The sequence below is a fragment of the Peijinzhouia sedimentorum genome, from assembly GCF_049340005.1.
In the GTDB taxonomy this organism is placed as follows: Bacteria; Bacteroidota; Bacteroidia; order Cytophagales; family Cyclobacteriaceae; genus CAXBDP01.
Genome location: NZ_JBMPIY010000007.1, coordinates 1 through 41,819, shown reverse-complemented (window position 1 = coordinate 41,819; position 41,819 = coordinate 1). Strand labels below are relative to the sequence as shown.

31 protein-coding genes and 2 pseudogenes are annotated in these 41,819 nt (G+C 37.2%); 5 read left to right on the top strand and 28 right to left on the bottom strand.

Annotation, left to right across the window (positions count from 1 at the left end; all coding sequences use genetic code 11):
- Positions 1–686: 686 nt before the first annotated feature.
- The 7 genes from ACOXY8_RS10875 to ACOXY8_RS10845 all read right to left on the bottom strand — a co-directional run bounded on the left by ACOXY8_RS10875 (position 687) and on the right by ACOXY8_RS10845 (position 7,996).
- Positions 687–1,142 (bottom strand): cold-shock protein, encoded by a 456-nt coding sequence (locus ACOXY8_RS10875; RefSeq protein WP_458331618.1) that lies wholly within the window; start codon positions 1,140–1,142, stop codon positions 687–689.
- A 223-nt stretch (positions 1,143–1,365) separates the two neighbouring features.
- Positions 1,366–2,436, bottom strand: coding sequence for an endonuclease/exonuclease/phosphatase family protein (locus ACOXY8_RS10870; protein WP_458331617.1), 1,071 nt, complete (start codon positions 2,434–2,436; stop codon positions 1,366–1,368).
- Between the two features lie 7 nt (positions 2,437–2,443).
- Complete coding sequence (locus ACOXY8_RS10865) at positions 2,444–4,843, bottom strand: alpha/beta hydrolase family protein (protein WP_458331616.1); 2,400 nt, start codon at positions 4,841–4,843, stop codon at positions 2,444–2,446.
- Between the two features lie 526 nt (positions 4,844–5,369).
- Positions 5,370–5,747: a hypothetical protein gene (locus tag ACOXY8_RS10860; RefSeq protein WP_458331615.1), complete on the bottom strand. Its 378-nt coding sequence runs from the start codon at positions 5,745–5,747 to the stop codon at positions 5,370–5,372.
- 235 nt (positions 5,748–5,982) lie between these two features.
- On the bottom strand, positions 5,983–6,627 hold the full coding sequence (locus ACOXY8_RS10855; protein ID WP_458331614.1) for a hypothetical protein: 645 nt from the start codon (positions 6,625–6,627) through the stop codon (positions 5,983–5,985).
- The gene (locus tag ACOXY8_RS10850; protein WP_458331613.1) at positions 6,617–7,120 is read right to left on the bottom strand and encodes an RNA polymerase sigma factor; all 504 of its coding nucleotides are present in this window, start codon (positions 7,118–7,120) and stop codon (positions 6,617–6,619) included. Before ACOXY8_RS10850 ends, ACOXY8_RS10855 begins: the two co-directional genes overlap by 11 nt.
- Before the next feature lie 9 nt (positions 7,121–7,129).
- Positions 7,130–7,996, bottom strand: a complete 867-nt coding sequence (locus ACOXY8_RS10845; RefSeq protein ID WP_458331612.1) for a TraB/GumN family protein — start codon at positions 7,994–7,996, stop codon at positions 7,130–7,132.
- Positions 7,997–8,847: 851 nt separating this feature from the next.
- On the opposite strand from ACOXY8_RS10845, the gene ACOXY8_RS10840 reads away from it, so the two are divergent.
- Together ACOXY8_RS10840 and ACOXY8_RS10835 are read left to right on the top strand one after the other, a co-directional pair.
- Positions 8,848–12,120, top strand: a complete 3,273-nt coding sequence (locus tag ACOXY8_RS10840) for a WD40/YVTN/BNR-like repeat-containing protein (RefSeq protein ID WP_458331611.1) — start codon at positions 8,848–8,850, stop codon at positions 12,118–12,120.
- A gap of 332 nt (positions 12,121–12,452) precedes the next feature.
- A complete protein-coding gene (locus ACOXY8_RS10835) occupies positions 12,453–13,103 on the top strand; it encodes an FKBP-type peptidyl-prolyl cis-trans isomerase (protein WP_458331610.1) in 651 nt (216 codons plus the stop codon).
- 490 nt (positions 13,104–13,593) lie between these two features.
- Here ACOXY8_RS10835 and ACOXY8_RS10830 read toward each other — a convergent pair whose 3' ends face one another.
- From ACOXY8_RS10830 to ACOXY8_RS10740, 19 genes and pseudogenes are all read right to left on the bottom strand, one after another.
- Entirely contained in the window at positions 13,594–13,719 is a 126-nt protein-coding gene (locus tag ACOXY8_RS10830) for a type II toxin-antitoxin system RelE/ParE family toxin (protein ID WP_458331609.1), read from the bottom strand.
- A 2-nt stretch (positions 13,720–13,721) separates the two neighbouring features.
- Complete coding sequence (locus ACOXY8_RS10825) at positions 13,722–13,958, bottom strand: hypothetical protein (RefSeq protein WP_458331608.1); 237 nt, start codon at positions 13,956–13,958, stop codon at positions 13,722–13,724.
- Between the two features lie 272 nt (positions 13,959–14,230).
- A pseudogene (locus ACOXY8_RS10820) lies at positions 14,231–15,073 on the bottom strand (erythromycin esterase family protein); the annotation flags it as partial.
- A gap of 12 nt (positions 15,074–15,085) precedes the next feature.
- Positions 15,086–15,481, bottom strand: a complete 396-nt coding sequence (locus tag ACOXY8_RS10815; protein WP_458331607.1) for a hypothetical protein — start codon at positions 15,479–15,481, stop codon at positions 15,086–15,088.
- 355 nt (positions 15,482–15,836) lie between these two features.
- Positions 15,837–16,976, bottom strand: a complete 1,140-nt coding sequence (locus ACOXY8_RS10810) for a helix-turn-helix domain-containing protein (RefSeq protein WP_458331606.1) — start codon at positions 16,974–16,976, stop codon at positions 15,837–15,839.
- Between the two features lie 802 nt (positions 16,977–17,778).
- Entirely contained in the window at positions 17,779–18,459 is a 681-nt protein-coding gene (locus ACOXY8_RS10805; RefSeq protein WP_458331605.1) for an ABC transporter ATP-binding protein, read from the bottom strand.
- Positions 18,456–19,373: an ABC transporter permease gene (locus tag ACOXY8_RS10800; RefSeq protein WP_458331604.1), complete on the bottom strand. Its 918-nt coding sequence runs from the start codon at positions 19,371–19,373 to the stop codon at positions 18,456–18,458. Before ACOXY8_RS10800 ends, ACOXY8_RS10805 begins: the two co-directional genes overlap by 4 nt.
- A gap of 281 nt (positions 19,374–19,654) precedes the next feature.
- The gene (locus ACOXY8_RS10795) at positions 19,655–20,584 is read right to left on the bottom strand and encodes a polysaccharide deacetylase family protein (RefSeq protein WP_458331603.1); all 930 of its coding nucleotides are present in this window, start codon (positions 20,582–20,584) and stop codon (positions 19,655–19,657) included.
- A 100-nt stretch (positions 20,585–20,684) separates the two neighbouring features.
- Positions 20,685–20,771, bottom strand: a pseudogene (locus ACOXY8_RS10790) (hypothetical protein); the annotation flags it as partial.
- 44 nt (positions 20,772–20,815) lie between these two features.
- On the bottom strand, positions 20,816–21,283 hold the full coding sequence (locus tag ACOXY8_RS10785; RefSeq protein WP_458331602.1) for a DinB family protein: 468 nt from the start codon (positions 21,281–21,283) through the stop codon (positions 20,816–20,818).
- Positions 21,284–21,703: 420 nt separating this feature from the next.
- Complete coding sequence (locus ACOXY8_RS10780; protein WP_458331601.1) at positions 21,704–22,717, bottom strand: LLM class flavin-dependent oxidoreductase; 1,014 nt, start codon at positions 22,715–22,717, stop codon at positions 21,704–21,706.
- 740 nt (positions 22,718–23,457) lie between these two features.
- Entirely contained in the window at positions 23,458–23,706 is a 249-nt protein-coding gene (locus ACOXY8_RS10775; protein WP_458331600.1) for a GxxExxY protein, read from the bottom strand.
- Complete coding sequence (locus ACOXY8_RS10770; RefSeq protein ID WP_458331599.1) at positions 23,687–23,836, bottom strand: GxxExxY protein; 150 nt, start codon at positions 23,834–23,836, stop codon at positions 23,687–23,689. The genes ACOXY8_RS10775 and ACOXY8_RS10770 overlap by 20 nt, the downstream gene beginning before the upstream one ends.
- A gap of 313 nt (positions 23,837–24,149) precedes the next feature.
- Positions 24,150–26,078: an AAA family ATPase gene (locus ACOXY8_RS10765; protein ID WP_458331598.1), complete on the bottom strand. Its 1,929-nt coding sequence runs from the start codon at positions 26,076–26,078 to the stop codon at positions 24,150–24,152.
- Positions 26,079–26,425: 347 nt separating this feature from the next.
- Complete coding sequence (locus ACOXY8_RS10760; RefSeq protein ID WP_458331597.1) at positions 26,426–26,962, bottom strand: hypothetical protein; 537 nt, start codon at positions 26,960–26,962, stop codon at positions 26,426–26,428.
- A 171-nt stretch (positions 26,963–27,133) separates the two neighbouring features.
- The gene (locus ACOXY8_RS10755; protein WP_458331596.1) at positions 27,134–27,733 is read right to left on the bottom strand and encodes a DUF4145 domain-containing protein; all 600 of its coding nucleotides are present in this window, start codon (positions 27,731–27,733) and stop codon (positions 27,134–27,136) included.
- Between the two features lie 187 nt (positions 27,734–27,920).
- A complete protein-coding gene (locus ACOXY8_RS10750; RefSeq protein WP_458331595.1) occupies positions 27,921–28,301 on the bottom strand; it encodes a hypothetical protein in 381 nt (126 codons plus the stop codon).
- Positions 28,298–28,816: a hypothetical protein gene (locus tag ACOXY8_RS10745; protein WP_458331594.1), complete on the bottom strand. Its 519-nt coding sequence runs from the start codon at positions 28,814–28,816 to the stop codon at positions 28,298–28,300. Before ACOXY8_RS10745 ends, ACOXY8_RS10750 begins: the two co-directional genes overlap by 4 nt.
- Positions 28,817–28,984: 168 nt before the next feature.
- Positions 28,985–29,977 (bottom strand): hypothetical protein, encoded by a 993-nt coding sequence (locus tag ACOXY8_RS10740; protein ID WP_458331593.1) that lies wholly within the window; start codon positions 29,975–29,977, stop codon positions 28,985–28,987.
- Positions 29,978–30,311: 334 nt separating this feature from the next.
- Between ACOXY8_RS10740 and ACOXY8_RS10735 the strand changes: the two genes are divergently transcribed.
- From ACOXY8_RS10735 to ACOXY8_RS10725, 3 genes are all read left to right on the top strand, one after another.
- The gene (locus ACOXY8_RS10735) at positions 30,312–32,882 is read left to right on the top strand and encodes a M14 family zinc carboxypeptidase (RefSeq protein WP_458331592.1); all 2,571 of its coding nucleotides are present in this window, start codon (positions 30,312–30,314) and stop codon (positions 32,880–32,882) included.
- Positions 32,883–32,956: 74 nt separating this feature from the next.
- Positions 32,957–36,232 (top strand): UvrD-helicase domain-containing protein, encoded by a 3,276-nt coding sequence (locus tag ACOXY8_RS10730; RefSeq protein WP_458331591.1) that lies wholly within the window; start codon positions 32,957–32,959, stop codon positions 36,230–36,232.
- Positions 36,210–39,122 (top strand): PD-(D/E)XK nuclease family protein, encoded by a 2,913-nt coding sequence (locus ACOXY8_RS10725; protein WP_458331590.1) that lies wholly within the window; start codon positions 36,210–36,212, stop codon positions 39,120–39,122. Before ACOXY8_RS10730 ends, ACOXY8_RS10725 begins: the two co-directional genes overlap by 23 nt.
- 1,408 nt (positions 39,123–40,530) lie before the next feature.
- On the opposite strand, the gene ACOXY8_RS10720 is transcribed toward ACOXY8_RS10725, so the two are convergent.
- Both ACOXY8_RS10720 and ACOXY8_RS10715 read right to left on the bottom strand, forming a co-directional pair.
- A complete protein-coding gene (locus ACOXY8_RS10720; RefSeq protein ID WP_458331589.1) occupies positions 40,531–40,683 on the bottom strand; it encodes a lmo0937 family membrane protein in 153 nt (50 codons plus the stop codon).
- A gap of 42 nt (positions 40,684–40,725) precedes the next feature.
- On the bottom strand, positions 40,726–41,358 hold the full coding sequence (locus tag ACOXY8_RS10715) for a porin family protein (RefSeq protein ID WP_458331588.1): 633 nt from the start codon (positions 41,356–41,358) through the stop codon (positions 40,726–40,728).
- Positions 41,359–41,819 lie beyond the last annotated feature (461 nt).

The window sequence follows — 41,819 nt, the reverse complement described above, 5'->3', positions numbered from 1 at the left end:
ACGGAGCGAAATATCATTAACCCACGGTGCAGCCGTGGGTTAAGCCAAAGCACAAACCATCCTCCCGCCTCAACCGTCTGAAACTATAAGAAGACCACTATCAACTGCTCTTCAAATCCAACAACACCTCTTCAACATTCTCTGCATTTTGAATCATCTGCTTTCACCGCAATTGTCTGAACTATGATTAAAAATGATTTTTTTGATAGACTATGATTTTCAGCTCCAACGGAGCGAAATATCATTAACCCACGGTGCAGCCGTGGGTTAAGCCAAAGCACAAACCATCCTCCCGCCTCAACCGTTTGAAACTATAAGAAGACCACCATCAACTGTTCTTCAAATCCAATAACACCTCTTCAATATTCTCTGTTTTTTTGAATTAACTGCTTTCACCGCAAATGTCTGAATTAAGATTTGATGATTTTAGGATTGGGTAATGAGCGAAATAACCATAGATAATGGAATTGCACCAATTAACCTCCCGCCAAATAGTCCGAAATGCTCTGAGGAATCATGCTCAAAACGAGCGGATCAATAATAAACTACATCAGCGCTATGTACAGATTTTAAAATATCCCAACAAAAAAAGACAAAAAATTAGCCTCATCTGGAATCCAAATGAGGCTTTTATAATGCCTAATAATCAACCTCCCGCTTTTAATGCCTGGCCAATTTATTATTACTTATCGAATTACTTTCACATCAAAAGCATTTGGCCCTTTTGGCCCCATTTCTACTTCAAATGTAACCTGATTATTTTCTTTAATCTCTTCGGTAAGGCCGTTTGCATGCACAAAAATACTTTCCTGAGTTTCATGATCTTTTATGAAACCATATCCTTTTGCATCATTGAAAAATGTAACAGTGCCCTTCCTGATGGTTTCCATCGGCTCTAGATCTTCCTGCTTAGGAACGCCAATTACAATGTCTTCTGATTTTACTACAGTTTTCTTTTTCTTAGGATCGGGTGGGGTAGAAGTAATGTTGCCGTCTTCATCAACGTAGGCAATCATATCTTCAAAACTTTGCTCCTGCTGATTGGCTTTCTTTTCTTCTTTTTTCTCTTCCTTCTCTTTGCGCTTGCGAAGTCTCTTTTTCTCTTTTTCTTTCTTGCTGAATGTTTCTTGCGATCTGCCCATAAACAAATTTTAAAGGTGAATATTGACCGATTTTCACAAAGACACCACTAATCTTTCAGCCAATACGAATGGAGGATTTCGCAGAAAATTACATCTGCGTTTACAAAGGTACGAAAAGAAATCTGATTCCAAATTTGCTTTTGATAATTCATACACCTTCATGCCTTATTTTCAATAAATTAGGCTAGTCAAATTTTATTTGCTTGTATGGATTTGGCTTAAACTATAGATGGTATTGCAATGGCTCTGCTTTTTTAATTTTCTCTTCTACCCATTCTTCCTCCTCCTCTTCGAGTACCTCAGGAGCTTCTTCCAAATTATCTGATTGTCCAACCAAATGTAAGTGGGCAAAAAATGGAAAATGATCCGAACCAATATGTGGCAGCCTTCTGATCTCAATTAACTTGAACTCAGGCGACAAAAATATATGATCTAATGGCCATCTGAGTAATCTATAATCAGCATGAAAGGTGCTGTAAAAGCCACGCCCAATTCGTGGATCTAATAATCCGCTTAGCTGCTGAAAAAGTCTTGTGGTTCTAGACCAAGCTACATCATTCAAATCCCCAAAAACTAGTGTGGGCTCTTTTTTCGCATCTACATTTTTGCCTACAATCAGCAGTTCGGCGTCTCTGTCGGTAGAAGTTTCTCGCTCAGTTGGACTTGGAGGCGTTGGGTGTAAGCAATGAATTTTTACCTTTCGGCCCGATCGCAGTTTTACATATCCGTGGATAGATGGAATTTCATCATCAACCACATACTTTATCTCCGTGTCAATCAGCTCTAGCTTAGAGTACAGATGAATTCCATACAAATTTTTAAGCGGTTTTTTCACCGTATATGGATAATCTTTCTCGATCGAAGATAATTTTGCCTCCCACCAATCGTCCGATTCCAATGTCAAAAGAATATCCGGTTTGTATTGATTTATCAAGCTCAAAAGTTTGCTAGCATCACGATTTGTCTCTAATACATTGCTTACAAGAATAGAAACATTATTAGACTTTTCATTTCCCTTATACCTCAAAACTTGCTGACGAGCTAAATTGGTATAGGGAAAAATTTTCACTAATTGATAGAGAAAACTCAGTACAGCTACTGCAAATAATACGATATATGTAAGGCTAAAGTATGGGATTAACCAAATAGCGATAAATAATATAATTATTTGAATTACAGCAATTTGAACTCTTGGAAAATCAAAAATTCTAATCCACCAATCGTCCCATTTGATAAGAGATGCAAGTGTAGGAAAAATAGAAATACAAAGTATAATAACGGCCAGAGTATCCATTTAGGATTTAATCATTTTGTTTGGGTGTAAATGGATTTGTCATCAAACCTATATTATTAAGAATGATAACACCTTTTTTATTTTGATTGAAAATAAATTCAATCTTACTCAATTTTTGCCAATCGAAAAATGGATTTTCCACACCAATAGAAGAAAGCGGGAGGTAAAAGGAACTAAATACGGCCTCTGAATTTGGATTGTTTCTCATAAATTCAAGCTTCATCAAGTTCTTTTCAATTTGAGGTTGCAGATATGAATATTCACTTAGCAAGGTACTCACTATTTCCCCATTCTGGTCAGTCAATTGTATGGTAAAGTCAATGGGCTCTTTCTTTTTATCTTTATCATCTTCCTCACTTTCATCATCCTCTTCTTCTTGGCTTTCATTATTTTCTTCATTTGCGTTATCGCCTTCGCCTTCTTCCTCCTCATTTTCATTCTTAGCCGATTTCTTTTTGGGATGAGATGCATCCTCAGCGGCATCTGCCAATAAAAAGCCCAAAGTCTCATGTTTAATCGAATCTAAAACCATTGAGTCAGGCAGTGTGATTGTATAAGTTCCGATCAATGTATCAGTTTCTGAAAAATCCCAACCTAAGTAAGCGGCTTTGCTACTTTGGTTGCTATAAGTCATTTTAATGAGTTGTTCTTTAAATTTGCTAAGCTTATCGGCAACAATTTTTCCTCCCGCTATCGTTGCGGTAGATAGATCAATGTCCTCCTCGTAATTGGCCAAATACGTAATGCCTGATTGCTCATATTGCGATAAGTAGATATTTTCCGGAAGCCAATTTTTTCCCAATCTATGATCTGCAAATAGCGGTTGATAAGCTTTATTTTTCTTGAGTGTAGTTTCCAAAAATGCTCCGATATATACTTTGGCTATTTTTTGTTGGTCTTCCTCCGATATTAATTGCTTGAGGTTGAAAAGATTGATGTATGGCGATCCGCCATCTTTGTTGCCCCAAGTAGTGTTGAATTGCCCATGATTAGCTTTGTAAATGTAAAGGCCAGCCTTGAACCCATCAAAACCTTCCGAATACTCTAACCGGTGAAATTGTTTCAAAGAACTGTACGATTGAACGTCCATATCATGCGAACCATGCAATAGGAGATAGTTCACATCTTCGATCGGCGTTGGGACATTGCTCGGTGTATATTGCCCATCTACCGGTGCAATTCCCACAATGCTGCGAATATTAAAATTGAAATCGAACTTTTCTAAGCCATTATCCGGGTGGAATGGAAGCCGATTGAATGATGCTGCAATGGCCACGGCTTCGCCTCCTCTAGAGTGGCCGATCAAGGCTATTTCATCCATATTTACCTTATTGTAAAATTGGCTGGTACTATCCGCATTCCACTTTCTCCATTGCTCCAAATGTTTCAGCATTAACCAACCTCTAGCACCATTTTCACCTGATAAGCCATTTGGGATATCAGAAAAACTGCTATTGAGGAAGTTTTCATCCACAGAAGCAAAAATGTATCCTCTACTTGCCAAAAACTCACCCAAATATCCGTAGCCGCCGTCAGAGAAATCTTGTGCTAGATGATTACCATGGACAATGAGCACAAGCGGGAAATTCCCTTCGCCTTCGGGATACCAAACGCGTGCATTTAGCGGCAATGCATCCTTATCAAAACCAAAATATTTTGTGCGCAATTTGCCGGTAAAGCCACTCCATGAAGTAAGCAGATTACTACCATCTACGGAGTCTGTTTTGATGCTTACCTGCTCAGCAAACTCTTCTCGGTTTTTATCATTTCCACTGCCATAAGTTAGGTATTGAAAGGAATATGGACCATCTGCTGAAGGGTCTTCCAGCTGTAAAGGTTCAGGAATAGATTCCCCAAAGTAAGCGGCATTCGTTGGCGCTTCTGTGTCTTTTCCTGTATAGAAATACCAGATTGAAATGGTAAGTAATCCTGCAAATCCAATAACTGTACTCGCGCTAATTAAGATCTTATTGAGCAGTGTGTTTTTCTTCCAATCACGCTTGATAAGTAACCAAATACCACCCCCTAATAATGCGGGAAGGATGATAAATGCCGCAAGAAAACTCAAAGTAATTTGCATGCCACCTGCAAAACTGAGGAAAGTAACCAGAATGGTGAAAAACAGTGCTCTTTTAAATAAAGTTGGTAATTCATTAAGCTTTTTAAGCAAATAATTGATCAATAATGCACTTAAAATGAGTATCAGGAATAACCCTATTGCAAAAACAAAAGTGGTAATGAATCCTAATGGCTGAATGATTTCTAGCGGGAGGATAAGAAAAACAAGACAAGCAAAAATCAACATTCCTATAGCTGCCCCCTTCATGGCTTTTTTGCCAGGACTTAGTAAGGATACGAGTTTTTTAAAGCCAGATTTGAGTTTCTTGAAAATCAGTTTAGCTTTCATTGGGAGGTACGTTTATGGTTAATTTCTCAATATAAGGTCTTTTTTGCTTTTTTGAATAATGACTTGCCAGCTTATTTTGTACCCATGGTGGATTAGCCAGATTACTTTTTTCTATTAAGCTCATGCAATCATTCTCATGATTCAAACCTTATGATTATTTGCTGAGCGCACAAAATTTCCCTTTTATGATGTATAAATGCTGAGATTTTCTTGAATAGTATGTAGGGAAGTCGTCGGCGAAAAGCGAGCTTCAGTCCAGCAGATTTGTTTTTAATTTATTTGACCAACCTCGTTTTACTCATTATTTTTATTTTTCAATGGTATTCGTGATATCGCTTCGCTAAGTTCTTTTCTGATCTAGGAAGAGATGTCTAACTCCAGCGAATGTGCAGATCACACATTATAATCAGAATCACATATTTCAAAGAATGCACAGATGGCACGTCTGCTTGCCGAAGGCAGGGATTTTCCTTGATTATTTGGAATCCGTAAACCTTTCTCATGACGATACATTCATTAATGATTTTTAATGTGCATCGTAAACAAACCCATTTTTTGCAGATTCTATTATCATCATAATAATTAAATACATGAAATAGGTGGCAATAAGTCCAATAAGAAATTGAATTGTTAAGAATGAACTATTTTTTATATTGTGTTCAGACAATAATACTCCATTAGAGTTAATTTGAAATGTGGGCTGTCCAGTTAATTTTTTCCAAGCGCTCTTAACTGCATATTTTAGCTCATAATTTTGTCCAGCTATTTCGATATTGTGACTAGTGCCAAATAAAGTCCGTTTACGACTTACTAATTTATTGTCTAGAAACACTGTCTCATTTCCTAATATGCTTCTTTTAATTTCCAATTTTTTTCTGTTAATAATTAGTTCAAGTAGTTTCATTGCAATGAAATTTTGTAATTCGGATTGATTGATTTGTGCAGGCTTATTGCTTTGCGAAAATTGAAAGGATGACTTCTACTACATTTTCCGGCGAGTTTCATTAAAATATTAGAAAGCAATACCACTCACTGTTTTTGAAAAGCTTAGGCCCAAAATCCCTAAGAATTTACTTATCCTCATGATATTTTTTTGCAATGCAGATTTATCCCTGCAATTTTATTGACGACTAAACTTATTATTGCTCAAAATCCTTTAAGGTAGTCTGAAGGTTTTTCACGTGTACGCCATATAGCCGATCAGCCCATTTTACAGTACCATAATAAATAATGGCAGCAATAAAGAGATAGCCACAAATAATAATCAGCAGGTTAGTATTACTCATATCTAATGAGATGAGCTTGAGAAATATATCTTCTCTACTCATTGGGGTATTTAATTGTACCTTACCGATTCCTAGGCAAAAAGTAAGCAAGGAAATGGGTAATAGAAGGCTGCCTGCAATAACAGCAGTCTTATATACCTCTAGCGTTAGTTTTAAATCATAGATAAAGGCCACTACAGTATCTTTACTACTACCACTTATATCACTGGTTTTATTCAGGAACCAAGTCATCTTGGCTAAATACAGTAAAGTAATTAAAGCAGTGACAAATTGTAAAATTAAGTATAAACCTTTTGCCAATTGATCCATTGGAATCATAAAGGGTGCAGTGAAAAATAGCACAATAATGACAAGCTGCGTAGCAATCTCACTTCTCATGCTTCTTCTGACCTTTTGTATGGGAAGTTTGCTTTTTTCTATTTGCTTGATGTTGGTAGGTACTGAAAGCTCGTTCATTTCTTGTCCCTCCATTTTCTTTTTGATCTCTTCAAAATTCATAACCTTGTGTTTTTATAATTTCTTGTAATTTCTCTTTTGTTCTTTTAGCCTTCACCCTTACATTGACTTCTGATATACCTAGATTTAGGGCGATCTCTTTGCCGGAAAATCCTTCAATAAGTTGTAAAATGATCGCTTTCTCGATTTTAGTAAGCTTTTTTACAGCCTCGTAGAAGTGTGCTAATTGCTGATCTTTATGGTCATCATAATTTTCAAAAGCAATGGCTTCATTATCAAATAAGGTGTCTTGTGCTGGTTTTCTTTTCTCTTGCTTAAAGAAGACGATGGCTGTATTTATGGCTACTCGGTACATCCAAGAGGATAATTCGCTTGAGCCTTTGAAAGTGTGTATAGATTTCCACAGTTGAAGAATTATTTCTTGAAATAAGTCCTGCTGGTCTTCCAAGTTATCAAAGTACATCCTTGACACTTTGTAAAGGATGCCTTTGTGTTTGTTAATAGCGTTTAAAAATTCTTGTTCAGATAGCTGCATTTACTGCTACTAGTTAAATACTGGAGTGACAGTATACCCTTTCTCCCTTAAAAGGTGAATGACTCCAAAGTCATTGGTAAGGTGAGCAGCTCCTACGGCAAATAAATTGCTTCTTTCCTGCATCATAGGTGACATTTTTTCTACCCATTTTTTGTTTCTATCCACTTGTATTAGCGTTACGGCATTTTCATCCATATATTCTGTTTTAGTAAGGTAGCTTACAGCTTCCGTCAGCTCCTCCTTCTTATAAGATATAATAGCTTTCTGAAAGTCCACCTTGTAGGCATCATGAAGCATCATCTGTTCGTAAGCAGACTCTGTAGGAAATGCTAGCTGCATCATAGCAAGTTGCTCAGCGACTGTTTCAAGATTGTATATGGGTATCCTTTCTGAAAGGGCTATTTGTGTAAGCTCCAGCTCGAAGGATTTTATTTCCGTACAAGGTAACATTTTCATAATCAACATGCTGTTAAGCATAGAAAGTCCATAGCTATCTAAATTAACCAGCGATGTGCCTACCACCCGTTGTACCAAAGTGTCAAGTCGACTGAATTGCACAGTACTCAACTCTTCTGAAATCTTTTTTGAATTGGTAATGGACTCTTGCATGCTCTTCATTTCTGCCGGATCGGTCATGTTTATTTCCAGTACTAATGCCTCAACTTCGGCAATTGTATTGATGAGTTTTTCAGGCAATTTGAAGTCATCAATGCACATCATATGGAGCGTTCCGAAAATATAGGATGGTTTTTCTAAATCGGGATGTTCTACTTTCCATAAAAGAGAATTTTCAAGCTGTACAGCTGTTTGTCCACCAGCAAATTGAGCTGTGAAGCTAAATAATAATGTAACAATGATAGATTTAAGGATTTTCATTTTTTCTGTTTTTTAGTTTCAAAGAGTAGGTAAGCGAATCAAAAAAAATGTTACAAAAAAAATTCACTTATTAGATAGGGGTTGAAGACTGTCCCATTTAGGTATAGTCTTTCAGGCTCTTTATCCAGTGTGACTGGAAGTGTTATTTATGATACCTGCTGTGTGAGATTATTTAGTCAGGCAAATGTTGAAATAAAACAGGGATTATTATTCTTAATTTATTGAAAAACAGCTCATTGATTTTGTTAAAGGGCCTAATGTCGATTCCACTTCTTCACACAGCGTTGGCATGAAGTCAAAGCAAATGTATAGACCGCATTATCTGTAAGATATTAAACAACAACTGTCTGAATGTATGATTCTTGGAGATATTGGGTATTTGTTTACATAGTAACTATGGATCTTTTAGAGTCGGCTAATAGTGTGTTGGAAACTCCTATGAGAATGAATCAGAAAGGCTAAAAAAACTGCCGTATATTTTCAGGAATTCAAGTATAAGAATTGGTATATTATTCTCCCAATTATGCGACCTGTCCATGATCAGGAGAAATTATACAAAAGCCTGTAGTGTGTTCAAAACAAGAATACTGGACAAAATGTCAATTATCACATTTATTCAGTTTATGAAAAAGTTTCTATGCCCAGAAACAGTAACAACAGTAAAATTCAAATCGCCCAATTTCATCCCGGAAGTTTAATTACTTATAGCCATTGATTACCCTCTATTTCCGTAGGTATTTCTGTCGTATCGGCATTAAGGTCATGAAAACTCTAATAATCTTTTTTTGAAGAATGTCTTACAGTAAAATGAAATTTCTTGTACCTTAATCATTCATTAAACCTAATCTGCCATGCAAAGAGTCTCTATTACTCTACTTCTTACAGCACTTCTTTTCCTATCATTAAATGTACAAAGTCTTAAGGCTCAGTCTAATCAAAAGGAAATGGCTGCTCAGGTAGCCAATGGACTTAAATTGAGAGGAATTGGACCGGCATTAATGGGCGGAAGAATTGCGGATATCGCAGTGAATCCCATTCAAACCAGCACCTGGTATGTAGCAGTAGGTTCGGGTGGCTTATGGAAAACAACGAATAGCGGAACTACTTGGACGCCAATTTTTGACGCACAAGCATCCTATTCCATTGGTACTGTAGCATTGGATCCAAATAACCCGGAAGTAGTATGGGTGGGTACCGGAGAGAATGTAAGCGGCCGACATGTTGGTTGGGGCGATGGCGTTTACAAAAGCATGGATGGTGGTGCCACTTGGGAGCAGATGGGGCTAAAGAATTCGGAGCATATTGGGAAAATACTGATCGACCCAAGAAATTCCGACATAGTATATGTAGCAGCAGAAGGCCCATTGTGGTCTTCAGGCGGAGACCGAGGATTATACAAAACTATAGATGGGGGCAATACATGGAGTTTAGCGCTAGAGATCGATGAAGCTACAGGGGTAACAGACGCGGAGTTCGACCCTTTCAATCCTGATATTATCTATGTTGCGGCCTATCAAAGAAGAAGAAAAACATGGGCCTTGCTTGGCGGAGGTCCCAATTCAGGTATTTTCAAATCCATGGATGGAGGCGAAAGCTGGAGACGGATGACTAAGGGTTTACCACAAGCTGATATGGGAAAAATAGGACTGGCAGTCACCCCTGCTAATCCACAGTTGGTATACGCTACCATAGAATCTGATAATGCTAATAAAGGCTTCTACAGATCAATGGATAAGGGCGAAAGTTGGGAAAAGCGCAGTAGCTATATCTCAGGAGGTACAGGCCCACATTATTATCAAGAAATTGAAGCTTCACCAAACAATCCTGATCTAGTTTATCAGATGGATGTGTTTGTAAATGTTACACGTGATGGAGGTAAAACATTTAATTATAGTGAAACCGGCAGAGGAAAACACAGTGATAATCATGCCTTGTGGATCGACCCAGCTAATGGCCTTCATTTGATAGTAGGAACGGATGGAGGTTTATACGAATCCTTTGATGAAGGAGCTACTTGGCGTCATTTTCCAAACCTCCCGGTATCACAATTTTACAAGATAGGTCTAGACAATGCAGAACCATTTTACAATATGGTTTTAGGAGCCCAGGATTTAGGAACATTAATTGGCCCCGGCAGAACGACCAATATTGAAGGCGTACGAAATCAAGACTGGTATGTGCCTCTAGGAGCCGATGGTTATGATGCGGCTTTTGACCCTGAAGATCCAAATATCGTGTATATGGAAATTCAGGAAGGGCAGTTGCATAGACACAATAGAACAACCGGTGAGGTATTAAATATTCAGCCACAATCCGGACCGGGCGAACCCGCCAATCGCTGGAACTGGGACAGCCCAATACAGATAAGCCCACATGATCATAAAACTCTGTATTTTGGGTCTCAGCGAGTATGGAAAAGCACTGACCGCGGGAATTCTTGGATAGCTATCAGTGATGATCTTACGACTAATACTAACAGATACGAGCTGGAGATGATGGACAGGGTGCCAAGTATTGATGCATTGTACGACAATGGAGCTATGTCTAAATACGCTACGCTCACTACCATTTCTGAGTCACCTCTACAAGCAGGGTTGCTTTATACTGGATCAGATGATGGCCTAATTCATATAAGCGAAGACGATGGCAAAAACTGGAGCAAGAGTGCTAGTCTACCCAAGGTTCCCGAGCTGACCTTTATCAATCACATTCACGCCTCTTCTCATCATGTCAATACCGTATTTGCCGTTGCCAATGGACATCAATTGGGAGATTATTCCTCCTACATTTTCATAAGTACAGATAAGGGCAAATCTTGGCAATCCATTGCAGGAGATTTGCCGGTCAATACCCTTACTTGGGTACTTAAGCAAGATCATATAGATGAAAATTTGCTATTTATCGGCACTGAATATGGCTTGTATTTTTCAGTGAATAAGGGAGTAAACTGGACGAAGTTGCATGCGGGAGTTCCTACCATTCCATTTAGAGATATTGAATTGCATCCAAGAGATAATGATTTGGTGGGCGCAAGCTTTGGACGTGGCGTTTACATTTTGGATGATTATTCTCCATTGCGAGCAATTAACCAATTGGCACAAAATAGCTCAAATGTAGTACTTCCGGTGAGAGATGCTTGGTGGTATATTCCCAATACACCAATGCAAGCCAAAGGAATGCCTTCCCAAGGTTCAGATAGTTTTGTTAGTGAAAACCCACCTTTTGGTGCTGTTTTTACCTACTACTTGCAGGAACTTCCTCAAACAGAAAAGGCACTGCGGAGAGAAAAAGAGAAAAACCTAAATGAGAAGAAAAATGATATTCCATTTCCTGGCTGGGAGCAATTGAGGCGAGAAGCCTTGGAAGAAGAGTCGAAAGTTATGCTATTGGTACAAGATAAAGGCGGTGAGCCTATTCGGTGGATAGAAGGACTTGCTAAAAAAGGACTGAATAGAGTAAGCTGGGATTTAAGATTAGCTCCGCCCAACCCTATCAACCTAAATGTACCGGATTTTCAACCTCCATGGGCCAGCGATCCTGTTGGACCATTGGTAGCACCGGGCACATACAAAGTGGCTCTTTATGTGTTGAATAATGGAAAACTGGAGCAACAAGGAGAAGTGCAAGAGTTCACTGTGAAACCAGCCTTCCCAAGCACTAATAATTACGAGGAATTAGCTGCTTTCAAAAGGCGAACAAGTGATCTGTACAGAAGGACATCCAGTGCAGCTAGTCAACTAAATGAGGCAAGCGAAAAGCTGCGCTACACCAAGGCAGCCTTAACAAAGACACCTGATGCTTCTGCTGAGCTATTTGCAAAATGGACGGAGCTTAATAATACACTGTATACATTGAGTATGGCCTTAATGGGCGATAGGGTTTTGCAAAGTAATAGTGAATCTACTGCCCCTTCCATTACAAGTAGGGTGGGAGCTGTGATTTATGGACATTGGAGTACTACGGAGCCACCTACAGCTACCTACAAAACAAGCATTGATATCGCTCAAAGAGAGTTTACGCAGTATTTACAAGATGCAGCAGCTTTTTTTGATCAATTAGCAGATTTTGAAAAAAGCTTAGAAGAGGCAGGAGCTCCTTATACACCGCATAGAAAAAGGGATTAATTATTTCTATTGTCAGTAGGCGCTATTTACTTAAAATATGAGTGTTATTATTCGTTATTCACATACTCATGCGAAGACATTCAACTCATTGCATTTTAGTGGAACAGTCTAAATTAGAATCATTGCTAATGATGAATGAGTTCGTTTTCTTTTGATGCGTTTCGTATTGGAAAAGCTCAAAACGTATCATCAATCCAAATTTGTATCTTTCCTCTTACTTTGCTTCGTTAGGGTTAAATACACAATAAAGCAAAACATATACTTAGTTCCGTGTATTCCGTGAAATTCAGATGTTTTAGATATCGACCATATCATATATAAATATTAATTCAATGATGAGAATCCTGTTAATCTTTGGATTTAGCCTAATGCTTTTGTCTACAACTGCTTTTGCTCAGAAAACGGTAGAGCGATATGAAAATGGTGAAAAAAAATATCAAGGCAGAACCAAGGATGGATTAAAGATAGGAACACATACCTATTGGTTCGAAGATGGTAGTAAGAAGCGGGAGGAAAAATACGATGTGCAAGGCAAATTGATTTTGCTAAGAGAATGGAATCAAGAAGGTGAACTTTTGAAAAAGGAAAATCCTGAAAAAGCAAATGAATTGCTCAGAGTTCAGCAGTTTAATCAAGTACAATGGACAGAAGTAAATGGAGGGGTAAGCATTAATAAGGTAAAAGGAGAGCTAGCTTTAGAACCAATACTTGGGATGAATAATATGATTATTCATTATGCTAGTTACTTAGAAGACGGTACTGAACTAGATAGCTCTTTTAGAACAAAATCACCAATTTCAATTGATCTAAATGTAAAACGATTAATTGATGGATTTCAAATGGGTTTATCATACTTCAATCAAGGTGATTCTGGCTTTATCAAGGTGCCTGCTCATTTAGCTTATGGTGTAGATGGAACAACCAATGTGCCACCCAATTCTATCATGATCTTTCAGGTTCTTGTACTTAAACGTAGTGAGTGACCATCTAAGGAACTCATTTTCTGAAAATTACAATTACCTATATTTAACTTATGTAATCCCTGTGGCACTCAAAATTCAATAGTTTGATAAAAAAGGTAGCGTAGAGCTGAAAGTAGACATAGCAAGAACCACTAGCGGATTTTTGCAAAGCCTACCGATCTATTTTCCTTTTCAATAAGCAAATGCAATTGGTCAAATAAACCCTTCTTTTTTGCTTCTATCAACCTTCGGATTACAAACCATAAAATTCAAACAACACACTTTGCAAAAGCTCGCTAAGGCTTCCCCTATTGGTCATTTACTCAGCTTTTGACTTTTCGCCCTCCATTTTGGATGGGTTTTGTCTAGTATCAAAAACATCATTTATTATTACTTGATTATCTATTATTCTGTAAATCAATTTATAATTTCCACTCACTAAATATCTGTGATCTTTCTTTAATCTTGTAAGGTTTGGTTCTATTGGGTCAGAATGTGGAGTGTTTTTGAGTTATTTAGAAGATTCTAGTATTTGTCTTCTAATCTTATGAGCAACATTTTTATTTGCTTTAGTAGAATAATAAGCAAAAATGTCTTTTAAATTTCTGATTGCAGAATCAGTCCAAATGATTTCCATTCCTACCAATTAGCAGACTCTTTTTCTAAATCTTCTTGACTTCTAAAATTTCCGTTTTTAAAATCTACTTCGGAACTCTCAATTCTATTTATTAACTCCTCAATAGTAAATGGTTTTAATTCGGGATAATGTTCAGCTTCCCTTTTTAGGATATAATTTTCCAGTTTATCAATAAATATTTCATCTTTAATCTGAGCTAAATAGGTAATTAAATTGAGTTTTCTAGTTTGTAAATCCATATTTCAAGTATTTAAACAAAAATACAATTTTTTAATTAATGGCTTGATTGTAAAAACGATTTTCCAAGCATCACAGTTCTCGGTTATAATAAGTAGGTGATTCAATGTAATCTCCTTTACATTTTTCAGCACCTGTAAACCTATTTCAGTACTGGATAGACGTAACAATCCATGAAATATTTTTAATCTGTGATTCAGACTGATAAGCTTAACAATTGAAAGGTTTAGGGAGTGGAATTCCCCTTTTTACCTACTCGACTGTAAAACGTTTTTTATTCAGCCCAATTGATTATACTGGTTTTGTCTAAAAATATAATAGCATCAAAGGCTTTCCCAAATTCTTTAGTTTCAGTTTGACTATTTCTAACTTGTGCACCGGCCCCACTCATTGATATCAATTTTGAATTTAGGGATTCTATCATTTTATTTTCCTCTCTCGCTTTTCGGATATTTAAAAACGTATTAGGTTTTCCTAATTGCTGTAAACAATAAGTAAAGGTGTTCTTAAGAACTTCCTTATGACTATAGGTATCAAATTTCCAATTTCCAGTTTGATTGGCATCAGCAGGAAAGGCAATATATTCTCCGGTTCCAAAATCTGTAGCAATATTAAAATAAGAAGCTCCGTATATTTTTCTTAATTGATGACCAGTTACATCTACAATTCCGTTATCAACCCAATCTCCTATGTGAGCATTATGGGCCCAATAGAGTGCTTTAGATTTGTTTCCATGAAAGTTTAATATCCATTCAATATTTTCTCCCATATAAATATCTCGAAAATCGTGTTTCCTTTGTTCAACATTTTGGTTAATGGCAGTTACAAATTGCCCTAAAACAACAATATGTTGATAAGCTAAATTGAATTCTTTTTCTGATGTTTTACTTTTGAATGTTTCATAATTATCAATGAAATGCTTTTTTAGTTTTGCATAGGAAATGTAATAATCAGATTTTTCACTTTCGTCGAATCCTTGCCACAGATGTTTTTCAAATCCGTCTATTTGATAGTTAGAACCAACTTTTAAAAGATACTCCCGAATTCTGTTGACATCAGACATCACATATTGCATTTCAGAACCATAGAGATATATTTTATCCGTATGTGTTTGGTTGTATCTCTTTAACTAATTCATTAATTGATAGAATTCTTTAGTTCCGTATCTCCAAGTTGAATTGTGTTCATTTAATATGATCTTTAAATCATCTCTTTTCCCTTGAATATAATCGTTTAAGTATTGTCCTTCACCAAAACCAGTTTCGATAATGAAAATGTTAAATCCTTTTTTTACGGATAAGTATTCCATTAATTCTTTTGCGAGTAATGTAAATTCAGCAGTTCCGTGAGTGTCTTCTCCATAGCCTACAATCCTGACGTCATTCAGAGAGCTGTCGAGAAAGGCAAAAGAACTTGCTTTGATTTCATTAAAGCCAACGGCGTAACTGTTCAATTTAGGATCACATTGTGCTTGACAAGCGATACTCGGCAATAGAATCAGAAAGAATGTTAATTTTAGTTTCATCGATTTATTATGATTATTTATTATTTCACTAAATCCCATATACTCAACCTTAAGAGCAATTATTTTTCGCTACGTTCTTTACAATATTTACAGTTCCCTTTATGTGTTATCCTCCTAATTTGGGATATATGTTTCATGAAAAATATATTCACAACGATCAATAACCACTATTTTATAATCAGTAAATTTTCTAGTTAGCTTGTATTTTATATCTCTTGAATCACAACCGCAAAAAAGAAAGGCTACTAAACAATATATGTGGTACCTCGGGAATCAGTCGTGCAAATATCGATTTCGGAATGAGAAAAGTATTAAAAGCTAAGTTATTTATGTCCTAAAAGAGGAATCTTGGACATTATTTATGAGACGTGTTTTGCTTTTTATATGCTGAAGGTGTCATACCAACCATTTTCTTAAAACTCGTGTTAAATGATGATTTAGAGCTAAATCCAGCATTTTCAGCAAGTGCAACTAAAGTGAATCTTTCTGCGTCAGAGCTTTTCAGTAATTGTTTTACTTTTTCAACACGATGAAAGGTAATGAATTCAGAAAAATTCATTTGATGTACTTCATTTATATATCTAGATAGTTCTTTTGGGGTAGTCTCTACTTTTATTGCAAAGTCAGTTAAGCTTAAATTGGGATTTGTATAGATAGAATTAGTAATTGCCTTGTTTAACTTCTCAGTTATTGGGCTTAGAGTATCATTAATTGCGTGCTTCTCCTTAACTCCAAAGTCATCAAAAAATAGTTTTGGCTTTAAGAAACCTACATAACCAATCCAATAAATTAATAATGTGTTTAATATAAATGTAGGGTAAGAATAATTTATGCTTTCTATCCAGTTATGAAGAATTAGATCTACACTGAATAATGCGATATCAAGAATTATAATAGATAAAAACACTAATGTTAATCGCTTTAGCCATGCAAATACATCCTTGCGTTTTTGGCTTGCAGTTGTTGGAGGTGAATTTTTTTTCAGAACCTTAAGAGATGCAATGAGTAGTGCTATTGTAAAGAATTGATAGAAAAATTCATGAATTCTAAAAAAATTTGAATCGACAATTACTTTTGTAATACGATAACTATTTTCGGAAACGGAAATGCTAAACCAATATGTCCTAAGTAGCGCATAGATTACTGCAGGGGCGATGATGTACCATTCTTTTTTATGATAAATAATACCATCATTAGATTGAAACTGATTTTTAATGTAGAAGTAAAACCCAATACCGATAAGCCATTTGTATGGATAGGGAAACAAATGTAATGGCCTATAGTATTTAAAGACATCCATGTCCAGTAATGCATAGGTAAGATTATAAAAGGCTAAGGAAAAAAGAAACAATAGGAAAAAGCGAGCCGATAGTTTATTAGTGATGTTCTTTTTGTAAATAAATACACAAAGAATAAATCCTTGTATAGCGCCAAAAAGCATAATTATATTTAGTAGGTTATAATTTAAATCCATGGCTAAAATTAATTTATCCATCAAATTTTTTTGATCAGTTTTCTTAAGAATTCCGATTTATACATCACGATTTTCATTTAGCTAAAATTTTCTTAGTTGAATAATGATTTGGCTATTTTCATTTTTTGATAATAAGGTCTTTCCCTTTCTGTTTTCCTTCATATTTGTTAATATTCGCTTACTTATAATAAAGGATCATAATATGCAATATTTATAACTATTTTATATGCTACAAAACACGGAAAGTAAGTTGCAAATAAAGATCAATAATTGAGTAAATTTAGTAAAGGGCAGTATTTAATATGTGTGTGCCTAGCATGGGCATCTGATATCGAAGACTCCAAATATTCTAGAGGGTGAAAGTCCCTTATGTGCGGGGGTAACGCCTCGAAGCAAAGCATTCGCAAGCTGGTTTGCCTTGAGGCATGCAGCGATGGAAGTGAGACAGAGAGCCTTTTATTTGGCATGATTGGAAAAAGCTTGTGCGAAAGCGAAAAAACCTAATCAGATTAGGAGTTGATCACTACCAGCATATGCATGGAGTAGAACCAGAAAAGGTAGATGGGCTTAGCTCAAAGCCCGATCCTGCGCAAACGATTAATTATCACGTCTAAGAAGAAAAGGATATGAATCGATGCTTGCCTATTATCTTAAAACCTGCCATGCCGGCAGGCTGGCACAACCTATAATCCAATGAACCGACGTATATGGTAGTGAACAATTATGTGAAATTACCGAGCGTAGCTCTCGTACGTACCGGTTGGTGGGAGAAGCGCACCGCAGGCTTATGGCTCTCGGCCATCTACTCGACTAGCAGCTATTTTTATGTCAGTCCTAATCTTTCAATTTTATTTCTTATTGTCATCTGTTTCATTTCTGCTTCCAATGCTGGAAAGTCTTCTTTTTGAACAGATTTGATAAAACTCCCGTCGCTTAGTAAATGTATTTCATCGCAAGTGTCGCTCAATGTTGAGAAAATGTGCGATGAAATAATAACTGTCTTGTCAAGTGCTTTTAGTTTATGGACAATTTCCGCAATGATAATGTTGCTTTGTATGTCCACTCCGTTAAATGGCTCGTCAAGTATAAAATAATTGTTTCCTTGCATAAGAATTGCAGTCAGGGCCAATTTCTTTTTCATCCCTGTTGAATAAGTAGAAGCATATTGGTTTAATGGCAAGTCAAATATGTTTCTGTCCTCAATGTCAGTTATTTTTATGTTCCTTGCGTGGCATAGTAACTGAATATATTCTTTGCCTGTAATTTTTTGGAAAAAGAAAGGGTCTGTCGGCAATAAACCAAGATAATTTTTAATTGGGATCTGATTTGAACTGATCTCGCCTTCGCAATTTTCTAAGCCAGCGATGCACCTAAACAAAGTCGTTTTTCCCGCACCATTTTCGCCAACAATACCATATACTTTACCATTGTCAAATTGTATATTGATGTTTTTCAGAACTTCCTTTGTCCCGTATTTCTTTGATAAATTTAGGACTGCAATCATTTCAACAAGCGACTAAGACGGTTTTCAGATTTTTTGAAAAGGTAAGGAATTATAACTATAAGTACAGGTGGAAACCAAATACAAAGAGCTAAAAGAATACCTTGCGTGATGTTCATTTCATCAGGATACGCAGCGTATTTGCTAACGATTATGCTAGTTAGAAATGCCCACCCAACCAAAAATAAAAGTGAGAGTGTGCCAATATTTTGAGGGTAGAAAATTGCAAGAATTATTGCTATTGGCAATGCAAGCAATGCCGAAAAAAGTATTGCTGTTTTAATTTTATTAAACAAAAATTCTTTGGCGCCTACGTTATAAGCCCAAATATAGTATTCATTTTCTGGTTTTGTGTAAAAGCTTAGTGTGGTTGCAAATACAAGCAACATTGCAAATACGCCAAGATTGAAGTTGTTTACAGAAACGGCAATAATTGTCAATGCGTATGTCGCAAAAAACAAGTAAAACGTATTTCTAAAACCTGTCGTAAATTCAAAAGGTCTTTTTGAAAATGGTGTCCATAATGTATAGTTTATGGTTGTCCGAAAATTTACAAGGGCTAAAATTGTCGCTAAAACAAACAATAGAAGTGCAGAAAGAAAGAGTTGTTTGTAAAACAGAAAAATTAAAAATGGCAATGAGCCAATAAAGTTTTCCGCTACTCTTATTTTTTTCAGTTTTGTTTCGCCAAAACAAATTTTTAAAAACTCGGTCCTTCGGATTTCTGAAAATTTGCCGATGAATGTCAGAGCCGAAAGCAGAAAAATGTATTCAGCAAATTCTGTCTTGCTAAACAAGTAAATTGAAAGTCCAACGAACCCAACTGTCAAAATGAGATATGCAAATAATGGTTCAAACCCCGTGTCTTTAAACCTGCTGTTTGTCATTTTATATTGAAGTGCAAAATATTCTTTCATTTTACAGTCTGCGGTGTCGTTCCAGAATGGCTGCTAACATCTTCATTAACAAAACAGTTGAGTCTATTTTCCATTTGTCGAAAGTCGTATTGTTAACTTTTTTCATTTAGACAGGAAATTACGTATTTCAGCATTTGCAATAGATGCCCTATTCATTTTTATTTTTAGCGAAAATAGAGAACCGCAAAAACAGCTGAATGTACAAAATAGACAAGGTACACATAATAACAATACTAGTATTTTGATTCACACTTTAAGAGGAGCTTTTAAATAGAGAGCTTCTACTTTGATGAAATACTATTAAATATCGCTTCAATATCTGCTAAAGAAGGCTCTTGCTTCATCCATTTTACACGCTCAGTTTGAGTGTCCATCCAGCGATACAACCAACTCACTCCCCATTTTTGATAGTAATGGTCTATTTGATTATAAACCGGATCTCTTAAAGATTCTTCATAACCAATAATCTCATAACCGTTTTTATTCAACTCGGAGACAATCTCACGCAAATAGTCAGCATTTATCGCATTGTCATGGCAGAGGTAAATATGACTGATGAATCTGCCGTAAATCTCTTGAGTCAAATCCTCAAAGAAGCTAAGCAATTCTAAGGTTTTCTGCACATATTGTTTTCCAATCTTTCGGGCTTTTTCCTCCTCACCGTTTTCCAAATAATGTCGATAGACGGCATCAAACATCCAATCTGAACTTTCAACAGTAAATGGAGCAATTGCATATCCATTTGAAGTTAAATAGTCTCCTATCTGCTTATGTTCAATGGAATCTTTTCCCATATCATTGAAGGGAAAGCGAAACGTATTAATTGATTTACCATAAACTTTGGATATTGAATCAGATAGAATTTCACCTTTCTGGATATCTTCTACAAATCGGGCAAATCCTACATCCGAATAGCGCAGATGTGAATAGCTGTGATTGCCAATAGTAGAGTTCTCATGAGCAATCCAACTATCCAAGAGCTCCATATTTTTCTCAGTTGATTCGGTTTGAAAAATTTTACTTTCATTGATGAAAATGGTAAATGGAACATCCATTGAATCCAGCTGATCCAATAAGACAGAACGGAAATCACTTTCTTGAAATTTTGATGTATTCGGAACGTCATCTATCGTAATAGCGATGGATTTTTGTTGAGAAAAACCGTCCAATGAATAGAGAAGGAGAAATATGAGGAATATGATGCTACGCATTTTTAGTTAATATTTGATCAATGAGTGTTTTTGTTTCTTATCAATCCGAGTAGAGAGACCCTGCTGGTTTGATATAAGGCTTGTTTTTAGGTAAATCATTCTAAGTTTTTATGACAATTGCTCGGCGTTGAATAGTGCGAACCGTAACATTTGTTAGATCTGCTAATTGTTCTTGAGTAAGTCCTTTATTTTTTCTTTACCTGCTCGACTAGAGAATAGTGTTTTTCATTTTCAGTCCCAGATCTCTGGGCGATTAATTTTCATTGCTCTTAAATACGAAAGGAATTGTCCTGCGTGAACAGATTCATGATATCCAATCCGTAATAAATATTTCTTAAGGATTTTCTTGTCTCCATTTCCGGGGTGAACGATTTCCGTTTCGTTTAATTCCGAATCCGAAAATTGTCGAACACTTTCTAAAAATGTGTTTCTATAGGGTTTAGCAAATTCAAGTTCGTCAGCAACACTAATGAATGGTCGATTCTTCCAAGGTGTTTGATAATTTGTCATACTCCCATTATTGATTATAATATTCCATCCATAATCGGCTTCTAAAACATGCCTAACCATTTCTATGGCAGTCATTGCTTTTTCGTCAGGTTTCCAATTATAATAGCTCTCAGGAAGTCCATTCCAAAGTTTTATACTTCTTCTTCTTATCTCTTTAAAATTTAAAATTATAAGTTCGGATTGAGTCATCTTCTTTGTTTTTGAGAATGTCGTCTTACATTCTGATAAACATAAATAAAAACCCTTTAAATCTGACTAATTTCAAGGGCTAAGTCTTCATTAGTGAGTCCGTTTTTATCGATTTTTTTTAATCTGGAATCCACCCATATTACTGTCTGAATCATACCAGTCAACTATTCGCCATTTGTAATGTCGAATCCCGATAAGGAAGATTTGCTATCCGACAATTTCAATTTCCTGAAAAATATCTGCATCTACTTTCGCGTTTTCGCAAAGCGTGCCGATCTATTTTCTTTTCTTCCCAATCAATGCAATTAGTCCAATGAGCCCTTCCTTCTAGCTTCCATCAACCATCGGATGACAAATCCTAAAATTAAAACAACATGCTTTGCAAAAGCGCACTAGGGGAGAGATCGGCAATTTTGTTTTTTATTTGTCTTCATTTATTTCAACCATTATTTCTGCAAATAAGCGAACAGATTTTATTCGGTCTTGTATGTCGTACATAGTAGAAACAGCAATCAGTTCATTCACTCCTGTTTGGTCAAGAAATACTTTTACCTGATTTTTTACAGTCTGTTTACTCCCTACAAAAGAGTATTTCAGCATTTGATTTATGGAAGGATGTTGAAATATTTCTTTCAACTCTTCGTCCATTTGGGTTGGCGGCTGTAATGGGTCTCTGGCTCCAGTTAATATACTCATAAACATCCTAATTAAGCTGGTGAATATCCTTTCCGCTTCCTCATCGGTGTCTGCAATATAAACATTGACCCCAGCTATAGTATATGGATGTTTTAGAAATTCAGAAGGCTGAAATTCTTGGTCATAAATTCTTAAAGCATTATGCAAATGGGTTGAAGCAAAGTGACTTGCAAAAGCATAAGGCAACCCCTCTTTTGCTGCCAAATGAGCACTATCTGTACTGGATCCTAATATAAACAATGGTACATTTGTGCCTTCCGCAATGGGGGCCCGTACATTCGAATGCTTGTTTTCTAAGGAAAAGTAATTCTGAATTTTCTTTATTTCACCGGGAAATGAATGTGCTCCCTGCATAAAATCTGATCGTATAGCTTGAGCCGTTTGAGGATCTGTACCTGGCGCCCTGCCGAGACCTAAATCAATGCGATCCGGATACAAATGAGCGAGGGTGCCAAATTGTTCAGCTATGATTAGGGGAGAATGGTTGGGAAGCATAATACCACCCGAACCGACTCTAATGGTATGGGTATTTTCCGCAACGTAGCCGATAAGCAAGGAGGTAGCGCTGCTCCCAATGTTAGCTGAATTATGGTGCTCGGCAAACCAAATGCGTTTATAGTTATTGGCTTCCGCTTCTTTTGCTACTACTAAGGAGTTGTTTAGGGTCTGTTTTATGGTGTGCCCTTGAGAAACAACAGCAAGTTCCAAAATAGAATATGCTATACTTTGATTATTCATTAAGCTAATTTTCGTATGTTTTATTTATTGCAACTTTTCAGAAGCTGAACGCCAGTTTAGATACTACGGTTCTAATGATGCTGCCTATTTCGGTGATGTTGTGCCATTGATTACGTACGGTTCAGACCATGCCACTCTGGGAAAGCGTTTTATACTCGGCTCAAAAAAGAGCTGATATCATAGTCCATCAAAAAATCAGTTTTGATCATAGTTCAGACAAATGAAGTGAAAGCAAATGATTCAAGAAAGCAGAGTATATTGAAGAAATGTTGTTGGAGTTGGAGAGCGGTTGGTTGATGTCAAATTCTATTTTCGAACGACTGAGGCGGGAGGCTCACCTTCGGTCGGTAAAATGATTTGTGCCATTCCTTTATCCCACGGTTGAAACCATGGGCTATGGATATTTAGAAAAAATCTGCTACTGGCGCGTTTTTGCAAAGCATGCCGATCTATTTTCTTTTCTACACAAAATGCTATTAGTCCAATAAACCCTTCCTTCTCGCTTCCATCAACCTTCGGATTACAAATCCTAAAATTAAAACAACACGCTTTGCAAAAGTGCGCTAGGGGATGTGCAGTTACATATTATTGTTAGAATCACGGATTGCCGCAGATTGCACGGATTGCACAGATTTTTTTGATTACTTGAATTTTGACAACCTATTTCAGGACTAGGTAAAATTCAAAATCCGTGAAATCTTTTAATCCGTCTAATCCGTGATTCAGACAGATTCCCTCATTTACAACACCAATCTCTTAAATGTTAAACTCTTACCGCCAAAATTGATAAGTAAACCAACTTCTAGCTTATAGGCTTTAAGGTAATTGAGTACTTGAGCCATATGTACGTCGTCTAATTGAGAAATAGCTTTCAACTCTACTAATACTTTCCCTTCTACCAAGAAGTCGGCTCTTCTAGTGCCAATAGGTTCTTCCATTTCTTTGTAGAAGATTTCTTGTTCTATTTCTCTAGCAAAGTAACCCTGCATTACTCATCTCGTAGGCCAATGCCCTTTGATAAATCACCTCCTGAAACCCATTCCCTAAGAATTTGTGAACTTCAAAAGAGGCTCCAATAACCTTCTCTGTTATTTCTTTATATTTTAATCCATCACCCATGTTCAACAGATACCCAATGAGAAATCGTAATATTCAGACCTAATTTATTGATTTACTTTTTAATTTGGAAGTCTGCCTCATTTTGTCTGAATCACGGATTGCCACAGATTACACGGATTGCACGGATTTTCTTTGATTACTTGAAATTTGTCAACCTGTTTTAGGACTCGTGAGACTAGATAATCCGTGAAATCTTTTAATCCGTCTAATCCGTGGTTCAGACAATTAAGCTTAGAAATTGAGAGGTTCACTAAAGGTTCTATTTGAGGTTTAGAGGTTGTTTTTACCTAATCGACTGGAGTATAGTGCTTTTTTATTTCTTTCCAAATAGTTTGTTGTACCATTTCAAGCTAATAAGTCGTTGTATTTCAGTGTTATTGGCTTTAATTTCTTCCTTTTTAGCAGCTAAGTCAGATTCCGTATATTTTAACTTTGATTCAAGTAGACTGGAATGTTTTTGTGATTCAGATAGATTGTTCTCTAAGTTCTTAAGTTTCTTTTTGAGTCGCTCGTTTTCGGTTTCAAACTCTCTCGTTTTATTCAAGAGTAGTTCAAGCGAAGAGTTCTGTTCCTTGATTTTCTGTGCTTTTTTGGAATTTTCTTGAGATAATGCTTCAACCTTTTCTTGAGCTTCTTCAATATCTTCTTTTAATTGATTTTGCTCTTCGAGGGAAATTTTGAACTTCTCTTGAAAGCTCAATAATCTTGCGCATTGAGTAACTACAAATCGTTCAAAGTTATCCGTATCAATGTCGTTACGAAACTTTAATGCTTGCTTAAAGTAGTCAAAAGACGACTTGATACTTCCTTTAATAAATTGTTCTCTTGCCTTCTTATAGTAAAAATCAGCTTTACCAGTATTTAACTGTTCTGTTATTAAGGTTCCTGGCGTTTCGTTTTGAGCGAATTCTAAAACTTGTGGGTCAGTCTTAATAGCAAACTGGTTAAGTTGAGTTTTAAGCTGTAATCCGCTAAAAGAAGTACATCGGCTTAACGCAACATAAACTTGTCCCGGTGCAAAAGCTCTACCTAAGTCTGCAATTACTTTTTCAAAAGTTAAACCTTGACTTTTATGTACTGTAATTGCCCAAGCTAAACGAATTGGAAATTGCTCGAAAGTGCCGATAATTTCTTCTTCAACTTTCTTTTTTTCCTTATTGTAAGTGTATTGGATATTATTCCAAACGGTACGTTCTACTTCAACTTCCGATTCGTTATCGAATACAACGGTTATTGATTTTTCTTCAAGTTCTTTTATTTTTCCAATTTTCCCATTGAAGTAGCGTTTAAAATTTCCTGTGTCGTTTTTGATAAACATAATTTGAGCACCACACTTTAATTTCAAAAAATGGTCTGTTGGCTTGTGCTTATCAGGAAACTCTCCTGTAACATTTGCTTCAAATGTGAAAAGTGGTGTTTCAAGTTGGTTTAACTTAGTTAGATTGGTGTCATTAACAATATTGTTATGTGTCGCCAAAATTATATAATCACTACCATTACCTGAAAATGTGGGATTGTATTTGGAGTTGAGAGTTCTAAAGTCCGCTTGACTAACTTGATTAACTCTAACACGATTCAGTAGGTCTATAAATTCCTGTTCATTTTGTCTGTATATTTTCTTTAGTTCAATGTAGAGTGGTGTGTTTTGCTCAATCACTTTTGAGCTAAAAAAGAAAGGTGTTTTATAAAACTGGGACAAAATTGCCCATTGTTCATTATCAGCTATAGGCGGAAGTTGGAAGGTATCACCAATCAATATTACTTGAACTCCACCAAATGGTAAATATGGTTTTCGTCTAAACACTCTGAGAATTCGGTCAATTACATCAAGCATATCAGCTCGAACCATTGAAATTTCATCAATGATCAAGAGATCAAGGTTTTCTAAAATCTTCTTTTTGTCTTCACGATAGCGGAAAGTCGTAAAGATTGTTTCTCTGTTTTCCGTTCCTATTGCACTTGTTCTCAATCTTGAATCGTCAGGAACAAATGGTCCGAAAGGAATCTGAAAAAAAGAGTGAATAGTAACGCCACCTGCATTTATTGCAGCAACTCCTGTAGGTGCGAGAATTACTGTGTTCTTGTCGGTGGTGTTTTTGATATATTTTAGAAAAGTCGTCTTACCCGTTCCTGCTTTTCCTGTCAAGTAAACAAGTTTGTCAGTATGTCGAACAAATTCAGCAGCATTGTTGAATTCGACATTGTTTTTATCAAGTTCTATGTTGTCTACTTTTACAGCCATTTTTTTAGTTTCTGACTAACATAAATAAATAACCATTAAATCTGGCTAATTTCAAGAGCTAAGTTTTCAATAGTGAGTCCGAATTTATTGATTTCCTTTTTAATATGGAAGCCAGCCTCATTTTGTCAGAATCACGGATTGCAGCAGATTACACGGATGACACAGATTTTTTTGATTACTCGGAACCTATAAACCCATTTCAGGACTAGATAGACGACACAATCCGTGAAATCTTTTTATCCGTCTAATCCGTGTTTCAGACAATTAAGAGGTTCAGACACGGTTCTGTGAAAGATTTTAAAGGTGGGATTCCCCTTTGCCTACTCGACTATTTCTTGTAGGGCGAATCATCCATTTAATAGTTTATTATCATTAAATGTTTCAATAAGTAAATCAAATACTTTGTCTGTTACTGTGCCAAATCCAGCATCAACTAGCTTACCTTTCAACATCTGTTTCCAATCTTTTTTACCAAGAACATTAAGTAATTTCTTTAAAGTCTCAAGTTCATCCATCAAATCATCATAGGTAATTTGTTGCCCGACTTCAATCTTTTTTAATTTTTCTGAAAATTCGTCGAGCTTACTGTTAATTGTCTCTCTTTCTTCTATTTCAATTGGGTCGTTAGGCTCGTAAATTAAAGTATTGAGATCTTCTATGTATTCAACTCCTTTTGAAGTTATCTCGGCATGAGTTCCATCCTTAGTCGCTATTATCTTGAGGAATCCAACATCTGCCAATGCCTGAGCGATGCTATATGCTTCATGTCTATTTGTTTGACCCAATCCTCCTATTAGGATTTCCTCCACATCATAATATTTGCCATCAAACCTTTTTGCGTAGAGTGATTTGAGGAGAATATTTTTTTTGTCTTTGATTTTCATTGTTTTAAATTATTTCACTGGTGCACTTTTTCAAAGCGTGTCGATCTATTTTTTTTTACGCAATCAAAGCTTTTTGCGACATTAATTCCTTATCGAGTACATCAATCTCTGGATTACAAACCCTACAATTAGATGATTACGCTTTGCAAAAATGCGCTAAAGGATAGGCTTTTATTCAACTTTAGCCTTTTCAATTCCTTGTTGTACTCTTGAGGGCATTACGAACAGAAACTGTGCAAGTGCTAAAGTAAAATCGATTGTTATTTGGGCTTCTTTTTCTGTTGGTAAACCAACTGATTCATCGGCATGTCTTTGGTAATTAGCGTCAAGTCTGACTTCATGAGCCCATTCAGCCATTTCATTAGTTATTAAATGGTCTTCAACTGCTTTGTTAATTCTGTTGTAAAGTGAACCATCTTTGTATCCTTTCTCCTTTAACATAGCATCAACAGAGCTAGCTGAAAGCATAATTGAACCAGCCGGAGCATGAAGGCTATAAATTGCTTGATCCAAATAAGCTTTTGCCCTATCAGGTATAGAACTGTCAAGAGAAATAGCATTAGGAAACATTTGATGTATTTCATGGTTATATTGACGTGCCCATGCTGTAGTCACACCACCACATCTTTGGCAAGAATAAGTCACCCATATTCTCTGATTTGAGCCATTGAAGCTTTGAGTACTAAATCTAGTAGCCTCTGTCAAATTTGGGTTGTCAACATTACAATGAGGACATCTCTTAATAATCAAATTACTTTCTAGCCTTGGCATAGGGTTTTTATTTTAAGCTTACTACGATTCACAACTATCACAATTTTGCAAAGCTTGTCAATCTATTTCTTTTCAATACAATCAATGCTATTTTCGACATCAATCCTATTTATCGCATATCAACCTCTGCATTACAAATCCTGCAATTAAAAGGGCATCCTTAGTCAAAGTGCTTTCTAGGCAATTATTATAATTCACCATTATCAAATTGGTCAAAAAATTTATCAATTCCAGAAGATTTTATTTGAACTATATTATATAAATCACTCAATTCACGCATAAAAAAAGGAAAACTCCATAAATTATTTTCATAATCATCAACGAATTCCAGCTTAAAAAAAACCTTATCTTGAAATTCAAATTCATCAACCTGAACAGGTTCACTATATTTATATATTCGCAAGTATTTTTCTAGGTATTTAGCTTCATACACTTTACCAATTAAATTTTGTTCACCTTCCAATGAATTAATTCTTTTTGAAGAACTAATAGTCCATTCAACTTTTCCTGATTTTGAGTCTTTAATCAAAAGACCTAAAAATTTTGATATTTTGTTTTGTGGGATCATTTTATTAAAGCTTTTTTATCAAGTTTAACCTCTTCAATACGATTGTAATTTTCATTAATTAAAATATAAAGATTTAACAATCGCTTGTTTGTCGACATATTTGATACAAAAAATTTATATTGAAAAACTATTCTATCACATACAGTAGGACTTTCAATATTTGTTTGATAAAAATCGTGATTTTTCAACTTTTCAATTTTCGCTATTATTTTCACAGTCTTTTGTCTTGCATTCTTATCACTCAGTTTAGGTAAAAGACTTTCAAATGCAGCTAATTCTTTTACAAGAATTTCTTTGATTCTAATTTCATTCGTTTTAACATCAGAAATATTACTAATCAATTCACTCTGAAGTTTATCAATATCAGTAAGATACTTAGTAATTCTCCTGTCAAATAAGTTGCTAAATTGTATCCGTTTAACTTCGTTACTAACAATATACGCAATGATTAAGGTGACTATAGAGATTATAAGTCCAGCTATTGATGAAATATTTCCAATATCAGATAAATCCATAGTTCATTACTTTTTTCTTGGTATTTATAACCTCGTATGTTTTAAGGCCGCTAAAAAACGATTTCAAAGCACTTCACTGCCTCGAGCAGAATTTTGATGGGAGCACAATGCTTTATTAACCACTGAACTGGAAATTTTGCAGAGGAGCTGTTCGCCCATGGTGTTTTATTAGTTAGTGTCATTGTTAGTAGGAAATAAATTTAGTTGTTGTTTCTCTGCTTCATTATTCTTTCTGTTAGTCCTGCCTTCTGGCGTTTCAATTGGCTTGTCGTTTTCAAAGTAATGATTTACTCTGTAAACTTCAATGTTTATGATTTTCTCAATTCCTTCGTTATCAATTTTTTTCTTAATTATTAGACTACAATTTATTGAGGTTCCATTTTTAAATTGAATATCACCCTTTTGAACTAATTCCTTAAACTCTTTTGATTTCATGCTAAATGGAACAGGTTCGCCTTTATAAATACCCATCCACTTATATGTTCCTTTTTTAAGGACTGGAGAGATGATTTCAATTACAACGTCATCAAGTACTTCGGGTTCAAGTTCGTCTGTTACTAGAATGAACTCTTTAAAAATTGCTCTGGGGACGGTTTGTTCTTCGATAGGTTTTTTATTGTTGGCTGTAAGAGTAAATGTTACTTTTTCAACCTTTTTGTATTTGTCTAGTGAGTTGTAAAAGTTTGATTTTTTTTTCTTTACCACATTGTTTCCGTCAAGTGTTTGAATGTTGTAACCTGTTTCTTGTTTTAATTTTTCAATTTCAAATTTTAGTTTTTGTTTCTCTAGGTATATTAACTCAGGATCTTCAAATATTTTTTCGATTGCTTTTTCTGTGAGCTTTGATATTGTTGTTGAAAGTGGTGTTACAAGTATAGTTGTTAGTAGAGCAGTAACAACTGCAGTAGTTATTGTCGCTTTTTTATTCTCTTCTCTAGAAGCGAGTTTGAACCAACGCCTAAGTCCACCATTTTCTAATGGTTTAGTCTCAATAATGATTTCAATTTTGAATGTGCTTGAAATCTCTTTTAAAATACCTAAAAGCTCATATTCGCATCTATTTTGAATAAATGCGTCCATTAAATGAGTATTGTCATTGAACCAATAATGAACTTCAACAGAGTTCAAGTCAAATATTGATGTTTTTTTCTCAATACTCATTTATTTTCTTTGTCTAAATTGTTGTTTACACTTGCGGCCAGCATTTATGTCTAAAAAATCTTTACTTGCATCTGCCTTCGATTTGGAGGAATATCTGAACCCGTTTCCTATCTCCCCTTCGCCACAAGCCATATCACTAAATTCATCCTCGTTTCCTCATAAACATAAGCCATTCCCTTCAATTATCCAATTATTCTGAATTTTCATAATGAAGCCAAAATTTAAACCCTCAATATATTCCCGCACCCCACAAAATTCCCCTTTCATACTTGCATGCATCCTAATATCTTTCCAACTTATTCCCTAATCCAATCCTAACCTTAAAATACCAAATATGAAGAGATTATTTACTTCAGCATTTGTAATGGTAGCCCTATTCATTTTTTCCCTCCCGCTACACTTACATGCACAAAATGCCTATTTCTACCCTGAAGGAACGCAGCTCAATGCGCAGATTCCTTCTCCCGCAGATTTCCTTGGATATGAAGTGGGCGAATGGCACACCCGCCACGATCGCATCGTTTCTTATTTTCAAGAATTAGCGCGAGTTTCCGATAAGGCTACTTTTCAAATCATTGGCTATACCAATGAAAGAAGACCTCAAGTAGTTTTGACCATCACCTCGCCTGCCAATCATGCTCGATTAGAGGAAATCAGGCTGAATCATTTGAAGCTTTCCAAGCCCGATCAGGCGCCGAGCAGTTTTGAGAATATGCCTTCCATTATCCTACTAGGGCATAATGTGCATGGCAATGAATCTTCAGGTGCTGAAGCAGCCATGCTCGAAGCCTACTATTACATAGCCAATGAAGACCCAACGGTACAGTCTTATTTGGATGAAGCGGTAATTATGATCGATCCAAGTTTCAATCCTGATGGTCGCGATCGCCATGCCAACTGGGCGAATATGCACAAGGGTTTCCCACCTGTGGCTGATCCTGTTGATAGAGAGCATAATGAAGTGTGGCCGGGTGGCAGAACCAACCATTATTGGTTCGACTTGAACCGTGATTGGTTTCCGTTAGCGCATGTTGAGAGCCAAAATAGAGTAGCCTTCTTCCATAAATGGAGACCAAATCTATTAACGGATTACCATGAAATGGGCACCAATAGCACCTATTTCTTCGAGCCTACAAAACCTTACGGATCTGAAAATCCGGTAGTGCCAAGAAGTAATTACGATGTGTTGAATGTCGTTCTTGCAGACTATTTCGCGGAGTCATTGGACGAAATCGGTTCGCTATATTTCACTAAAGAGCAGTATGACAATAGCTACGTGGGTTATGGATCGACCTACCCGGATATTCATGGCGGCCTCGGTTTGGTATTCGAGCAGGCAAGCTCTCGTGGACATGTACAGTCGAGTAGTACGGGCGATGTGACTTTTGCATTTACCATTCGCAACCAGCTAAGAACGGCTCTTGCCACAGTAAGAGGTACGGTTGAAAATAAGGAGCTATTTCACCAACACATGGTCGATTTCTTTGCTTCAGCCATCACGGAGGCAAATGCAAGTCCCATCAAAGGCTATGTTTTTGGTGATAAAGATGATAAGGGCAAAACCAGCCGCTTTTTGAAGCTATTGCAAGATCATCAGATAGAGATTTACGAATTAGAAAGAGATTATTCAGCCAACAACAAGCAATTTAAACAAGGTGAAGGCTATTTTGTGCCCACTAGCCAAACGCAATATCGCATGGTACGCTCCGTATTTGAGGATGTGACTACTTTTTACGACAGCATTTTTTATGATGCGTCGTCTTGGAGCATGGCCAATTCCTACAATATGCCTTATGCAGAAGTAACCGGCACGGCATTGGCAAAAAGTCAACCCTATGTACATACACCTCCCGCACGTACGGCAGTTACCAAAACGAATTATGCCTACCTTTTTGAGTGGAAAGACTACAATGCACCAATGGCTTTGCGGATTTTACAGGATTATGGAGTTATCGCTCAGGTGGCTACAAAGCCACTGAAAGTGAAGACGATGAAAGATGAAGAATTTGACTTTGGCTATGGCTCAATAAGCATACCTGTTCAAGTTCAAAACATGACGCCTGATCAATTGCATCAAATTGTGCAGTTTGCATCAGACGAAGCTAACGTTCCCGTACATTCGGTGGCGGGAGGATATAGTCTGCAAGGCGTTGATCTAGGCAGTGGCAGTGTCGTAACCTTACAGCGCCCCAAAGTGCTGATGGTAATTGGTAGCGGAGCTTCATCCACCGAGGCTGGAGAAATATGGCATTTGATGGACACCAAATTAGGCATGCCGATCACAAAAGTAGATTCAGATCAGCTTGGACGTGTTTCTTGGGACAATTACAATACACTAATATTGGTTTCTGGCAATTACAATTTTGGCGAATCCACCACCAATCGCTTAAAACAATGGGTACGCGATGGCGGCAACATCATTGGTGTACGTTCTGCTGTTACATGGTTATCCTCCAATGGCTTCGGCACTTTAGAAAGAGTAGATGGACCCAATGCGCCAATGCCAGATAGAATCGACTATGCTGAGTCACGCGAATATCGTGGATCACAATCTGTCGGCGGTTCCATGTATGCTACGGATTTAGATATCAGCCATCCATTAGCCTATGGCTATACTAGAAGATATTTGCCGGTATATCGCAATCATACCAATTTCATCAAGCCTGCGAGCAATCCTTTCAATACAGTAGCAAAATATACTGATTCGCCGCTATTGAGTGGATATATTTCAGCTGCGAATTTGGAAAAGGTAAAGGGTTCTGCCTCACTTCTGGTAAGTAGTTTCGGCCGCGGGAATGTAATTTCATTTGTAGATAATCCAAACTTCAGAGGAACTTGGTTTGGTACGAATAAGCTGTTTTTCAATGCCATATTCTTTGGAAGTGTCATCAACGGCAATCCTTGATGCCTAATGAAAAAGCCATCGTCTAGCATACATAGATGATGGCTTTTTCTTTTCTCTTTATATAAATCTCCTTTATGACCGCTCCTTTCAAAATTTATAAATCCTCTGCAGGTTCGGGCAAAACCTACACCTTGGCACTCGATTATATTGCTTTAGCCTTGAGGGAGCCGAGCTATTACAAATCCATACTGGCGGTGACTTTCACCAACAAAGCCATGCAGGAAATGAAAGGAAGAATCATCGAGTTTTTGGATAAGCTAGCCAAGGGAGAAGATAATACACTAGAGAAGGAAATTGTAAAAAGAACAGACTTCGACCCTACAGATATCAGAGTACGAGCAGGAGCGACGCTTTCTGCTATTTTGCATGGCTATTCAGGCTTTGCAGTCAAAACCATCGATAGTTTTTTTCAGCAAGTATTGCGGGCATTTACCCGCGAGCTGGGTCTGCAAGGTGATTTCGAATTAGAGCTGGATTCCAATAAAGTGATTGAAGCTGCCATCGATAAACTTTTGCTCGATTTGGGGAAAGACCAAGACCTAACAAATTGGCTGGTGGACTTTGTGAAAGACCGAATTGAGAATGATAAAAAATACGATGTAAAGGAAGAAATACGAACTCTGGCCAATGAAATTCATAAGGAAGAGTTCGGATATTATCAGAGAACGCTAGAGAAGCTGGCTGGAAAACCGAGCGTCCGAAAGTTTCAAAACAAGCTGTTTCAGCAGAGAAATGCGCTAGAAACGGAGATGGAAAGACGTGGTAAGGAAGCTATGCAGCGAATCGAAAGTGCAGGCTTTGGTCTAGATGATTTTAGTTATGGTAAAGGCGGCGTTGCAGGTTTTTTTGATAAATGGGCAAACGGAGATTTCGCAGCACCAGGCGCAAGAGTCTTATCTGCCGCTGATGGAAATGGTTGGTACAAAAAGGCTTCTCCACATGCCAATGCGATTCAGCAGCTAGCAGATGATTTTCTGCAAGGTCATTTGATTGGAATGATCGAGTTTTACGCAGAAAATAACCCCAAACTAGTTAGCATAAATAGCATCCTCAAAGACTTCTATTCCTTTGGAGTGATTCTGAAATTACTAAGCAAAATTCAGGAATATAAGCAAGAAGAAGACATACTACTATTGGCCGATACTCCACCATTGATACGGGAGATTATTGGTGAAAATCCAACACCATTTATCTATGAAAAAGTTGGGACAAAGTTTCAACACTATCTGATCGATGAGTTTCAAGATACTTCGGCTTTGCAATGGGAGAATTTCAAGCCATTAGTCACCAATAGTATCGCCGATGGTTCCGAAGGGCTAGTGGTAGGTGATGTGAAGCAATCTATCTATCGCTGGAGAGGAGGAGATTGGAAATTGTTGCTTGAAAAAGTAGAAGCCGATATTGGTAAAGGATTTTACGAAATTGAGAATCTAGAAACCAACTGGCGCAGTCTCGAAAATGTAATTGATTTCAACAACCAGCTTTATGCCGTCAGCCCTGATATTGTTAAGAGCTTGGTGAATTCACCCAATCCTGAGAACGAGGATATCATAACGCGTGCCTATGCGAGTGCCCAACAAACAGCTTCGCCAAATGCCATAAAAAATAAGAACAAAGGAGCCGTAGCCATCCGGTTTTTCGAAGCGGAAGAAGATGGGAATGGCGAACTAAATGGCTGGAAAGAACTGGCAAAGTTAAACCTGATAAGCCAATTAATAGAATTGCAAGACAAGGGCCATGCGCTCAAAGATATTGCTTTGCTGGTTCGCAATAATAGTGAAGGCAATGAACTGATCAACTATCTACTCAACTACCAAGCTGGTCTGGAGGAGAGCAAATACCGCTTTGATGTGATTTCTAAAGAGGCCTTGGCTATTCGTGACGCGCAAGTAGTGCAATGTATTATCCATGCCATGAGCTATATCCACAACGAGGATGATACCATTTCACTCGCTGCCTTGGTCAACACACGATTAAGGCTTTTGACCAATACCGCCAGCACTTGGTCGCCAAGTAATATCGATCAACTAAAAGCCGATTTACCTCCCGCTTTCATCAATTCCATTGATACACTAGGTAAGTATTCTGTATATGAACTCAGCGAACAGCTTATTGAAATTCTGGGTCTGAAGATCAAAACGCAATTTGCCTATTTACAATCCTTTTTGGATGCCGTTTTGGCCTTCGAAAAAAACAATGTATCAGACCTCAAAGGTTTCTTGGATTGGTGGCACTTAGAAGGACATAAAAAATCGGTAATTATCTCGGATGAGCAGGATGCGATTCGGGTTTTGACCATTCATAAATCGAAAGGACTACAATTTCCGGTAGTAATTATCCCTTATGCAAATTGGCGATTAGATCATTTCACAGGAGGCAATTTTCGCAACTTCCTTTGGATCGATAAGGAAGCAAATGGACTGCTGAATATGCGGGAGGGGGAAGAGGAAATCGCTATCCCGGTGCCGATCAATTATACCTCTAATTTGGCGAATTCAACCTTTGCCGAGGAATATTGGAAGGAGAAAACACAGGCTTTTATGGACAATCTTAATATGCTGTATGTAGCCACTACTCGCGCCGAAAACGCCTTGTATATAAGTGCGGCCAAGCCCAAATTCAATAAGGATGGTGCCTATAGCATCAATGATGTGGGTACGCTATTGTACGATTGCCTATTCAATAGTCAAGCTAATTGGAAGAGTGATAATGCCGACATTGTGATAGATACGGAAAGCTCATTTTTCCAATGGGGCAAGTTAGAGAATGCTAAAATATTGGACAAGAACGTAGGAATTCAATCAGACGAATATCGATTATCAAATATTAACGATTTTCCGATTCATCCTTGGCAGGAGAGAATACGACTTCGATCCAGACACAAAGCTTTACAATACGCAAATATTCCCGAAGCCGAAGAACGTCGTAAATATGGCGTATTGCTACATGATCTTATGGCCGAAATCCAAAGCTTGCAAGATGTCGAAGGCGCCATATTGCGATTTCAATTCGAAGGCCGGATAAATGAAGGCGAAAAGCACAAACTCCATCAATTATTCGAGCAATTACTGGCCGATCCACAAATCAAATCATGGTTCGATAGTGATTGGGAAATCCGTAACGAAAGTCCTGTGTTAAGTCCCAATGGCAATAGCAGTCGTCCGGATAGGGTCATGCTCAAAGATGGAATGGCCCAAGTAATCGATTTTAAAACAGGTCTCGAAAAGAATGAAGACAAACTCCAAGTGGCAAGTTATATGGCGCTGCTCAGCTCTATGGGTTATCATGATGTGAAAGGCTTTGTGCTTTATACCGATTCACAAAAAATTGAGGAGGTACACAATGGCTGATTTTCTGGAAGATTTAGCAAAGGAATTAGTCGCAGCAAAAGGCGATCAAATGCATGAAGTATGCATCGTATTTCCTAATCGACGCGCCGGTTTATTCTTTCGCAGGCATTTGGCCAAATTGATAGATAAACCCGTATGGGAGCCAAGAATCATCAGTTTCGAGGATTTTGTGCAAGAGCAATCGGGCTTACAAGTCCCCGATCAGCTTACCTTGATTTTGGAACTGTACAAGATTTTCCAAAAGCGCCTGCCCAAAGGATCGGAACGCTTAGATCGCTTTTACTTCTGGGGCGAAATGCTGCTCAAAGATTTCGATGAAATTGATAAGTATTTGGTAGATGCAGCGCATTTATTCAAAATCCTCTATCGCCAGAAAGAGCTAGATATCAGTTTTGCGGAATTTAGTGAGGAGCATCAGCGACTGATTAAAGCTTTCTGGGAACAATTTGGCGAGCAACTTTCTACTCATCAACAAAAATTCCTCGAACTTTGGGAGGCTTTAACAGCGATTTATCAGGATTTTAATGTGACGCTTGCCAAAGCGGGATTGGGCTATCCCGGAGCACTTATCCGCCAGGTAGTAGATCAGCTCGAAAGCAATAATTGGGATAGCAAACGCAGCTATTGGTTTGCAGGCTTCAATGCATTGACTCCTGCTGAAGAAAAGATTATTGGCTATTTGCTGGAAACTGATAGAGCGAGAATTTTTTGGGATGCAGATCATTATTACCTCAATAAGGACAATCACGAGGCTGGATATTTCCTTAGAAAATACAGAAATAGAGCTCCGTTTGACGTCACTTTTCCTGCCCATTTACCCAATCGATTTGCAGAGGGCAAAATGCTCCATCGCATAGCTGTTCCTTTAGAAGTGGGACAAGTGAAAAAAGCAGGTGAACTGTTAACAGAAATATGCCAATTGCCGGATTTTGTGCCTGAGCGTACTGTCGTGGTATTGCCGGATGAGCGACTGCTAATGCCTATTTTACAGTCCCTCCCGCCACAAATTGAGCAATTCAATGTCACCATGGGTTTCCCACTCAAAGCTTCCTCCATTCATAGCTTTTTGGAGCATTTGCTTATCATGTATCAGTTCGCCGATGGCAAAGACGAAAAGCACCATTTTTATCATCAGCATGTCCGTTCAATTCTGGCGCATCCGGTGTTGAAAGGGTTGTATCCGTCCTATTCCAAAGAGAAACTGGATGGGATACTAAAGGATAATTTGATAAGAATAAAGGCTGTAGAATTACGGGATGACCAAGCGGTATTGAAGCTGCTTTTTGCCGAACTCCAAGACGAGCATATTTTCGAGCATATTCAAGATATTCTTTTGGCACTTTATGCCGAAATGAATGAGCGGGAGGATTATCAGCTCAATCAGATTGATGGAGAATGCATTTACCATTTCTACACACAGATAAAGCGCTTGCAAGATGTATTTGTAGAAAGCAAAATGAAGATTGATTTGAATGGCTTTTTAATGCTTTTCCGTCAGTTTGCTAAATCGATAAGATTGCCGTTTCAAGGAGAACCACTGCTGGGCTTGCAGATAATGGGTGTGCTGGAAACTCGTTTGCTCGATTTTGATCGGATTATCCTGTTATCGATGAATGAAGGTGTATTACCTCCCGCCTCAAGCCAAAGCTCATTTGTGCCATATAATCTGCGAAAGGCATTCGACATGCCGACGCCGGAGCATAAGGACGCCATTTCATCGTATCATTTTTACCGTCTAATGCAGCGTGCCAATGAGGTATATGCTTTTTACAATACCGAAGTCGAAGGCGGTATTAGTAAAGGCGAAAAGAGCCGTTTTCTGCTTCAAATGGAAATGGAAGGCTTACTCAAAGGCAAGGTTTTTCAATTGGGCAATAGCATCAGACTGGCAGGCGCATCGGTGATAGAGGTACCAAAGGATGAGCAAAGTATGCGTGTGTTGCGAAATTATTTGACCCGAGGAGGAAACTCAGCAAGTCTTTCGGCATCCGCACTCAATACGTATCTGGATTGCCGATTGCGATTCTACTTCAAATATATTTTGAAATTGAATGAGGTTGAGGATATTCAGGAAGAAATTGACCCGATGGTATTTGGGAATATCCTTCATGAGACGATGGAGGATTTGTATGTGGAGATTCAGCAGCGAAATAATCGACCGACTATTGAGCGGGAGGATTTTGCTTCGCTACGTAAAATATATCCTTCATTGCTAAGATCAAGGTTTGCAAAGGCCTTCAATTGGGAGATAAATGAGTTGGACGAAAAACTCACGGGCAATAATCATTTGGCTTATGTTGCCTTAGATAATTACATTGCTAATCTGATTGCTTTTGATGAGCAGCAGGCACCATTTACCATTTTGGCACTGGAGTCGGGTCGCAAAAAAGACGATCCCATGCCTTTTGGCTTTGCGGTGAATGGAAAACAGGAGCTTGCTTATATCAATGGCTCAATCGATCGTTTTGATGAAAAGGATGGAGTGATGAGGGTGCTAGATTATAAAACAGGAAGAGCAGATGTGAAATTCACTACTGTAGCTAGCCTGACGGATCGTGAGGATAAGAATAGAAATAAAGCGGTGTTTCAAACGCTGATTTATGCATTGCTTATTGAAAGCATGGATACTTATTCAAAGGAGAAACCACTTCAAACAGGTGTAATTACTACCAGAAGTCTTACAGATTCGATAATAAAAATGTCTGATGAGAAAGACATTAGACCCAATTACAATGAAGTAAAGGATGTAAGGGAAATTTTACCGGAGTTCAGGGAAGGGTTACAGCAATTACTGGCTGATTTGTTCAACCCACAGCAAAGCTGGAATCAAGTAGAGGATCCCAAGAAATGCGAATACTGCCCCTACAATGTTATTTGTCAGAAGGCTTAGGATAGATTAAAAATAATTGTACAACTGGCTGTTTGCCCTTCATACTGGTTCATGCTGGCGCATGCGTGCCACGTGTGACTATTGCATATAAACAACTGAAATTCAACTATATGATGAAATTATTAAAACAACTTTTTGTATTAAATAGATTGCAATTTCTAATAGTGAAAACTACAGATAAACTCATCTTTTACGTTCTTTTGCCTTGATGCCAAAGAACCAAAAAATCAAGGCTGAGGATCTTTTCCCTAAAATATGTTCCACAAATAGGCGATTCAAAGAAAACGCTGCGCTCAAACAGTCTTTGAATCAAGAAAGCCTATTTATTCCTCATATTTCTTAACGGGAAAATCTCCTAGGCCGAAGTAAGAAGAAGAAAGAGAAAAAAAAGACCAATGAGGAATGGCTGTTTGCGGGCTGGAAAACAAAAAGGCGAGCCAGCCTGCCGACCGAATGTGGGCGCAGGCCTTGCGAGAGGAAGCTTCTTTTTGTCTAGACTTTTTTGGTTACGTTTTGTGGCAATGACAAAAAGTAACAAGAAAAATTCCAAATAGTATTGAAAATCAATGGCTAGAAGAAGATTGTAAGTAACTATTTGTATTAAAAAAAGCGCAATGCATAATAGCGAACTTGATAGCTAAACTATACCTTTCCTTTCTTTTGTCTTGACACAAAAGAAACAAAAAGTCAAGCCTGCCTGACGGTAGGCAGGGCTGAGGATCTTTTTCCTAAAATATGCTACATAAATAGGCGACCCAAAGAAAACGCTGCGCTCAAACAGTCTTTGAATCAAGAAAGCCTATTTATTACACATATTTCTTAATGGGGAAATCTCCTAGGCCGAAGTAAGAAGAAGAAAGAGAAAAAAAGACCAATGAGGAATGGCTGTTTGTGGGTGGGAGGACAAAAAGGCGGGCCGGCGTTGGCCTTGTGCGAGGAAGCTTCTTTTTGTCTAGACTTTTTTGTTTCTTTTTGTGGCAATGACAAAAAGAAAAGAGAAAACTTCCAAATGTTGTTGAAATCTAACGACTTGAATAAATTCATAAACAACTCTTTGTGTTGAAAAGAGTGCGATGCGTAATATCGAATTTATTAGCTAAACTCTTTTTTTCTCTTCTTTTGTCTTGATGCCAAAGAACCAAAAAATCCCACCAAAGGTCGGCAGACCCACCTACGGTCGGTGAACAAGGCTGAGGATCTTTTCCCTAAAATATGTTCCATAAATAGGCGACCCAAAGAAAACGCTGTGCACAAACAGTCTTTGGCTCAAGAAAGCCTATTTATTCCACCTATTTCTTAACGGGAAAATTTCCTAGGCCAATTGGGAAGAAGAAATAGAAAATAAAAAAGCCGGAGACTAAGATTTGAATCTTAATACTCCGGCTTATAAAATGTTGAATTAGATTATCTAAACGCGTCTTCCGCTAATGAGTCTTAATAAAATTGCAATAATTGCAATTACTAAGAGTACGTGAATAATACCAGTCATGCTGTAGGCAAAAAAGCCAACTAACCAGCCAATGATTAAAATTACGGCGATTAAATAAAGTAGATTTCCCATGGTTAAATTATTTTAGAGTTTGTTATTCAGTAAGATAATTAATTAAAACCAAAGACCAAAAGTCATTTGTAGCCACTGGTTCTTATAGCGAGGATCATTTGAAGTGCCATCGCCATTATTTTGAGATAGATCCCAACCCGCTCTTATCCCGAAGGTTGCAGGGTTCAAGTTGACATCAATACCGCCAACTACACCAAGAAGGTTTTTGCGTAGATCATCATTCTCAAATTCTTGTTCTTGCTCTGTAGATAATCCCCCGCCAGTAAATTTGTTATTTGATTGAACCAAATAGGAAAATTGAGGCCCTGCCACGATTGAAATCATGCTACTTGGCTTAATTTGCAATTGTAAAGGGATGTCAATGTGGTGCGTGGTTCTAGAGTATTCGTAAGAAGTACCTAAAAAAGTACCTGAACCTTCGAAACCTTTTTGCGAATATAATACTTCCGGCTGAAAGCCAAATGTTGAGCCTAATGGAATGGCCATTATAGCACCTACAGCTAGACCAAATCTTCCGTCAGCCACAAAATCGTCACCTTGACTGTCGTAAACATTAGCATAGTTGAAACCTGCTTTTACTCCTAGCTTAAAATTATTGCGAGTATCGTCTTGCGCAAAAATTGAAGTGCTTACAAATACCAATAAAATGGTAGATACAAAAAATAGGTTTTTCATAGTTTTAAAAATTATTTGAATTGAAAAATATAATTAAAAAATTAAGTCCGTTGGTTTTAGACTACGATAGATATGATGCAAAAAGGGTTCCAGAAAATTAATTTACTGATTTTCAGAAAATTAATATTGTGGGTTTCGATCTTTATCAGGGCATTAAGCTTAAACCATTAATGTTGATTGTAGATTGGGTAATGGCTTTAAACCTATTTTTTTTAATTTAAGATATTGTGTCAGATGCGCTAACTGATTGAATTTGCCCGAATGGGTTGTACCCACTATTTCATTATAAATGAATAGTCAATTTAAATTTTGGATTTAAACCTAAATTTCATCACAATCGGATTGTCTACGTCTTTGGCATCTTTCAGCGTATTATACAGGTTCATATCAATGCTTTTTAACCCTTCCAGAAAAGTGTCTTTTTCTATACGATGTAAGTAATCAAGTCCTTCTTGAGTAGA

What these genes read in the sequence shown, in the direction of transcription:
- ACOXY8_RS10875 (WP_458331618.1), bottom strand. Translation starts at nt 1,142, where the DNA reads ATGGGCAGATCGCAAGAAACATTCAGCAAGAAAGAAAAAGAGAAAAAG.
- ACOXY8_RS10870 (WP_458331617.1), bottom strand. Translation starts at nt 2,436, where the DNA reads ATGGATACTCTGGCCGTTATTATACTTTGTATTTCTATTTTTCCTACA.
- ACOXY8_RS10865 (WP_458331616.1), bottom strand. Translation starts at nt 4,843, where the DNA reads ATGAAAGCTAAACTGATTTTCAAGAAACTCAAATCTGGCTTTAAAAAA.
- ACOXY8_RS10860 (WP_458331615.1), bottom strand. Translation starts at nt 5,747, where the DNA reads ATGAAACTACTTGAACTAATTATTAACAGAAAAAAATTGGAAATTAAA.
- ACOXY8_RS10855 (WP_458331614.1), bottom strand. Translation starts at nt 6,627, where the DNA reads ATGAATTTTGAAGAGATCAAAAAGAAAATGGAGGGACAAGAAATGAAC.
- ACOXY8_RS10850 (WP_458331613.1), bottom strand. Translation starts at nt 7,120, where the DNA reads ATGCAGCTATCTGAACAAGAATTTTTAAACGCTATTAACAAACACAAA.
- ACOXY8_RS10845 (WP_458331612.1), bottom strand. Translation starts at nt 7,996, where the DNA reads ATGAAAATCCTTAAATCTATCATTGTTACATTATTATTTAGCTTCACA.
- ACOXY8_RS10840 (WP_458331611.1), top strand. Translation starts at nt 8,848, where the DNA reads ATGCAAAGAGTCTCTATTACTCTACTTCTTACAGCACTTCTTTTCCTA.
- ACOXY8_RS10835 (WP_458331610.1), top strand. Translation starts at nt 12,453, where the DNA reads ATGATGAGAATCCTGTTAATCTTTGGATTTAGCCTAATGCTTTTGTCT.
- ACOXY8_RS10830 (WP_458331609.1), bottom strand. Translation starts at nt 13,719, where the DNA reads ATGGAAATCATTTGGACTGATTCTGCAATCAGAAATTTAAAAGACATT.
- ACOXY8_RS10825 (WP_458331608.1), bottom strand. Translation starts at nt 13,958, where the DNA reads ATGGATTTACAAACTAGAAAACTCAATTTAATTACCTATTTAGCTCAG.
- ACOXY8_RS10815 (WP_458331607.1), bottom strand. Translation starts at nt 15,481, where the DNA reads ATGAAACTAAAATTAACATTCTTTCTGATTCTATTGCCGAGTATCGCT.
- ACOXY8_RS10810 (WP_458331606.1), bottom strand. Translation starts at nt 16,976, where the DNA reads ATGGATAAATTAATTTTAGCCATGGATTTAAATTATAACCTACTAAAT.
- ACOXY8_RS10805 (WP_458331605.1), bottom strand. Translation starts at nt 18,459, where the DNA reads ATGATTGCAGTCCTAAATTTATCAAAGAAATACGGGACAAAGGAAGTT.
- ACOXY8_RS10800 (WP_458331604.1), bottom strand. Translation starts at nt 19,373, where the DNA reads ATGAAAGAATATTTTGCACTTCAATATAAAATGACAAACAGCAGGTTT.
- ACOXY8_RS10795 (WP_458331603.1), bottom strand. Translation starts at nt 20,584, where the DNA reads ATGCGTAGCATCATATTCCTCATATTTCTCCTTCTCTATTCATTGGAC.
- ACOXY8_RS10785 (WP_458331602.1), bottom strand. Translation starts at nt 21,283, where the DNA reads ATGACTCAATCCGAACTTATAATTTTAAATTTTAAAGAGATAAGAAGA.
- ACOXY8_RS10780 (WP_458331601.1), bottom strand. Translation starts at nt 22,717, where the DNA reads ATGAATAATCAAAGTATAGCATATTCTATTTTGGAACTTGCTGTTGTT.
- ACOXY8_RS10775 (WP_458331600.1), bottom strand. Translation starts at nt 23,706, where the DNA reads ATGCAGGGTTACTTTGCTAGAGAAATAGAACAAGAAATCTTCTACAAA.
- ACOXY8_RS10770 (WP_458331599.1), bottom strand. Translation starts at nt 23,836, where the DNA reads ATGGGTGATGGATTAAAATATAAAGAAATAACAGAGAAGGTTATTGGA.
- ACOXY8_RS10765 (WP_458331598.1), bottom strand. Translation starts at nt 26,078, where the DNA reads ATGGCTGTAAAAGTAGACAACATAGAACTTGATAAAAACAATGTCGAA.
- ACOXY8_RS10760 (WP_458331597.1), bottom strand. Translation starts at nt 26,962, where the DNA reads ATGAAAATCAAAGACAAAAAAAATATTCTCCTCAAATCACTCTACGCA.
- ACOXY8_RS10755 (WP_458331596.1), bottom strand. Translation starts at nt 27,733, where the DNA reads ATGCCAAGGCTAGAAAGTAATTTGATTATTAAGAGATGTCCTCATTGT.
- ACOXY8_RS10750 (WP_458331595.1), bottom strand. Translation starts at nt 28,301, where the DNA reads ATGATCCCACAAAACAAAATATCAAAATTTTTAGGTCTTTTGATTAAA.
- ACOXY8_RS10745 (WP_458331594.1), bottom strand. Translation starts at nt 28,816, where the DNA reads ATGGATTTATCTGATATTGGAAATATTTCATCAATAGCTGGACTTATA.
- ACOXY8_RS10740 (WP_458331593.1), bottom strand. Translation starts at nt 29,977, where the DNA reads ATGAGTATTGAGAAAAAAACATCAATATTTGACTTGAACTCTGTTGAA.
- ACOXY8_RS10735 (WP_458331592.1), top strand. Translation starts at nt 30,312, where the DNA reads ATGAAGAGATTATTTACTTCAGCATTTGTAATGGTAGCCCTATTCATT.
- ACOXY8_RS10730 (WP_458331591.1), top strand. Translation starts at nt 32,957, where the DNA reads ATGACCGCTCCTTTCAAAATTTATAAATCCTCTGCAGGTTCGGGCAAA.
- ACOXY8_RS10720 (WP_458331589.1), bottom strand. Translation starts at nt 40,683, where the DNA reads ATGGGAAATCTACTTTATTTAATCGCCGTAATTTTAATCATTGGCTGG.
- ACOXY8_RS10715 (WP_458331588.1), bottom strand. Translation starts at nt 41,358, where the DNA reads ATGAAAAACCTATTTTTTGTATCTACCATTTTATTGGTATTTGTAAGC.